54 protein-coding genes (1 of these 54 running past the window's edge) are annotated in these 57,671 nt (G+C 63.6%); 12 read left to right on the top strand and 42 right to left on the bottom strand.

All coding sequences use genetic code 11. From position 1 onward, the window contains the following. Together trpE and hisI are read right to left on the bottom strand one after the other, a co-directional pair. Positions 1 to 173, bottom strand: partial view of an anthranilate synthase component I gene (trpE, locus tag KAZ48_01455; GenBank protein ID MBP7971434.1) — the beginning only. Its footprint begins 1,420 nt before the window's first position; 173 of the gene's 1,593 nt are visible here — the first part of the coding sequence; the start codon lies at positions 171 to 173; the stop codon falls past the left edge of the window. A gap of 80 nt (positions 174 to 253) precedes the next feature. Continuing rightward, a complete protein-coding gene (hisI, locus tag KAZ48_01450) occupies positions 254 to 634 on the bottom strand; it encodes a phosphoribosyl-AMP cyclohydrolase (protein ID MBP7971433.1) in 381 nt (126 codons plus the stop codon). A gap of 65 nt (positions 635 to 699) precedes the next feature. Between hisI and KAZ48_01445 the strand changes: the two genes are divergently transcribed. Next, positions 700 to 1,344 carry a TIGR03085 family protein gene (locus KAZ48_01445; protein MBP7971432.1) on the top strand — a complete coding sequence of 215 codons (645 nt, stop codon included), beginning with the start codon at positions 700 to 702 and terminating at the stop codon, positions 1,342 to 1,344. Between the two features lie 6 nt (positions 1,345 to 1,350). Here the strand turns inward: KAZ48_01445 and hisF are convergent, their stop codons facing one another. From hisF to hisD, 7 genes are read right to left on the bottom strand one after another with little or no spacing between them, the layout of a single operon-like run. Beyond that, positions 1,351 to 2,121: an imidazole glycerol phosphate synthase subunit HisF gene (gene hisF / locus KAZ48_01440; GenBank protein MBP7971431.1), complete on the bottom strand. Its 771-nt coding sequence runs from the start codon at positions 2,119 to 2,121 to the stop codon at positions 1,351 to 1,353. Between the two features lie 42 nt (positions 2,122 to 2,163). Further along, the gene (gene priA, locus KAZ48_01435) at positions 2,164 to 2,919 is read right to left on the bottom strand and encodes a bifunctional 1-(5-phosphoribosyl)-5-((5-phosphoribosylamino)methylideneamino)imidazole-4-carboxamide isomerase/phosphoribosylanthranilate isomerase PriA (protein ID MBP7971430.1); all 756 of its coding nucleotides are present in this window, start codon (positions 2,917 to 2,919) and stop codon (positions 2,164 to 2,166) included. A 34-nt stretch (positions 2,920 to 2,953) separates the two neighbouring features. Then, the gene (hisH, locus tag KAZ48_01430; GenBank protein MBP7971429.1) at positions 2,954 to 3,592 is read right to left on the bottom strand and encodes an imidazole glycerol phosphate synthase subunit HisH; all 639 of its coding nucleotides are present in this window, start codon (positions 3,590 to 3,592) and stop codon (positions 2,954 to 2,956) included. Beyond that, positions 3,589 to 3,744, bottom strand: a complete 156-nt coding sequence (locus KAZ48_01425) for a hypothetical protein (protein ID MBP7971428.1) — start codon at positions 3,742 to 3,744, stop codon at positions 3,589 to 3,591. The genes hisH and KAZ48_01425 overlap by 4 nt, the downstream gene beginning before the upstream one ends. Before the next feature lie 39 nt (positions 3,745 to 3,783). Continuing rightward, entirely contained in the window at positions 3,784 to 4,371 is a 588-nt protein-coding gene (gene hisB / locus KAZ48_01420; protein ID MBP7971427.1) for an imidazoleglycerol-phosphate dehydratase HisB, read from the bottom strand. Next, positions 4,368 to 5,555, bottom strand: coding sequence for a histidinol-phosphate transaminase (locus KAZ48_01415; protein MBP7971426.1), 1,188 nt, complete (start codon positions 5,553 to 5,555; stop codon positions 4,368 to 4,370). Before KAZ48_01415 ends, hisB begins: the two co-directional genes overlap by 4 nt. Then, complete coding sequence (gene hisD, locus KAZ48_01410; GenBank protein ID MBP7971425.1) at positions 5,543 to 6,877, bottom strand: histidinol dehydrogenase; 1,335 nt, start codon at positions 6,875 to 6,877, stop codon at positions 5,543 to 5,545. The genes KAZ48_01415 and hisD overlap by 13 nt, the downstream gene beginning before the upstream one ends. A gap of 64 nt (positions 6,878 to 6,941) precedes the next feature. Here hisD and KAZ48_01405 point away from each other — a divergent pair, with 64 nt between their 5' ends. Next, entirely contained in the window at positions 6,942 to 7,448 is a 507-nt protein-coding gene (locus KAZ48_01405; protein ID MBP7971424.1) for a Cys-tRNA(Pro) deacylase, read from the top strand. Positions 7,449 to 7,473: 25 nt separating this feature from the next. Here KAZ48_01405 and KAZ48_01400 read toward each other — a convergent pair whose 3' ends face one another. After that, positions 7,474 to 8,073: a hypothetical protein gene (locus KAZ48_01400; protein MBP7971423.1), complete on the bottom strand. Its 600-nt coding sequence runs from the start codon at positions 8,071 to 8,073 to the stop codon at positions 7,474 to 7,476. Beyond that, on the bottom strand, positions 8,073 to 11,597 hold the full coding sequence (gene dnaE / locus KAZ48_01395; protein MBP7971422.1) for a DNA polymerase III subunit alpha: 3,525 nt from the start codon (positions 11,595 to 11,597) through the stop codon (positions 8,073 to 8,075). Before dnaE ends, KAZ48_01400 begins: the two co-directional genes overlap by 1 nt. A 206-nt stretch (positions 11,598 to 11,803) precedes the next feature. On the opposite strand from dnaE, the gene KAZ48_01390 reads away from it, so the two are divergent. Further along, the gene (locus tag KAZ48_01390; GenBank protein ID MBP7971421.1) at positions 11,804 to 12,949 is read left to right on the top strand and encodes an acyl-CoA dehydrogenase family protein; all 1,146 of its coding nucleotides are present in this window, start codon (positions 11,804 to 11,806) and stop codon (positions 12,947 to 12,949) included. 7 nt (positions 12,950 to 12,956) lie between these two features. Here the strand turns inward: KAZ48_01390 and KAZ48_01385 are convergent, their stop codons facing one another. The 5 genes from KAZ48_01385 to KAZ48_01365 all read right to left on the bottom strand — a co-directional run bounded on the left by KAZ48_01385 (position 12,957) and on the right by KAZ48_01365 (position 16,391). Further along, on the bottom strand, positions 12,957 to 13,670 hold the full coding sequence (locus KAZ48_01385) for an SDR family NAD(P)-dependent oxidoreductase (protein MBP7971420.1): 714 nt from the start codon (positions 13,668 to 13,670) through the stop codon (positions 12,957 to 12,959). Between the two features lie 16 nt (positions 13,671 to 13,686). Continuing rightward, positions 13,687 to 14,376 carry a TetR/AcrR family transcriptional regulator gene (locus KAZ48_01380; protein ID MBP7971419.1) on the bottom strand — a complete coding sequence of 230 codons (690 nt, stop codon included), beginning with the start codon at positions 14,374 to 14,376 and terminating at the stop codon, positions 13,687 to 13,689. A 24-nt stretch (positions 14,377 to 14,400) separates the two neighbouring features. Beyond that, positions 14,401 to 15,330: an RluA family pseudouridine synthase gene (locus KAZ48_01375; GenBank protein ID MBP7971418.1), complete on the bottom strand. Its 930-nt coding sequence runs from the start codon at positions 15,328 to 15,330 to the stop codon at positions 14,401 to 14,403. Continuing rightward, positions 15,323 to 15,889: a signal peptidase II gene (lspA, locus tag KAZ48_01370; GenBank protein MBP7971417.1), complete on the bottom strand. Its 567-nt coding sequence runs from the start codon at positions 15,887 to 15,889 to the stop codon at positions 15,323 to 15,325. The genes KAZ48_01375 and lspA overlap by 8 nt, the downstream gene beginning before the upstream one ends. A gap of 103 nt (positions 15,890 to 15,992) precedes the next feature. Next, on the bottom strand, positions 15,993 to 16,391 hold the full coding sequence (locus tag KAZ48_01365; GenBank protein ID MBP7971416.1) for a TraR/DksA family transcriptional regulator: 399 nt from the start codon (positions 16,389 to 16,391) through the stop codon (positions 15,993 to 15,995). Between the two features lie 201 nt (positions 16,392 to 16,592). Here KAZ48_01365 and KAZ48_01360 point away from each other — a divergent pair, with 201 nt between their 5' ends. Beyond that, the gene (locus KAZ48_01360; protein MBP7971415.1) at positions 16,593 to 19,685 is read left to right on the top strand and encodes an isoleucine--tRNA ligase; all 3,093 of its coding nucleotides are present in this window, start codon (positions 16,593 to 16,595) and stop codon (positions 19,683 to 19,685) included. 62 nt (positions 19,686 to 19,747) lie between these two features. Here KAZ48_01360 and KAZ48_01355 read toward each other — a convergent pair whose 3' ends face one another. From KAZ48_01355 to dinB, 21 genes are all read right to left on the bottom strand, one after another. Beyond that, the gene (locus tag KAZ48_01355; protein ID MBP7971414.1) at positions 19,748 to 20,032 is read right to left on the bottom strand and encodes a YggT family protein; all 285 of its coding nucleotides are present in this window, start codon (positions 20,030 to 20,032) and stop codon (positions 19,748 to 19,750) included. A gap of 95 nt (positions 20,033 to 20,127) precedes the next feature. Next, positions 20,128 to 20,742, bottom strand: coding sequence for a cell division protein SepF (gene sepF / locus KAZ48_01350; protein ID MBP7971413.1), 615 nt, complete (start codon positions 20,740 to 20,742; stop codon positions 20,128 to 20,130). Between the two features lie 62 nt (positions 20,743 to 20,804). Next, positions 20,805 to 21,545, bottom strand: coding sequence for a YggS family pyridoxal phosphate-dependent enzyme (locus tag KAZ48_01345; GenBank protein ID MBP7971412.1), 741 nt, complete (start codon positions 21,543 to 21,545; stop codon positions 20,805 to 20,807). Then, entirely contained in the window at positions 21,542 to 22,300 is a 759-nt protein-coding gene (locus KAZ48_01340) for a laccase domain-containing protein (GenBank protein ID MBP7971411.1), read from the bottom strand. Before KAZ48_01340 ends, KAZ48_01345 begins: the two co-directional genes overlap by 4 nt. Positions 22,301 to 22,314: 14 nt before the next feature. Then, complete coding sequence (gene ftsZ / locus KAZ48_01335; protein MBP7971410.1) at positions 22,315 to 23,496, bottom strand: cell division protein FtsZ; 1,182 nt, start codon at positions 23,494 to 23,496, stop codon at positions 22,315 to 22,317. 338 nt (positions 23,497 to 23,834) lie between these two features. Further along, positions 23,835 to 24,788, bottom strand: a complete 954-nt coding sequence (locus tag KAZ48_01330) for an FtsQ-type POTRA domain-containing protein (protein ID MBP7971409.1) — start codon at positions 24,786 to 24,788, stop codon at positions 23,835 to 23,837. A 5-nt stretch (positions 24,789 to 24,793) separates the two neighbouring features. After that, a complete protein-coding gene (locus KAZ48_01325) occupies positions 24,794 to 26,218 on the bottom strand; it encodes a UDP-N-acetylmuramate--L-alanine ligase (GenBank protein ID MBP7971408.1) in 1,425 nt (474 codons plus the stop codon). A 32-nt stretch (positions 26,219 to 26,250) separates the two neighbouring features. After that, the gene (gene murG, locus KAZ48_01320; protein ID MBP7971407.1) at positions 26,251 to 27,327 is read right to left on the bottom strand and encodes an undecaprenyldiphospho-muramoylpentapeptide beta-N-acetylglucosaminyltransferase; all 1,077 of its coding nucleotides are present in this window, start codon (positions 27,325 to 27,327) and stop codon (positions 26,251 to 26,253) included. Beyond that, complete coding sequence (ftsW, locus tag KAZ48_01315; GenBank protein MBP7971406.1) at positions 27,324 to 28,940, bottom strand: putative lipid II flippase FtsW; 1,617 nt, start codon at positions 28,938 to 28,940, stop codon at positions 27,324 to 27,326. Before ftsW ends, murG begins: the two co-directional genes overlap by 4 nt. Positions 28,941 to 28,961: 21 nt before the next feature. Continuing rightward, positions 28,962 to 30,413: a UDP-N-acetylmuramoyl-L-alanine--D-glutamate ligase gene (locus KAZ48_01310; protein ID MBP7971405.1), complete on the bottom strand. Its 1,452-nt coding sequence runs from the start codon at positions 30,411 to 30,413 to the stop codon at positions 28,962 to 28,964. After that, entirely contained in the window at positions 30,398 to 31,465 is a 1,068-nt protein-coding gene (locus KAZ48_01305) for a phospho-N-acetylmuramoyl-pentapeptide-transferase (GenBank protein MBP7971404.1), read from the bottom strand. The genes KAZ48_01310 and KAZ48_01305 overlap by 16 nt, the downstream gene beginning before the upstream one ends. Then, positions 31,462 to 32,862 carry a UDP-N-acetylmuramoyl-tripeptide--D-alanyl-D-alanine ligase gene (murF, locus tag KAZ48_01300; GenBank protein ID MBP7971403.1) on the bottom strand — a complete coding sequence of 467 codons (1,401 nt, stop codon included), beginning with the start codon at positions 32,860 to 32,862 and terminating at the stop codon, positions 31,462 to 31,464. Before murF ends, KAZ48_01305 begins: the two co-directional genes overlap by 4 nt. Then, positions 32,859 to 34,415, bottom strand: a complete 1,557-nt coding sequence (locus tag KAZ48_01295; protein ID MBP7971402.1) for a UDP-N-acetylmuramoyl-L-alanyl-D-glutamate--2,6-diaminopimelate ligase — start codon at positions 34,413 to 34,415, stop codon at positions 32,859 to 32,861. The genes murF and KAZ48_01295 overlap by 4 nt, the downstream gene beginning before the upstream one ends. Then, on the bottom strand, positions 34,397 to 36,307 hold the full coding sequence (locus KAZ48_01290; GenBank protein MBP7971401.1) for a penicillin-binding protein 2: 1,911 nt from the start codon (positions 36,305 to 36,307) through the stop codon (positions 34,397 to 34,399). Before KAZ48_01290 ends, KAZ48_01295 begins: the two co-directional genes overlap by 19 nt. Next, positions 36,304 to 36,960 carry a hypothetical protein gene (locus tag KAZ48_01285; GenBank protein ID MBP7971400.1) on the bottom strand — a complete coding sequence of 219 codons (657 nt, stop codon included), beginning with the start codon at positions 36,958 to 36,960 and terminating at the stop codon, positions 36,304 to 36,306. Before KAZ48_01285 ends, KAZ48_01290 begins: the two co-directional genes overlap by 4 nt. A 146-nt stretch (positions 36,961 to 37,106) precedes the next feature. Beyond that, on the bottom strand, positions 37,107 to 38,048 hold the full coding sequence (gene rsmH, locus KAZ48_01280) for a 16S rRNA (cytosine(1402)-N(4))-methyltransferase RsmH (GenBank protein ID MBP7971399.1): 942 nt from the start codon (positions 38,046 to 38,048) through the stop codon (positions 37,107 to 37,109). Between the two features lie 243 nt (positions 38,049 to 38,291). After that, on the bottom strand, positions 38,292 to 38,723 hold the full coding sequence (mraZ, locus tag KAZ48_01275; protein ID MBP7971398.1) for a division/cell wall cluster transcriptional repressor MraZ: 432 nt from the start codon (positions 38,721 to 38,723) through the stop codon (positions 38,292 to 38,294). A gap of 194 nt (positions 38,724 to 38,917) precedes the next feature. After that, positions 38,918 to 39,454, bottom strand: a complete 537-nt coding sequence (locus KAZ48_01270; protein ID MBP7971397.1) for a MaoC family dehydratase — start codon at positions 39,452 to 39,454, stop codon at positions 38,918 to 38,920. A gap of 109 nt (positions 39,455 to 39,563) precedes the next feature. After that, the gene (locus KAZ48_01265; GenBank protein ID MBP7971396.1) at positions 39,564 to 40,472 is read right to left on the bottom strand and encodes a patatin-like phospholipase family protein; all 909 of its coding nucleotides are present in this window, start codon (positions 40,470 to 40,472) and stop codon (positions 39,564 to 39,566) included. After that, positions 40,459 to 40,866: a DUF3040 domain-containing protein gene (locus KAZ48_01260; GenBank protein MBP7971395.1), complete on the bottom strand. Its 408-nt coding sequence runs from the start codon at positions 40,864 to 40,866 to the stop codon at positions 40,459 to 40,461. The genes KAZ48_01265 and KAZ48_01260 overlap by 14 nt, the downstream gene beginning before the upstream one ends. Before the next feature lie 112 nt (positions 40,867 to 40,978). Beyond that, positions 40,979 to 42,214 carry a DNA polymerase IV gene (dinB, locus tag KAZ48_01255; protein ID MBP7971394.1) on the bottom strand — a complete coding sequence of 412 codons (1,236 nt, stop codon included), beginning with the start codon at positions 42,212 to 42,214 and terminating at the stop codon, positions 40,979 to 40,981. 185 nt (positions 42,215 to 42,399) lie between these two features. Between dinB and KAZ48_01250 the strand changes: the two genes are divergently transcribed. Then, positions 42,400 to 44,007, top strand: a complete 1,608-nt coding sequence (locus KAZ48_01250; protein ID MBP7971393.1) for a DUF222 domain-containing protein — start codon at positions 42,400 to 42,402, stop codon at positions 44,005 to 44,007. Positions 44,008 to 44,053: 46 nt separating this feature from the next. On the opposite strand, the gene KAZ48_01245 is transcribed toward KAZ48_01250, so the two are convergent. Then, the gene (locus KAZ48_01245; GenBank protein ID MBP7971392.1) at positions 44,054 to 45,211 is read right to left on the bottom strand and encodes a YihY/virulence factor BrkB family protein; all 1,158 of its coding nucleotides are present in this window, start codon (positions 45,209 to 45,211) and stop codon (positions 44,054 to 44,056) included. 18 nt (positions 45,212 to 45,229) lie between these two features. Here KAZ48_01245 and KAZ48_01240 point away from each other — a divergent pair, with 18 nt between their 5' ends. Further along, a complete protein-coding gene (locus KAZ48_01240) occupies positions 45,230 to 46,954 on the top strand; it encodes an acyl-CoA dehydrogenase family protein (protein ID MBP7971391.1) in 1,725 nt (574 codons plus the stop codon). A gap of 29 nt (positions 46,955 to 46,983) precedes the next feature. Here the strand turns inward: KAZ48_01240 and zapE are convergent, their stop codons facing one another. From zapE to KAZ48_01225, 3 genes are read right to left on the bottom strand one after another with little or no spacing between them, the layout of a single operon-like run. After that, entirely contained in the window at positions 46,984 to 48,015 is a 1,032-nt protein-coding gene (gene zapE, locus KAZ48_01235; GenBank protein MBP7971390.1) for a cell division protein ZapE, read from the bottom strand. Continuing rightward, positions 48,012 to 49,097, bottom strand: a complete 1,086-nt coding sequence (gene hemE, locus KAZ48_01230; GenBank protein ID MBP7971389.1) for a uroporphyrinogen decarboxylase — start codon at positions 49,095 to 49,097, stop codon at positions 48,012 to 48,014. Before hemE ends, zapE begins: the two co-directional genes overlap by 4 nt. Positions 49,098 to 49,114: 17 nt before the next feature. Further along, the gene (locus KAZ48_01225) at positions 49,115 to 50,026 is read right to left on the bottom strand and encodes a DMT family transporter (protein MBP7971388.1); all 912 of its coding nucleotides are present in this window, start codon (positions 50,024 to 50,026) and stop codon (positions 49,115 to 49,117) included. Between the two features lie 29 nt (positions 50,027 to 50,055). Between KAZ48_01225 and KAZ48_01220 the strand changes: the two genes are divergently transcribed. The 6 genes from KAZ48_01220 (at position 50,056) to KAZ48_01195 (ending at position 56,679) form a co-directional block, all read left to right on the top strand. Next, complete coding sequence (locus KAZ48_01220; protein ID MBP7971387.1) at positions 50,056 to 50,628, top strand: DUF3000 domain-containing protein; 573 nt, start codon at positions 50,056 to 50,058, stop codon at positions 50,626 to 50,628. A 431-nt stretch (positions 50,629 to 51,059) separates the two neighbouring features. Next, positions 51,060 to 51,479, top strand: coding sequence for a response regulator transcription factor (locus tag KAZ48_01215; GenBank protein ID MBP7971386.1), 420 nt, complete (start codon positions 51,060 to 51,062; stop codon positions 51,477 to 51,479). Positions 51,480 to 51,509: 30 nt separating this feature from the next. Beyond that, a complete protein-coding gene (locus KAZ48_01210; GenBank protein ID MBP7971385.1) occupies positions 51,510 to 52,790 on the top strand; it encodes an HRDC domain-containing protein in 1,281 nt (426 codons plus the stop codon). Next, complete coding sequence (locus KAZ48_01205) at positions 52,787 to 53,203, top strand: hypothetical protein (protein ID MBP7971384.1); 417 nt, start codon at positions 52,787 to 52,789, stop codon at positions 53,201 to 53,203. The genes KAZ48_01210 and KAZ48_01205 overlap by 4 nt, the downstream gene beginning before the upstream one ends. 166 nt (positions 53,204 to 53,369) lie before the next feature. Continuing rightward, positions 53,370 to 54,575, top strand: a complete 1,206-nt coding sequence (locus KAZ48_01200; GenBank protein MBP7971383.1) for an acetyl-CoA C-acyltransferase — start codon at positions 53,370 to 53,372, stop codon at positions 54,573 to 54,575. A 10-nt stretch (positions 54,576 to 54,585) separates the two neighbouring features. Beyond that, on the top strand, positions 54,586 to 56,679 hold the full coding sequence (locus KAZ48_01195; GenBank protein ID MBP7971382.1) for an enoyl-CoA hydratase/isomerase family protein: 2,094 nt from the start codon (positions 54,586 to 54,588) through the stop codon (positions 56,677 to 56,679). A gap of 50 nt (positions 56,680 to 56,729) precedes the next feature. Here KAZ48_01195 and KAZ48_01190 read toward each other — a convergent pair. Next, a partial coding sequence (locus KAZ48_01190) for an EAL domain-containing protein (protein ID MBP7971381.1) occupies positions 56,730 to 57,671 on the bottom strand: 942 nt, incomplete at its 5' end.

Below are 57,671 nucleotides of genomic sequence, written 5' to 3'. Positions count from 1 at the left end.
CGCGACCACACTCCACCGTGTTCGGCAGACTCGAGCAAGTAGGTGCCAGGCCGATCAGCGGCCAGTTTGCGGTACAAACCGACGGGAGTCTCCCCGTCGGCCAACAACCGACGGACGATGGGGACTACTCGCCGATCCTTGGCCAACCGACCGACCGCCGCCCGGTTCGGCACAGTCGTGCCGTCGGGGACTTGTGCCAACCGGGCGTAGACTTGGTCATCGCCGGTTGCTTCGGGCTGACCCTCTGCCGGTGTCACAGCTGGTCCCCCGCGGACTCCTCAGCCCTACTCGCGAGATCAATGTGCGCCGTCTCAAAGCAACTGCGCAGGCCCGTGTGACAGGCCGGACCGACCTGGTCGACGCTGAGCAAGAGCGCGTCGCCGTCGCAGTCGAGTTGCACTCGACGAACGTGCTGGACATGGCCGGAGGTGTCACCCTTGCGCCAGTACTCACTGCGGCTGCGAGACCAAAAGGTGGCGCGACCGGTCGCCAGCGTGCGGCGAAGTGCCTCGGAATCCATCCACGCCAGCATCAAGACCTCTCCCGTGTCCCACTGCTGCGCGATTGCCGGGACCAATCCATCGTCGTTGGGCGCTAGTTGGCGCAGCAGTTCTGCGGCGGGATCCCTGGTCATGGTTGCCATTGTGCCGGGTGTGCGCCGTGGTCGGCGCGGGAGTTACCCGCGTAGGGTGGTGATTTGTGACTACCACTTCCTGGGCCCAGTCCGAACGTCAACAGCTGAGCGATCTGTTCGAGGAGGTCGGTCCCGACGCCCCGACGTTGTGTGGGGACTGGACTACCTCCGACCTTGCCGCCCACTTGGTTCTTCGAGAGTCGCGACCGGATGCAGCGTTGGGCATCGTTATCAAGCCGCTGGCCGGCTGGACAGACCGCACGCAGAACTCGATCGCGTCGCGCCCGTGGCCAGAACTGATCGAATCGGTCCGAAACGGTCCACCCCGCTTCTCGCCGTTCTCCCTTCCCAAGGCCGATGCGCTGGCGAACACCGGCGAGTTCTTCGTTCACCTCGAAGATGTCCGTCGGGCCGGAGACGACTGGCAGCCCCGCGACCTACCACCGAAGTTCGCCGACTCACTGTGGGGAATCTGCAAAGCGCGCGGCAAAGGCTTGCTCCGGCGGGTGCCGATCGGGGTCGTCCTGCACCGCACCGACGGTGACGGGGGCGAAGTCAACGCCCGCAGCGGCAGTCCCCGCGTCGTGATCAGTGGGCCGGCCGCCGAACTGCTGCTGTACTGCTACGGCCGCAAAGAGCAGTCCCAGGTTCACATCGAGGGAAGCCCAGAAGCGGTCGCGGCGCTGCGCGACGCAGACCTGTCGATCTGAACTCGCTCAACGGACGGCGTAACCGCCGGCGGCAAGCTCGTGCTTCACGTCGGCAATGCGTAGCGTCCCAAAATGGAACACGCTGGCCGCCAAAACAGCGTCGGCACCCGCAGCCACCGCGGGTGGGAAGTCGGCGCACTTGCCCGCCCCACCGCTGGCGATGACGGGCACCACCACCACAGCACGCACCCGCTCGATGAGATCGATGTCGAAGCCGTCTCGGGTGCCATCGGCATCCATCGAGTTCAACAGAATCTCACCAGCTCCCCGCCGGGCACCTTCGGCCGCCCATTCGACTGCGTCGATTCCAGTCCCCTTCCGCCCGCCATGGGTTGTCACCTCGAAACCCGACTCAGTCACCGTCCCCGGCGGACAGCGGCGGGCATCGACGGACAACACGACGCATTGAGAACCGAATTGCGTCGCAGCCTCCGTGAGGAATTCGGGTCGGTCAATAGCTGCGGTGTTGACCCCGACCTTGTCGGCTCCGGCCCGCAGTAGCCGGTCGATGTCCGCCACCGTCCGGACGCCCCCGCCCACCGTCAACGGGATAAAGACCTCCTCGGCCGTGCGCCGGACAACGTCGTAGGTGGTCGAACGATCTGAACTGCTTGCGGTGATGTCAAGGAATACCAGCTCGTCGGCACCTGCCTCGTTGTAAGCCCGAGCAAGTTCCACCGGATCGCCGGCGTCCCGCAGGTCAGTGAAATTCACACCCTTGACCACCCTGCCGGCGTCGACGTCCAAGCATGGAATGACTCTCACGGCGACCGGCATGCCCACAGGCTAGTCGGTCCGCACGGTTGGGTGAGGTGCTGGCTATTGCGCCAAATTCGGATCAATGAAGTCGAGCCGGGGCGCAACCGAGGCGAGCGCCTCAGGCAAACTGAACGCCCCCGAGTACAGGGCCTTGCCGATGATGATTCCTTCGACGCCGAGGTGCTCAAGGCCAGCTAGCTCGTGGATGTCCTCCAGTGACGACACACCACCGCTGGCGACCACCGGCTTATCAGTGCGCTTGCAGACCTCGCGCAACAGGTGCAGGTTCGGACCCTTGAGCGTGCCGTCCTTCTCGACGTCGGTCACGACGTACCGCGCACAGCCGTCCTGCTCCAGCCTGGCTAGCGTCTCGTACAACTCGCCGCCTTCCTGAACCCAGCCGCGCGCCGCAAGAGTCGTGCCTCGCACATCAAGGCCGATGGCGATCTGATCGCCATGGTGGGCAATCGCTCGGCCACACCAGTCCGGGTTCTCCAACGCGGCGGTGCCGATATTGATCCGCATGCAGCCCGTCGCCAGGGCTGCCGCCAGGGACTCGTCGTCGCGAATGCCACCGGACAGTTCTACGTCGATGTCCAACGCGCCGACAATCCGGGCCAGCAGTTCGCTGTTCGAGCCACGGCCGAAGGCCGCGTCAAGGTCAACGAGATGAACCCACTCGGCGCCTTGCTCTTGCCAGGCCAAGGCTGCCGCGAGCGGATCGCCGTAGTCGGTGGCCGAGCCGGCCTCACCTTGAAACAGTCGGACGGCTTTGCCGTCGGCCACGTCAACGGCTGGGAGTAGTTGAATTGTCACGACCGCGACCTTACGCCAACTGACGGTGCCACCGTCACATCAGGTTTTTCACCCAGTTGCCCAGCAGCGCCAGACCCGCGTCTCCGGACTTCTCCGGGTGGAACTGCGTCGCGGACAGTGGACCGTTTTCGACTGCGGCGATGAATGGTTCGCCATGGTTGGCCCAGGTGATCAGCGGCGGCCTGGTTGGTGATCCCTCGGTATCGAGTTCCCACTTTCTCGCTGCATATGAGTGAACGAAGTAGAAGCGCTGCGATTCGATTCCGGCAAACAACGTCGAACCCGCAGGAACGTCGACTGTGTTCCACCCGATGTGCGGGAGTACGGGAGCGTCCAATCGGTCCACCACACCCGGCCACTGGCCGCACCCAACGGTGTTGACACCGTGCTCAACCCCGTGTTCGAACAGAACCTGCATGCCGACGCAGATACCAAGCACCGGTCGGCCACCGGAGAGTCGTCGATCGATGATTCGTGGGCCGTCTACCTTCTGCAACCCGAGCATGCATGCCTCAAACGCGCCCACACCGGGAACGACGAGACCGTCGGCATTGACTGCCGCGTCCGGGTCTGCCGAGACTTCTACCTGTGCTCCAACGTGTTCAAGGGCACGTTGCGCTGACCGAAGGTTCCCAGATCCGTAGTCCAGAACCACCAATCGCGGCTGTTTCATTGCCACCACGAGTAAGCGGCGAACCCGCACAGGATCGCGGCTATTCCGGTAACCACAGATCCGACGACTGACTTGGATCGCACAAACGAGATCAGCCCGCCAACGAAGAATCCGGCCAAAACCAGCATCGCGATCGGGACCCAGCTAGCCACAGGTCACCTGCCACGGTGCTGACGCACGGCTACGCATGGTCACAGGGTGCCCTTTGTCGAGGGAATTCCGGTGACGCTGGCGTCCAACGCAATTGCATCGCGCAGCGACCGGGCCACCGACTTGAACTGCGCCTCGACGATGTGGTGGGCATTGCGGCCGGTGATGACCCGCACGTGCAGGCAGATCTGTGCCGATGCCGCCAGCGACTCCCAGATGTGGCGGGTCAGTGTCGTGTCATAGGTGCCGATGAGCTCGATGAGTTCCGGCTCTTCGTGTACGACGTAGGGCCGACCCGACAGGTCGACCGCCGACTGAACGAGTGCCTCATCGAGTGGCACCAGCGAATCGCCGAATCTGCGGATCCCCGCCTTGTCACCGAGGGCTTCTCGAAGTGCCGCACCGAGGGCTAAGGCCGTGTCCTCAACAGTGTGATGCGCATCCACCTCCAGATCGCCTTTGGTCAAGACTTTGAGGTCGATCCCGCTGTGCTTTCCCAACTGACTGAGCATGTGGTCGTAGAACGGCACACCGGTGCTGATTTCCACCAGACCGGTGCCATCGAGGTTCAGCTCAACAAGGACGTTGCTCTCCTTGGTCTCCCTGGCAATCACAGCTGTGCGGCTCATGCCGTCTCCTCTTTGTTGGGTGTGCGCGATGCTGGCGCTGTCTCGGTCGTGGCGAATTTCTGGGAAAGTAGCTCCGGTTCGACTTCCAGGATTGCAGATAGTGCATCAAGGAACGCGGTGGTTTCCTCCTGCGTACCCGCAGTGACCCGCAGCCACCCCGGCAGGCCGACGTCGCGCACCAAGACCTGCGCATCGACGAGGTGGCGCCAGACCTGACCTTGATCGGCAAACCCCCCGATAAGCACGAAGTTCGCGTCGCTGTCGGCAACTCGGCAACCAAACTGTCCACATTGGGCCACTATTCGGTCGCGCTGAACCTTCAGGTCGTTGACAGCCGCTTGCAGGGTTGCGGCGTGTTCGAGTGCGGCCGTGGCCGCCGCTTGGGTCAGGGCGGACAGATGATACGGCAACCGAACACGGCCAATCGCCTCGACGACGGCAGCATCGGCGGTGAGGTAACCAACGCGGGCACCCGCGAACGCGAAGGCCTTACTCATCGTGCGGGTCACGATCAACCGTGGTCGACCCGCCAGCAAAGTGATAGCGCTCGATCGATCGCTGAACTCGGCGTACGCCTCATCGACCACCAGGACGCCACTTGCGGTTTCCGCGAGGACGTCGTACAGCGTCTCCACCACGGCAAGATCGGCGGCGGTGCCGGTGGGGTTGTTGGGCGAGCACACAACCACAACGTCTGGTCGCAACTCCCGCACCGCAGCGATGGCGGTATCGACGTCGACGCTGAAGTCAGGCGCCCGGGCAACTCCGGTGTACGCGCTGCCGGTGCCGCGGGCAATCAAGGGATGCATGGAGTAGCCGGGCTCGAATCCCAACACCCGCCGACCTGGACCGGCAAATAGCTGCATAAGTTGCTGGAGGATCTCGTTGCTTCCGTTGGCCGCCCACAGTTGCGCCGGAGTTCGCAGAACCCCGGTCTGCTCAGTCAGGTAGTCGGCGAGCGCAGTTCGCAGTGCGACCGCGTCCCGGTCCGGGTAGCGCTGCAGTGTGCCCGCGACACCGGCAATCGCATCGGTGATTGCCGTGACGACCTCCGGACCAGGTGGGTGGGGGTTCTCGTTGGTATTGAGCCTGACCGTGACGTCGAGCTGCGGCGCACCGTATGCCTGGACGTCACGCAGTTCATCGCGGATTGGCAAGTCCTCGACTGACGTCACGAATCGGATCCCCCAATGATGCCCAAGCGGGCGGCCACCGCAGCAGCGTGTGCTGGCAGGTCCTCCGCGTGGGCCAACGTCGTCACATCTGCGGCAACCTCTTGGAGTGCGGACTGGTCGTACTGGACGACGTGGACCGACCGCAGGAAGCTGTGCACCGAAAGCCCCGACGAGTAGCCCGCGCAACCACCCGTTGGCAGGACGTGATTGGAACCCGCGCAGTAGTCCCCCAGTGACACCGGTGACCAGGGGCCGACAAAGACGGCGCCTGCGTTGCGGATGCGGCCAGCAACGGTGGCGGCTTCGCGCGTGTGTATCTCAAGGTGTTCAGCGCCGTAGGCGTTTGCGACGGCCACGGCTTGGTCGAGGTCGCGTACGAGCACAACCGCACTCTGGTGGCCGCGCAGGGCCTCGGAGATTCGTTCGCTGTGCTTGGTCGCATTGACCTGGTCGTCAAGTTGGTTGACAACCGCGCCAGCCAAGCTCTCGCTGTCTGTGACCAGGACGGATGCAGCAATGACATCGTGTTCGGCCTGGCTGATGAGGTCCGAGGCGACGAACACCGGATCAGCGGAGTCGTCGGCCAGCACCAGAATCTCGGTCGGTCCCGCCTCGGAGTCGATACCGATCACGCCTCGCAGGAGGCGCTTGGCGGCAGTCACCCATAGGTTTCCGGGTCCGGTCACCATCATCACCGGTTCGCAGTAGCCGGGCTGGCCAGCTGAGATGTCGCTCGCTGATCCGAATGCCAACCAAGCGACCGCTTGCGCGCCACCAACGGCGTAGACCTCGTCGATTCCAAGCAGTGCCGCAGCGGCCAGGATTGTCGGGTGGGGCCAGCCGTCGTTGTCCGGCTGGGGTGGCGAGGCGATCGCAATCGAACCGACGCCGGCGAGTTGGGCCGGAACCACGTTCATAACCACGCTGCTGGGGTAGACGGCCCGGCCACCCGGAACGTAGAGGCCGACCCGGTCGACCGGGATCCAGCGCTGGGTGACAGTTCCGCCGGGTGCAACCTCCGTAGTTCGGTCGGAGGGAATCTCATCGCTGTGCACCAACCGCACTCGCCGAATCGCTTCTTCCAACGAGGCACGTACCTGGGGGTCGAGTTCCACGAGGGCGCCGGACAGCACTTCGGCCGGGACTCGGAGTTGGGCCGGGCGCACGCCATCGAACTGCTCGCAGTAGTCCAGCACGGCTGGCTCATGTTCGGCGCGAACGCGATCGATGACGCCAGCTACCGCTTTCTCCGCCGCCGCGACATCGACCTCAGCGCGCGGCACGACGGATCGAGGGTCACCGGTCATCGCCCTCAAATCCAGGAATCGCATCACGGGTACATCGTACGGTTCAGGCGCAGTGCCGTTCGGCGGCTGGGATGGGTACCGTGCAGACATGCCGAAAAAGGGGGCCATCGAGACCACCGCGACCCAGCAACTGATCGATAACGAGGTTCCCTACGCGGTGCACCAGTACGGCAGCGACGACGAACCAGCTCAGATCCCAACGGTCACCAGTTCCCGACGACGCGCGATCGAGATGGGAATCGACCCGACCCGCGTGCTGCACACCGAATTGGCCATAGCTGACGGAGAACCCGTCATCACCGCCGTGCCCGCGTCGGCGGTGCTGGATTCAGCATCGCTGGCGGCCGCCGTGGGTTCGGTCGACAGCAGTCCAGCCGACTCGGCAGACATCAAGAAAGTAACCGGCTACAAGGAAGAGGACCTGAGCATTCTCGGCTTGCGCAAGCACGTGCCGACCGTTATCGATGCCGCGGCCTTAGATTTTCCGACGGTCGTCGTTTCCGCTGGCCGTTACGGCTACGTGGTCGAATTGTCACCCGAGGATCTGGTTCGGCTGACAAACGCTCGGACGGCCCCGATTGGCCGCGTCCTCTAGCTGTCAGGTCCGGGAACCGTCCGTCTCAGTCAGCGCGCGGCTGACCCGTCACCGGGGTTGGCGACCCGTAGTAGCGCCGTAGCAACGATCGTCGGAGCCTCGATCCGGCAACTGAATAGAAGACGGTGAGCGCGAACGCGCCGACCAGTGGCCACATCAGCATGGCGCCCTTTGAGCGCAGCTCCACCGGGGCCTGGAACACAGTTCCGTCCGCGAGCCCTGCGGCATCGACGCCACCGACATCGGTGAGTCCGCCCGCCAGGTGGATGCCCAGCCGCAGTGCTAGCGCCGCGCCGACGATTCCGCCGATCACCACCCCAACCAACACACCCAGGGGGTGCGCCCGCCATCGCCAAATCGCCACAGCCGCTACCAGCAGGCCAGCGCCGGCCATCAACAACCCGTAGGTCATGTCGGCACCGATATACGCGGCAGCGAAGTTGTCCACGCCGAGCTTGCCATCGAAGGTCACGATCTCGGCTCGGGGCGCGACGACTGACCAGATCCAGCCCGCCGCGAGTCCGACGATCGCCGAGAGGAGGACGAGGTAGGCGCCGACACGGACGTCCGGGCGCAGGGTGCCCAGGCGATCCGGTCGCGCATTGTCCGTCGGAACCTGCTCCATCAGGGCGCACCATCGGCAGAGGACGTGCCAGTCAGACACGACGGGCCAAGCAGTGCCTTGAGATCGGCGAACAGTGACGGGCTCGGAGTTACCCGTTTGGCGTCGTCGATTCGCAGCACGGTAGTCCGTGGTCCGTTGCGAACCTCCAACCTCACCTCGCTGGTTCCCGGGTGGGTGTCAAGGATCTCCTTGAGCCGCGCGACCACCGGTGGCACGACCCGACTCGCCGTCACGTTGATCACCACTGGACCGGCCGAACCACTCGCGAGATCAGGAACACTGACCTCCATGGCGACGAACTTGATCGCGTCTTCCTCGCGCAGGTCAATCCGACCCTTGACCACCAAGACCGAGTCTTCGGCACAGTACGGACCCATCGACGCATACGTCTGCGGGAACACCATGACCTCGATAGAGGCATCGAGGTCCTCCAAGGTGACAATCGCCCAGGGATCGCCCCTCTTGGTGAGCTTGCGTTGGACGCCGGTCACCAGACCAGCCAAGGTGACCACTCGCCCGTCGACAGCATCGTCGCGAAGGATCGAGGCGATGGAGCAATCGCTTGCTGCTCGCAGTGCCCCTTCGACACCGTTGAGCGGATGATCCGAGACGTACAGACCCAACATGTCCCGCTCGTGCGCGAGCAGCGTCGACTTCTCCCACTCGTGTAGCGGGATAGACATCTCCAAACCCAGCGACGACCCCACCGCCTCACCCGAAGCGCTCTGCTCGCCGAACAGATCGAACTGACCGATCGCCTCCGCACGTTTGGTATCGATGACCGCGTCCACCGCCTCGGCGTGAACCTGCGACAGCCCGCGGCGAGTGTGACCCAACGAGTCGAAAGCTCCGGACTTGATCAGCGATTCCACGACACGCTTGTTGCAGGCGCTGGCATCGATCTTGCGGAGAAAGTCCGGAAAGTCGGCGAACCGACCCTTCGCCGTGCGTGCAGCGATGATCGCCTCGACAACGTTCGTTCCAACGTTGCGGATCGCCGAAAGTCCGAACCGGATGTCCGTTCCCGTGGCGGTGAAATTGGAGTCCGACTCGTTGACGTCGGGGGGCAGCACCTTGATGTGCATGCGTCGACACTCGTTGAGATAGATCGCGCTCTTGTCTTTGTCGTCCTTGACGCTGGTGAGCAGTGCGGCCATGTACTCGGCCGGGTAATTCGCCTTGAGGAACGAGGTCCAATACGAGACGAGTCCGTATCCAGCCGTGTGGGCCTTGTTGAACGCGTAGTCGGAGAACGGCACCAAGATGTCCCAAAGGGTCTTGATGGCTTCTTCGGAGTAGTCGTTGGCCAGCATTCCGTCCCGGAAAGGCTGGTACTCCTTGTCGAGAATCTCCTTCTTCTTCTTACCCATCGCGCGGCGAAGCAGATCCGCGCTGCCCAACGAGTAACCCGCCAATAGCTGGGCGATCGCCATGACCTGTTCCTGGTAGACGATCAACCCGTAGGTGTCACCCAGAATCTCATCGAGTGGTTCGGCAAGCTCTGGGTGAATCGCGACGACTGGTTTGCGGCCGTTCTTCCGGTCGGCGTAGTCGTTGTGCGCGTTGGCACCCATCGGACCGGGCCGGTACAGCGCCAGCACGGCCGAGATGTCCTCGAAGTTGTCCGGCGCCATGGAACGAAGTAGCGCCCGCATGGGACCGCCGTCGAGTTGGAACACCCCGAGCGTGTCCCCACGCGACATCAACGCGTACGCCGCCTCGTCGTCGAGGGTCAAGTCCTCCGGGACGATTGTCTCGCCGCGGTTCGTCTTGATCGCGGCCAGGCAGTCGTCGATCACCGTTAGGTTGCGTAGGCCGAGGAAGTCCATCTTCAACAGACCGAGTGTCTCGCAGACGCCCATGTCGAATTGGGTGATGACGGCGCCATCCTGTTGGCGCATCCACAGCGGAATGACGTCGAGTAGCGGCTCCTTACACAAGATCACCCCGGCCGCGTGGACGCCGGGTTGGCGCTTGAGGCCCTCCAGGCCCTTGGCAGTGTCGACCACGCGCCGGACGTCTGGATCAGCCTCGTAGAGGTCGCGGAACTCCCCGGCCTCGCGGTAGCGGGAGTTGTCTGGATCGAAGATGCCGGAAAGCGGGATGTCCTTGCCCATGACCGCCGGTGGCATCGCTTTGGTGATCCGGTCGCCGGTGGAGTAGGGCATGCCCAGCGCGCGAGCGGAATCTTTGATCGCGGCCTTCGCCTTGATCGAGCCATAGGTGACGATCTGAGCTACCCGCTCGGACCCGTACTTCTGGGTGGCATAACGGATCATGTCGCCGCGGCGGCGCTCGTCGAAGTCCATATCGATATCTGGCATCGAGATGCGCTCGGGATTGAGGAACCGCTCGAACAGCAATCCGTGCCTGATCGGATCGAGTTCGGTGATGCCGAGTGCCCAGGCCACGATCGACCCGGCTGCGGAGCCACGCCCGGGACCGACTCGGATGCCTTGCTCCTTGGCGTAGCGCACCAGGTCGGCAGTGACGAGAAAATAGCCGGGAAAACCCATCTGGCAGATGACGCCGACCTCGTACGTCGCCTGCTTTCGATGGGCGTCGGGGACTGCACCATTGAAACGCTTGGTCAGGCCGATTTCTACTTCTTTGACCAGCCAGCTCTCCTCGGACTCCCCTTCCGGGATCGGAAAAACAGGCATGAGACTGGCGCCTTCGTTGAACTCAACATTGCATCGCTCCGCGATCAGCAGGGTGTTGTCGCACGCCTCGGGGAGTTCGTGCCACAGGTCGCGCATCTCAACAGAAGGCTTGAGGTAGAACTGGTCGCCGGTGAACCGGAACCGCTTGGGGTCATCCATGGTGGTTCGCGTGCCGATACACAACAGGACATCGTGGGCAGCGGCGTCACTTTGCCGGACGTAGTGCAGGTCGTTGGTTGCCAGCAGCGGCATGTCGAGAGTCCGGGCGATTTTCAGCAGGTTCTCGCGATACGAGCGCTCAATCGGAATCCCGTGATCCATCAGTTCGCAGAAGTAGTTCTCCTTGCCGAGGATTTCCTGGAAGTCAGCGGCAGCGGCCAGGGCGCGGTCGTAGTTGCCGGCCTGGAGCCAGCGGTTGACCTCGCCCGAGGGGCAACCCGTCGTCGCGATGATTCCCTTGCCGTACTGCTGGAGCAGGTCGCGGTCGAATCGAGGGTGCCGGTAGTAGCCCTCCAGACTCGCCAGGCTCGAGAGTCGGAACAGGTTGTGCATGCCCTCGGTCGTCTCGGCCAACACCGTCATGTGGGTGTAGGCCTGCCGACCGCGGGCACTGGATTCACCACTCTCGTTGGTGCCTTCGTCGAAGCCGCCGCCAAAGTCGAACGGCGATAACTCGAACCGGCCTTGGGGGGCGTAGTACCCCTCCATCCCGATGATTGCCTTGACACCGGATTCCTTGCCGCGCTTCCAGAACTCGTACGCGCCGAAGAGGTTTCCATGGTCGGTGATGGCGACGGCGGGCATCTCCAGGCGGGCCGCCTCAGCAAAGAGGTCACCGACGCGCGCCGCACCATCGAGCATCGAGTACTCGGTATGTACGTGCAGGTGAACGAATTGGTCCTTACTTGCCACCGGCCGAGCCTAACCCGACGGACTGACGCTCGCGGGGTGCCTCGCGCAACTCCGCCATGATCACCGAAATGAAAGCCGCAACTCGCCGAGAGAGCCGCAACTTCGACCGGACGGGCGCGATTAACGCCCGTTCATTTGGCGCGTACGATAGCTGGATGAACCGCACAATCTTTGAAACCGAGCACGAGGAATTCCGTTCCGCCGTCACCACTTTCGTCCAGCGCTCGGTTCTGCCGAACCTCGAGAAGATGATCGAGGCACGCTTGATCGATCGTGACATCTGGCGCGAAGCCGGTCGACAGGGCTTCCTGGGCCTTGAGGTGCCAGCGGAGTACGGCGGCAGCCAAGCCGACGACTACCGGTTCAACACGATCCTGGCCGAGGAACTGTCCAAGGCAAGCCTTGGTCTCAACTCGTCATTCCAGATTCACGAGGACATCGTCGCTCCCTACCTGGTCGACCTGGGCACCGAGGAACTCAAGGCACGCCTGCTGCCGGGCTTCTGCTCCGGCGACCTGGTCGCTGGTATCGGAATGACCGAGGCAGGTGGCGGAACGGACCTGGCAGCACTCAAGACCACCGCAGTGCCCGACGGTGATGACTGGATCGTCAATGGGTCCAAGACCTTCATTACCAACGGCTACACCGCGGACATCCTGGTGGTGGCGGCACGGACGAGCCCCGAGAAGGGCGCCAGAGGGATCTCATTGTTCGTCCTCGAGGAGGGCATGCCGGGCTTCGAGCGCGGGCGCAAACTGGACAAGACCGGCCAGCATGAGGCCGACACCGCCGAACTGTTCTTCAACAACGTTCGCGTTCCCGGGCAGAACCTGCTCGGGGAGGTGGACTCCGGGTTCATCTACATGATGGAGCGGCTACCCCAGGAGCGAATCGGCTGCGCGATCAGCAACCTGGCGCATGCCAAACAGGCATTCCTGGAGACCGTGGATTACGCCAAGGAGCGGCAGGCATTTGGCAAGCCAATCGGCAGCTTCCAGCACTTGAAGTTCGTCCTCGCCGAGCAGGCGACCAAGCTCGACGTGACGCAGGCGTTCATGGATCAGTGCGTGACCGACAAGATGAACGGCACCTTCACGGCGACCGATGCGGCGAAGGCCAAGTGGTGGACCTCGCAGATTCAGAACGAAGTCATTGACGCGTGCGTGCAGATCTTTGGTGGCTACGGCTACATGAATGAATACCGCATTGCTCGGGCCTGGCAGGATGCTCGCGTGACCAAGATCTGGGCTGGATCGAACGAGATCATGAAGGAACTCATCGGTCGCGACCTCGGCCTATGAACTGCTGCTAGCCGCGGAACTCGGTAACCGCGGTCCACGCAGACGACGCGATGGACTGGGCGGAGTCGTAGATCCCTGCGATCGCCGTGCCAATTCGGTTGGCGTCGAAGTCCGTGTCTGGAGCGACCGTGCCGTAGATCGTCATAGTTGACACCCGAACCTGGTCGGGATCTAGCTCCTGGTGCAGTGCGAGCGCCAAGTTGCGCAGCGCCGCCTTCTGCAGACCGAGTCCAGTGGACGCGGGCGACGGGTGGTCAGCCGTGCCGCCGCCGGTCAACATCAGCAGACCGCGACCGGGAGCCTCGATCAGCAGCGGGACCAACGATTGCGCCATAGCCATGGCAGCGACCACTCCGGCGGACATCCCGGCGGCAACCTCGATCAATGAGCTCTCATAGCCCCCGGGAACCCACAGCACGACGTTGAAGTGTGCGACGTCGACTCGGCCGAGGTCGGCATCGTCGAGCGCCAGTTTCAGTGCCACCGGCTCCTCGGCGTCCGCCACCACCAGTTGCGGCGGTGGCGCGTTGGGGAACTCATCGGTGATTGCACCCGCCAGGTTCGCCAGATTTGCCAGCGTCCTGCCCACGAGCACTGTCCGCCACCCCCTGCCGGCGAATGCCTTGGCTGTCTGCAGCCCGATCCCGGGACCGGCGCCGACCACGACGTAGGTGGGCGCAACGGCGTCTGTGGTACTGGCAGTTGTGCTCTCTTCGGTCATCTTGCCTACTCCTCGATCAGGTCGAAACCATTCGCCGGGCAATGGATCCACACTGCTCGGCGACGGCCTCTGCGGTCAAGGTCCCCTCCGGTCGAAACCAAGCGCTGACCGTGTCGCACAGGGCGACGAGTGCCGACACCAGCACCGGCAGGTCTACACCCGGATCGTCGCCGGCCGTCGGTTCGGCGAGGATGACAAGGTCACGGATGATGTTCCGGTAGCCAGTCAGCGCTCCGGCAATCCGTTGGTAGTCCGCTGGCGGCAGGACCCGCCGCATGAAGTCGGCATCAAGGAGTTTGTCGTGTGCGCGGGCGAAGGCAACATCGGTGGTCTTGTACATCACGTGACGTCGCAGTAGCTCGTAGAGCCGCTGGTCGGCCGGCACCTCTTCCAAGCCGGGCAGGACAGTTCGGAGGAAGTCGGCTACCGAATAGTCAATAGCCGTGACCAGGACGTCGAGCTTGGAATCGAAGTGGTTGTAGATCGCTGGCGCTTTGACACCGACCTCGCCGGCCAGTTCCCGCATTGATGAGGCTTCGTACCCGTGATCGGCGAACAGCCGCACGGCGGCATCCAACAATCTGGTCTTGGTGGCGAATTCGTCGGCTGGCTCAGCAATGGGGTGGAGACCATCGAGTTCGAAGCCGGTCAGATAGCCCGGCGCTGCTGACCGAACCGCAATCTGGTGCGGCGGCGAGTCAGGCATGGGAATGAGTTTACTGGCGATCCCTCAGTCCGCGAGCACGGCGAGTGCGTGCGCCAGGTCATCAGGGTAGGCAGACTGGAAGACTATGGGCTCCCCCGTGAGGGGATGGTCGAACGACAGCCGCACCGCATGCAGCCACTGCCGCTTGAGTCCCAGCTTTTTTGCCAGGTTGGGGTCCGCGCCATAGGTGATGTCACCGCAGCAGGGATGGTTCAGCGCAGCCATGTGGACTCGAATCTGATGAGTCCGGCCTGTCTCCAGGCCAATTTTCAACAGCGATGCGTAGCTGAACGCCTCAAGGGTCTCGTAATGGGTGATCGAGTCCTTCCCGCCAGTCACAACTGCGAACTTGTAATCGTGGTGGGGATGCCGCGCGATGGGGGCGTCGATCGTTCCCCGAGAAGGGTCTGGGTGTCCTTGCACGAGCGCGTGGTAAGTCTTGTCGACCTCGCGGTCGCGGAAGGCCTGTTTGAGTCGGGCATAGGCCCGCTCTGATTTGGCCACAACCATCAGTCCACTTGTCCCGACGTCGAGCCGATGAACGATTCCCTCACGTTCGGCGGGTCCTACGTCGGCAAGGGCAACGCCCATCGCTCGCAAGCCCGCGGTAACGGTCGGTCCGGTCCATCCCGGACTTGCGTGCGCTGCCACGCCGACGGGCTTGTCGACAACTACGAGGTCGGCGTCTTCAAACACGATCGCCAGCCCGACGACCGGTCCGACAAAGGTTTCCGATCCCTGTTCGGCAACCTGCTCGCGAGCGGCAACCTCAAGCACACTGCCCGCCGCGAGGCGATCGGATCTCGTTGGTCGTTTGCCGTCGACCATCACAAGGCCATCGAGGATCATGCCAGCGAGTTGGGTGCGAGATAAGCCGGTGAGTCGGGCGAGTGCAACATCGACCCGTTCGCCCGCGAGGGAGTCCGGTACCTCGTGGCGTTGCTCGTCAGGCATCGGGCGCCAGACTCGCTGCACCGGCTGGGCGACCGCGCAACGGGATTCCCTTGATGGTCAAGATCACCATGAGGGCCGCGGAACAGGTGATCGCCATGTCCGCCACGTTGAAGACGGGCCAGTGGGTAATTTCGATGAAGTCCACTACGTGCCCACGCAGAACCGAGGGTTCACGGAAGATTCGATCAATCACGTTCCCCAGGGCGCCGCCTAGCAGACCTCCGAGAGCAACCGCCCAGGTCGCCGATCCGAGGGTGCGAGCAGTCCGAACGATTACCACAGCCACGCCGATCGCGATGAGGCTGAAGATGATCGTGAAGCCACTGCCGAGTGAGAACGCTGCGCCCGGGTTGCGGATGAAATTCAATTGCAGAAGCGAGCCGATGATGGGCACGGGTGGCTGCCCTTCCAGCGCGGCCACAGCCCACAACTTGGTTAGTTGATCAACTACGAGTACCGCGACCGCAATGGTCAGAGTCAGCCAAAGGAATGTGCGTGACGGCGGCGCGCCGTGTTCTATCGCTTCCGCCGACCCGTCGTCGGTGGTTTCAGTGGCCACCGCCTCAGGGTACTTGCCAGCGCACGGGCGGCCTTGGCGCCGCACTAGCTCGCCCCTGCGGTCCGGGCTGCCACGCTGGTGTCAACAGCGCATCGGCGGGCAGTTACGCGCGTTCCTCGGCCTGTTTGCAACTCATGCACAGAGTCGCCCGTGGGAAGGCCTGCAGGCGAGCCTTACCGATCGGTCCACCGCAAGACTCACAGATGCCGTAAGTACCAGAATCCAGGCGCTCAAGTGCCCGCTCGGTCTGCGAGAGCAGATCCCGGGCGTTGTCCGCCAGTGACATCTCCTGCTCGCGCTCAAAGGTCTTGGAACCGGCATCGGCAATGTCGTCGCCGGCGCCGTCACCGGAGTCGCGAACCAAGTCTGCGATTCCCTCCTCAGTGACCTGCAACTCCTCTTTGAGTCGCGCCTGGTCGGCCTCGAGCTCATCACGTACCCCAGCAAGCTCTGCCTTGGTCCATGGCGACTCATCAGCTCTGACACCACGTTTGCTCGGCATGAAATCCCCTTCGTTGGCGTTGCTGAACAGTCTAGAGAGCCGCACCCCCGTCCGGCGGACGATATTGGTTCGACAGGCTGTGAGCAACCCGACAGTCCAGCGGGAGCCTCATTGCCAGCGGACTGTCGGGGGGCGGTGCCTTCTTGCCGTAACCTTGCGGTCGTGTATCGCGCCGTGCCACCGAGGATCGACCTGCCCGCCATGGAGCGCGAGGTCTTGCGTTTCTGGAATGACAAAGACGTCTTCCATCGCAGCCTCGCTCAAACTGCGGAAGGCCCGTCTTGGGTGTTCTACGAGGGCCCCCCGACAGCCAACGGCACCCCTGGAACCCACCACGTGGAGGCGCGCGTCTTCAAGGACGTCTTCCCACGCTTCAAGACCATGCAGGGCTTCAACGTTCCCCGGAAAGCCGGCTGGGATTGTCACGGTCTGCCGGTTGAGCTTGCGGTTGAGAAGGAGCTTGGTTTCGGCGGCAAAGGCGACATTGAGGCATACGGGATCGCCGAATTCAATCAGAAGTGCCGGGAATCGGTTGTCCGGCACGTCGATCAGTTCGAACAGCTCACCGAGCGTATGGGCTACTGGGTCGACACGGATGCTGCCTACTGGACCATGGATACCTCCTACATCCAGAGTGTCTGGTGGTCACTGAAGCGAATCTTCGACGCTGGGTTGCTCAGCGAAGACCATCGCGTCGCGCCGTATTGCCCTCGGTGCGGAACGGGCCTGTCCGATCATGAGCTGGCGCAGGGTTACGAGGACATCGTTGACCCGTCGGTGTACGTCCGCTTCCCGCTGACCGGCGGCAACGTGGCCGATCGGTATGGCGACGTGAACTTGCTGGTCTGGACGACCACCCCGTGGACGCTGGTGTCGAACACGGCGGTCGCGGTCAAGCCGACCGCCGAGTACCTCCTCGCGGCGCTGGCCGACGGGGAGAAAGTCGTCGTCGCCTCCGAGTTGGCGCAAGCCGTTCTGGGTGAGGGATACGAGGTGCTGGAGCGATTCCTCGGCACTGCGCTTGAGCGGGCTAGCTACGCCAGACCGTTCGAACTGATCGACGTCCCAGACGCGCACTTCGTTGTCCGCGGCGACTATGTCACCACCCAGGACGGCACCGGTCTGGTGCACCTGGCACCCGCGTTCGGCGCCGACGACCTGGCGATCTGCCGCGACTACGGATTGCCCGTAATCAACCCGATCCGAGCCGATGGAACGTTCGAAGAATCAGTACCCCTGGTCGGTGGTGAGTTCTTCAAATCGGCCGACCCTGCCCTCGTCGCCGACCTGGAAGCCCGTGGGCTCATGTTTGCTCGGCGCGACTATGAGCACGCCTATCCGCACTGCTGGCGCTGCCATACTCCGCTGCTCTACTACGCACAACCGTCCTGGTACATCCGCACCACCGCGATCAAACAGAAGCTACTCGACGCCAATGCGGGAACCAACTGGTTCCCGGAGAACATCAAGCTGGGACGCTTCGGCGACTGGCTTGAGAACAACGTCGACTGGGCGTTGTCTCGCAACCGCTATTGGGGTACTCCCCTGCCGATCTGGCGTTGTGCCAACGGCCACACCGTGTGCGTCGAGTCACTCGCCGAACTGGGTGCACTGGCGGGCCGGGACCTCGACGGGTTCGATCCGCACCGGCCATTCGTCGACGACATCACGATCGCCTGCCAAGACTGCGAACTGACGTCGTATCGGGTGCCAGAAGTCATCGACGGGTGGTACGACTCAGGCGCGATGCCGTTTGCCCAGTGGGGATACCCGCACACCAACCAGGACATCTTCGATCAGCGCTATCCAGCCGACTTCATCTGCGAGGCGATCGATCAGACGCGTGGCTGGTTCTACACGTTAATGGCGGTTGGGGTGCTGACGTTCAATGAGTCGGCCTACAAGGACGTCCTGTGCCTGGGCCACATCCTGGACGCCGATGGTCGCAAGATGAGCAAGCACTTGGGCAACGTTGTCGAGCCGATCGGGTTGATGGATCGCCACGGCGCCGATGGACTGCGCTGGTTCATGTTGGCCTCCGGATCACCGTGGCAAGGCAGACGCGTCAGCGATGAGTCGATCACCGAGACGGTTCGCAAAGTCCTACTCACGTTCTGGAGCACCGCGAGCTTCCTGTCCCTCTACGGCCGGATTGCCGAGTTCGACCCTGGCGCCTCCGACATCCCGCCAGCAGCTACCCGCTGCTCGATGGATCGTTGGGCGGTATCGGAGGCCAACCGGTTGGTTGTCGGAGTCGAGGATGCGCTCAACCGTTACGACACCCAGGTCGCTGGACGGCTGATCTCAACGTTCATCGACGACTTGTCGAACTGGTACGTGCGGCGGTCGCGTCGCCGATTCTGGGATGGCGACATCGCCGCATTGGCGACCTTGCACGAGTGTCTGCGCACCGTCACACTGCTGATGGCGCCATTCACCCCGTTCATTGCCGAACGCGTGTGGGGTGACCTTTTCGTTTCCACCGAGTCCAACAATCCCGAGTCCGTGCACTTGGCGGGCTGGCCAGAGAGTTCGCATTCCCTCGTTGACAGTGAGCTGGCCGACCAGATGGCGCTGTTGCGTCGCCTGGTCGAGTTGGGCCGGGCTGCCCGGGCGAACTCAAAGATGAAAACGCGCCAGCCGCTGTCCCGGGCACTGGTGTCGGCAACCGGTTGGGCACAGCTGCCAGCCGATCTGGTGACGGAACTCATCAGCGAGATCAACGTCATGGCAATCGAGGACCTCGCCGCCACCAACCAGGATCTGGTTGAGATATCCGCAAAAGCGAACTTCCGGGAACTGGGCAAGCGGTACGGGAAGCAAACACCCGCGATCGCGACGCTCATCGGGGCGAATGATCCGCGCGCCTTGGTCGACCAACTCGAGGCCACGGGGGCTGCGGAACTGGCCCTGGACGGTCAGACGGTGACGGTGACGTCCGCCGACGTGGTGGTGACACAGCGGCCCCGACAGGGCTGGGCCGTCGCAACGGACAGTGGCGAGACAGTTGCCCTTGATCTGACATTGACCGCCGAACTGCGCAGCCTCGGCCTAGCCCGCGACGTTGTTCGGGAGGTGCAGGAGGCGCGAAAGAACCAAGGCTTCGAGGTAACCGATCGCATCGCGTTGCGGTGGGAAGCATCCGACGATGCCACGGCCAGTGCCTTGCGGGAGTACAGCGAAACCATCGCGGGCGAGGTTTTGGCGACCGAGTTCGTCGAAGGATCGCTCACCGGTCTTGAAGCCACGCAGGTCGCGGACCTCGAACTGACCTTCTCAATCACCCGCGCCTGAAGAATTCAGCGACCTCGGGCACGAACTGTCAACGGCCAGACGGTGGTCCCAGCGCGAACTGACTAGATCGACAGCGCCAGTTGGATCGCAATTTGCAACGCGATGATCAACACGATGAAGGATAGGTCCAGCGTGATGCTGCCGATCTTCAAGGGTGGGATCAATCGCCGCAAGAGCTTCAAGGGCGGGTCGGTCAGGGTGAAGACGAACTCAGCCACCACGAGCATGAATCCGCTCGGCTGCCACGTCCGCGAGAGCATCTGGATCAGGTCAATGACGAACCGAGCAAGGAGAACGACGAAGTACAGCCACAGGACTGTCGCAATGATCTCGCCGACGCTGGACACGACGTCTCCCTGCCCATCCCTCGATTGTCAGTAACCCGAAATCCGAACGGTTGCTTGCCAGTACGCAACGGTGAACCGTTCACCGTTCGAACTGGCTACCGGCGGACTGTCAGGCCGTCCTGCTCAAGGTGTGCGCGAGCTTGATCGGCACCTACCTGCACGTTCGCCGGGGACAACATGAAGACCTTATTCGTGACCCGCTCGATGGAGCCACGCAACCCGAATACCAGCCCGGCGGCGAAGTCCACAATGCGCTTCGCGTCGGTGTCGTCGAGTTCGGTGAGGTTCATGATGACCGGCGTACCAGCGCGGAACTCCTCGCCGATACGACGCGCATCGTTGTAGCTGCGCGGATGCAGTGTGGTGATCTTGAGACCCTCGGCACCCAACTTCGCTGGAACTGGGCGCGTCGGCTTGGCGCGGGTGCCTGCGGGATGGGATCCAACGGGCTCCTGGGCAACCGTCTCGGTCCGCCAGTCACGCGTGGGGCGGTCGGCCGCGACCCGTCGGCGACTGAGGTCATCCTCATCGCGTTCGGTGACCCGGACGGTGTCGTTCGTCCGGACCTGATCACGATCGGCACGCGGCGCGCCCCGCTCGTCATCACGGTCACGACTGTTCCCCGCACCGCTGTCGTACGTGTACTCGTCGTCGTACTCGTCCTCGACCAAACCGAGGTATACCGCCATTTTGCGCATTGCGCCGGCCATGCTCTCACTCCCTGCTTTTGCATCGGACCGACCGCGTGGGGAACCGCTGCCGATTGCCGACGTTACCTGACAGTTGGACGGTGCCCGAGCACCGCCGCACCCATCCTGACGTGTGTCGCACCTGCTTTTATCGCAGCTACAAAATCTCCACTCATGCCAGCGGAGATGATCGTGGCGGATGGGTGTCCATCCGCGATTCTGTCGGACACTTCCCGCAGGCGTTCGAACGCCGGTCGGGGGTCCTCACCCAGTGGGGCCACTGCCATCAAGCCACCGAGCCGCAACCCGTCGGCCTGGGCAATCGCATCCCCGATCCCGCGCACCTCGGCGGGCTGGACACCGCCGCGATGGCCGGGTGATCCAACCGCCGCTGCCATCGGATCCAGGTTCACCTGAACGAGGCATTCCAGGTCGGGAACCGAGCCGGCCCCGTCAGCCTCGCGTCGCGCGATCACGGCCCTCGACAGCGCGTTGACCAGCTTGACGCGGTCAACCGAATGGATTCGATCAGCGTAGGAAACAACCGATGGGCACTTGTTGGTCTGCAACTGGCCGATGAAGTTCCATCTCAGCGCTAGGTCCGCGCACTCGCCATGCTTTTCGCGCGCCTCCTGGTCTCGGTTTTCGCCCACCTCAGTGACCCCGAGATCGGCCAACAGATGCAGGTCGCTGGCTGGCTTGGTCTTGGTGACGACGATGAGAGTGACGTCCGCACGATCGCGACCTGAGTCGACAACCGCCTGCGCAATCTCTTGGCGGACTGCCAGCAGGCGTGCCTCGATTTCCGCACGACGATTGGTCATGGTCGCTCTCGCAACACGACTGCGGCAGCCTGGCGACCGGTGACGCCATCACGCCGGAACGAGAACAGGTCGTCGGACTCGGCAGTGCAGCCACCAATGGTTGAGAAGGCGATGGTGGCGGCCTCGAGTTGGGCACACACCCCTGCCCGCACGTCGAGCGCAGGCTCGCCTGAGGCGGTGATCGCGCGAGCTGCTGGTACCACCGAGATCACCTCCTGCCGCCGTTGTTCCGGTACCTGGTAACAGGCTCCGCAAATCGTTGGCCCCACCAGCGCCCACGTCGCGGCCGGATCCGCGCCTTGGGAGCGCATCCGACTGACTGCGGCGTCGACGACGCCAGCGACCAGGCCCTGCCAGCCGCAATGAACCACGGCGACCACACCATTGGCAGTGTCGGCCAAAACGATTGGGGCACAGTCAGCTGCCAGTGCCACCATGGCAACGTCCGCCCGACTGGTCACCAACGCATCGCAACCGACTGACGCGGTCCAGGGCACGTTCGTTATTACCTCAACGTTCGCGCCGTGCTCGGCGGCTAGGAAGGCCGTTGATACTGCTGGCTCTCCCAGCGAATCGGCGAGCAGAGTGCGATTCCGCTCGACCGCCAGGCGATCATCGCCAACGTGGTCAGCGAGGTTCAGGCTGTCGAACGGAGGCCGGCTGGCCCCGCCGACCCGGCTGGTGAACGACCATTGCGCCCACCGGCCGGCCGACGTCCGACTGTCGATGTCGTGCGGAAGTATCCCGGTCCACATCGCCCGGGTTCGCCCTACTTCAGGAAGTCGGGCACGTCGAGGTCAGCTGCGGCCTCTGCCGGGTCATCGAACGCGATGGTGCGCGATGTCGGTGAAAGCGGGCGACCGACCTCAGCCTTGCGTTCAACCGCCGCCAGATCGACCGTCTCCGGCGTCTGAGCAGGCTGCGTGGGCCGCGGCTTGTCGGTGGTGGACATTGGATTGCCAACCAACGCGCGGCCACCGGCAGTTGCCTTGCGCGGTAGTGGCTGACCACCGTCGAACCCGGCAGCGATAACCGTCACCCGAACCTCGTCTCCGAGGGTGTCGTCAATGACGGCACCGAAGATGATATTCGCCTCGGGGTGCGCTGCCTCGGCGACCATCCGCGCGGCCTCATTGATCTCGAACAGACCAAGATCGGAACCGCCGGCGACCGACAGCAGGACGCCGTGGGCCCCTTCGATGCTTGCCTCCAACAATGGGCTGGAGATTGCCATCTCAGCAGCACCGAGCGCACGTTCTTCGCCACGGGCCGAGCCGATTCCCATCAACGCCGAACCGGCTCCCGCCATGACGCTCTTGACGTCGGCGAAGTCGAGGTTGATCAGACCCGGAGTCGTAATGAGGTCCGTGATTCCGGAAACGCCCTGCAGGAGCACCTGATCGGCTTGCCGGAAGGCATCGATCACGCTGATGGAACGATCCGCCAGCGAGAGCAGTCGATCATTGGGGATCACGATGAGGGTGTCGACCTCGCTGCGAAGACCGTCGATTCCGCTCTCGGCCTGAGTCGCGCGGCGGCGACCTTCAAACCCAAACGGGCGGGTAACGACACCGATAGTCAATGCACCGAGGGTGCGAGCGATCTTGGCGACCACCGGAGCGCCACCGGTGCCGGTTCCGCCTCCTTCACCGGCAGTGACGAAGACCATGTCGGCTCCGCGAAGAACTTCCTCGATCTCGTCCTGGTGATCCTCTGCGGCCTTGCGACCGACCTCTGGATCAGCTCCAGCACCAAGTCCGCGGGTGAGGTCACGGCCAATGTCGAGCTTGACGTCGGCGTCGCTCATCAGCAGTGCTTGCGCATCGGTGTTGATCGCAATGAACTCAACACCCTTGAGGCCAACATCGATCATGCGGTTGACGGCGTTCACGCCGCCGCCGCCGATGCCGACGACCTTGATAACGGCTAGGTAGTTTTGCGGGGCTGCCACGGCGTGGTCCTCTCGTTACTTGCGCGGTTTTGGCTCGCAGACGTTGCGGTGCCTACGGGTCAATCTGGACATGCGGAACTCGACCCGGGTGGGCCGAAACTCTAGGGAAGTTGGCCGCTGATCCGCTCAACCCTCAACGTTTAGTTGATGGTCATCAGTCGCGTCTCTGCGGTTGCTCGAACATTAGGCTGACGCGATAGGCCCTGCAAGGAACTCCGCAGATAAACGCCGCGATTCGTCGGCGATTCCCAGCGATTGCCAGCGTTGACAGCGGTAAATGCGGACAACTCTGAGGCTCTGGTTCAGCTTGACCCACAATCCGGCCGCTGAACAGTGAGCTACCTGGCCGCCGACGTCGGTGATGGGGTACGGCCGGAAGTCCCGGTCGGCGTTGCTTGCTGGGCACGAGGCGCGGGAATCAGCACGCCCGCTGAACCCTGCGGAATGGGCGTTGCCCCAGGTGTTTGGGCCGCATCGGGGGTGCCCGGGCCGGCTTCTGCGGTTGGTGAGGCGGAGTCCGTTGGGGTCGGACTGGGTGGCGGTGCGGGCACTGGCGAGGCCGCGGCGGACGTCGGTGACTGCGGCGAACGCACGTCGAACCACTTGTACTTCTTCTTCGCGATCAGCGCTCGCAAGACTTGCGCCTTGAGCTCGGCGTCCGCGGGACTGCCCCAGAACACGGTCGCTCCTGACCGCATTTCCAAAACGACGCTCTGCACGGAGTCAGCATGAATGGTGGCAACTGCACTGAGGATGTCCGGCGGCAGGCTGGCAGCCACGGCAACCACGGCTGCCCGGATGGGTCCCTCTGGCGCGTCAAGGATCGGCAGGCCGCGCGGGCGCTTCTTGGCCTGTTCAAATGCGTAACCGTTGGCGTCGAGCACGGCATAGCCCGCGTCGAGTTTGATGACTCCGACGCGGGCTCGCTCGACCACGTCGATGACGACTGTGTTCGGCCAACGGCGGCTGACGTTGACCGAATCAACGGCAGCGATTCCCCGCACCCGCGATTCGATTGCACCTGTGTCGATGCCAGCCAGTGGCTCACCTGATCGCAACTCGGCGCGCTGACCGATCTCGCTGGGTTGAATGACCCGCAGGCCCTCGACCACGATGTTCCTGACTCCGAAGACCGAAGAAAAGAACATCAGCCAGACCGCGACACCCACCAGCAGGGCGAGAATCACCCCACCGATGGTGTAGGTCCGACGGGAGAAACGGCGAAAGAACGAAATGCGGCTTCGGCGCGGTGGTGGTCCTTCCAGGCCATCGAGGCGCGGAGGCTCAAGCATGGTACTCATGATGGGAGTCCCGCCTGGGCAGCCTGCACCGAATCCCGTTCCCGGCGCTCCAATAGCGAGAGAACCTCCGGTCCCATCATCGAGATATCACCGGCCCCGAGCGTCATCACGATGTCGCCGGAATGCGCTCGAGCGGCGAGCTCCATCGGGACCTTGGACCACGACGGTTCGAAGACGACACTCTCGGCGGGCAAGGCCACGTTTTCTGCCATCATCTGGCCACTCGCTCCTGGGATCGGCTCCTCGCCAGGTGCGAATACCTCCAACACCACAACCTCGTCTGCCAGCCCGAGCGCTTCGCCAAACTCTCGGCTGAACAGCGCTGTCCGGTAGTAGTGGTGCGCTTGGAACGCCACCACAAGCCGGCCGTCTCCGACGACGTCCCGCGCGGCTTTCAAAGTGGCCGCGATCTCGGTTGGGTGGTGAGCGTAGTCGTCGTAAACGCGGACTCCGTCGGCCTGACCGCGGAATTCGAACCTGCGCCGGGTCCCGCTGAAGGCTTCCAGCCCCTCCCGTAGTGAAGCCGCGGGGAAGCCGAGTCCGAGGCCGCAGATCAGCGCCGCAGTGGCGTTGAGAACGTTGTGGCGACCGGGCACAGACAGGGTAATTGGCCCAGTCCGCACTCCCCTGACCACAACGTCGAACTTCCATCCCGCGCCCTGGTTTTCCAGAATCTCAACCCGATACTCGGCATCGGATCGTTCGCCGTAGGTGCGGACATGGGCTCCGGCCGCGATCGTGCGGTCGGCGAGGCTGGAGCCACCGGGATCGTCGATGCAGATGGCCGTGAAGCCACCGCGGTTGGAGATGTCAACGACGAACTGGTCAAACGCTTGCTCGACGGCCCCGAACGTTCCCCAGTAGTCAAGGTGATCGGGCTCGACGTTGGTGACGGTTCCGGCCAGCGCGCCCAATTGGAGGAACGACCCATCGCTCTCGTCAGCCTCAGCGATGAACAGTTCACCGGTGCCTGAGTGAGCGTTCGATCCAGACTCGTTGAGCTCGGAACCGATGACGAAAGACGGGTCGGCACCACAGTGCTGCAGCGCCACCGTCAACATCGAGGTGGTCGTTGTCTTCCCGTGGGTGCCGGCGACAGCAACCCCGCGACACTGCGCCATGATCATCGCCAGCGCCTGTGCGCGCGTCAGTACGAGCAAACCGCGTCGATGGGCCTCAATAAGCTCCGGGTTGCGCTCCTTGATCGCCGTTGAGATCACGACAGTCTCGGCATCCCCGAGGTTCGCCGCGTCGTGGCCGATGTGCACGTCCGCCCCGAGCGCGCGCAGGGCAGCGACTCGGCGAGAATCCTTGACGTCGCTGCCAGACACGGCAACGCTGCGGGCGAGCAGGATCCGGGCAATTCCCGACATCCCCGCGCCGCCTATGCCCACGACGTGGACTTTGCCCAGCGAATTCATCTCTGGTATCGAATCGACCACGGAATCTCCACTCATCGGATGGCCAACTCCACCATGTCGGCCAATCGCGCGCCAGCATCCCGAACGCCATGTGCGGCCGCCGCTGCGGACATCCTCTCGCGAACCTTCGGGTCGGCTAACAAGGCCGTGGCTTGAGCGGCGATCCGGTCGGCGGTCAAGTCCGCATCGGCGAGGAACTCTCCACCGCCGGCTGCCACCGTGGGCGCGGCATTTAGCCGCTGCTCACCGTTGCCAATGGGTAGCGGAACATAGATCGCTGGGAGTCCAACCGCAGCGAGTTCGGCACAAGTCATCGCACCGGCTCGGCACAGGGCAAGATCGGCGGCGGCATAGGCGAGGTCCATCCGGTCGATGTAGGTCACGGCTCGGTAATGGGGCAGACACTGCGCTGGGACATCGGCGACCTGGTCGGAGTTGTTGGTACCGATGGCGTGCAGCACCTGAACGCCCTCGGCAACGAGCTGTGGAAGGGCAGCGACGACCGCTTCGTTGATTCGACGCGCGCCCAGCGAACCACCGAAAACGAATAAACATGGCCGATCCGGATCGAGGTCGAAGGCGATCCGGCCCTCCTGTCGTTGCGCGCCGCGATCGAGGGCAACGATGGCTGGGCGCAACGGAATGCCGAGCGTGATCGCATGAGGAAGCGCGCCCGGGGTGGCCTCTGCCAGGAATGGGGTAAAACGCGCTCCGACCCGGTTGGCCAAGCCAGCTTTGGCATTTGCCTCATGGATGACGATCGGACGCCGCCGGCGCGCCGCGAGGTAGGCAGGCATCGCGACATAACCACCGAAGCCAACCACCACCTCTGACTGGCGTCTAGCCATGATTGCCCGCACCTCCCGAACGGAGGTGCGGAGCCGGTTGGGGAGTCTGATGAGGTCGCCATTGGCGCGCCGCGGCATCGGTACCGCAGTGATGAGCTCAAGGTCGTAGCCTCGCTCGGGCACCAGCCGCATCTCAAGTCCGCGCTCGGTTCCCAGCATCACGACCTCGGTGGCGGGATCCCGTGCGGTCAAGACGTCGGCAAGGTTGAGTGCCGGCTCTACGTGTCCGGCTGTTCCTCCCCCTGCGAGCAGTACCCTCACCGCTGCCGATCCTCGGACTGGCGGCGGGGTTTGCCAGAACTCCGCGACGACGTTGCCCGACTTGAGCTGGCCCGTGATTTCGCGGCCTTCTTCTCAGACCGTCGCCCACGCGACTGCGTGTCCGGCTCATCAGTTGAGTGCCGATCGGCGCTGGTCTTGGCCTTGCTTTTCCGACCCATGCTGGTCCGACCGGAGGTGGTCCGAGCTGTCCGGCTCCGAGACTCCCGGGTCGACCCGGCATCGGTGCCTTCAGCCACCGACGGCGTCTTCCGACGGCGTCTGCGTTTCGACGGGTCGCCGGTTCGCCTGCGTCGACCTTTCTTGGCACCGCCACGCTGCGCGAGGAATGCCTGCGCTTTCGGTTGAGCGCGCGCAAACGCAAGTAACATCCCCACGGCCATCAGTGTGAATGTCAGCGAGGAGCCTCCGTACGAGACCAGCGGCAGCGGCAATCCGGTGATCGGCAATGCGCCCAGCACCGCACCAATGTTGATCAGTGCCTGCATGACGACCCAGATGCCCACGCCCGTGGTCGCCAACCGCACGAATTCGTCACCAGTTCGCATCGCAATCTGGGCGATGACGATCGCCACCACGGCAAAGAGTGTGAGCACACTGATCGTGCCAACGAGTCCGAGTTCCTCGCCGATCACCGCGAGGATGAAGTCGGTTTGCGCCTCCGGGAGGAAACCCCACTTTTCCCGGCTGGCACCGAGGCCGACGCCCCACCACCCCCCGGTAGCCAGGGCGTATTGCCCGTGGATGACCTGCCAACCCGCGCCCGTTGGATCGCTTGCTGGGTCGAGCCAGGTGGCGAACCGTTGCAACCGGTACGGCGTGGTGACCGACATCAACCCGATGAGCGCGAGTACCGCGCCCCCCATCCACCCGAAGAGCTTCATCGGTGCGCCAGCGATGAGCAGGATCGCAGCGACGATCGGCATGATGACCAGAGTCGTACCTAGGTCACCTTCCATCAGAATGAGGAAGACCACGGCGCCGGCGACGGGGGCCAGCGGCATGAGCAGTGACTTCCAGCCCTCAACCTTGTCCCGTCTTCGGCACAAAAGGTCGGCAACCCAGAGGATCAGCGCGAACTTGGCGAACTCACTCGGCTGGAGTCGGAAGGGTCCGCCAAGAGAGATCCAGTTCCGCTGGCCGTTGACGCTGACGCCAATGCCCGGGACCAACACCAGCAGGAGGGTGATCACGGACGCGATCAGAGCCGGCGTCGCCATTCGCCGGAAGAAGTTGATCGGCATTCGCGAGAGCACGAACATCGCGATGATCCCCAGTACGGCGAACATCGCCTGGCGAATGAACAGCGTGTAGCTCGAGCCAGTGCTGCGAAACGAGAAAACGGTCGAGGCCGACAGCACCATGATCAGGCCGACAACGATGAGGAGCATGACCGCGCCGAGCAGGAAGCCGTAGTCGGCCAGCGGATGCTTCATCGCCTTGCCAAGCGAGAAGAGCTTTCGACGCTCCGCCGGGGCCCGATCAGCGCGGCTGCCGGACGATTGGTCGGAATCAGTGACCGATATCTGGCGTGGCTCGGAGACAGCCGCTTCAGTGGCTCGGTTGCGCCGTCGGTAGGGATCGCTGAAACTCACCGGCGGCTCCCTCCCACGCGACTAACCCTCAGACGTACCCGACGCCCGCTCAATCAGTACTTTGACCTCGTCAGTGAAGGCATCGCCACGAGCTGTGTAGTCGCGGTACATGTCCCACGACGCGCAGCCAGGAGCGAGCAACACCGTGTCGCCTGGTTGCGCCATCTGCTGCGCTAGCCAAACGACCTCGGCCATCGCCCTAGTCTCCGTCGACGCCACCTCTTCCACGGGCACCTGCGGCGCGTGTCGGGCTAGTGCTTCGCGGATTACTCCCCGGTCCTGCCCGAGTAAGACGACCCCACGCATACGTCCGGCAGTCTCTTGGACCAATTCGTCGAAGCGCTGACCCTTTGCCAGGCCCCCAGCGATCCACACCACCGACTCATAGGCGCTCAGACTGGTCTGGGCCGCGTGGCAGTTCGTCGCCTTCGAATCGTCCACATATCGGACATCATTGACCATTCCGACCTCGGCTATGCGATGTTCGGCCGGAGTGAAGTTCCGCAGCCCCTCCCGAACCGCACCGGCCGGTACGCCGTACGCACGAGCCAGCCCGGCGGCGGCCAACGCGTTGGCGACGTTGTGAGGTGCGGCGGGTCGCACATCCGCGACACTGGCCAGTTCCTGGGCGTGTGTTTGGCGGTTGTCCACGAACGCGCGATCAACGAGGAAGTCGTCCACCACGCCGAGCATCGAGACGCTCGGGATGCCCAGGGTGAATCCAACGGCTCGGCAGCCCTCGACCACCTCTGCGTCGCGAACCATCTGCTCGGTCATGGCATCCTCGGCGTTGTAGATGCAGGCGCGTTGGGTTCGCCAATAGACCTGGGACTTGGCGGCGACGTATGCCTCGAAGGAACCAAAGTGATCCACGTGATCCTCCGCCACGTTCAGGCACGCCGATGCCAACGGGCTGACGGAGTGAACGAACGGTAATTGCGGCGCACCCACCTCGATCGCCAACACGTCGAAGTCGATCCCGGAGGTGACAGTCTCCACCAGACTTACGCCGATGTTGCCAACCGCAGCCGTGATCTTTCCGGCCGCCTTGAGCATGGATTCCAGCATCAGCGTGGCCGTGGTCTTGCCGTTGGTCCCGGAGATGAACAACCAGGCTGCTGGGTTGTCGCCTCGAAGCTGCCAGGCGAGTTCGAGTTCGCCCCAGACGGGCGTTCCATGCGCTTGAGCTTCTCGGATCACACCAGCACCCGGGCGGACTCCTGGTGAGACGACCAGCAGGTCGCAATCGCGGTCGACCCTGGGTTCCTGTCCGAGCCGTGTCACTGCGCCCAAAATTCCCAGCACGGACGCTCTTTCCTGCTGGGCGGCGCCGTCGGCGGCATCCACGATCGTGACCGTCGCCCCGCGTTGCATCAGCGCGTCAGCGCAGGCAAAACCGGCGATCCCCAAGCCGACGACAGTCACCCTGCGATCGACCCACGAGGCCATCCCCGACATCAGGCCCGTACCCATTCACCGTAGAAGAGGCCTAACCCCACCCCAATGAGCAAGCCTTGGATGATCCAGAACCGCACCACGATGGTGACCTCTCCCCAGCCCTTCATCTCGAAGTGGTGGTGTAGCGGAGCCATCCGGAACATCCGCTTGCCCGTGAGTTTGAAGGAGCCAACTTGGCCGATAACTGAAAGTGCCACCAACACGAATATCCCGCCCAGGAAAGGCAACAGCATCTCGGTTTGGGTGAGCACCGCGAGAGCCGCGATCGCTCCACCGAGAGCCAGCGAGCCGGTGTCTCCCATGAAGATCTGAGCTGGCGACGTGTTCCACCAGAGGAAGCCAAAACACGCTCCCGCGAGGGCAGACGCGAGGATGGCCAAATCCAACGGGTCACGAACCTCGTAGCAGCGGCTGAACACCTCAAGAGAACAACTCTGGCCGTACTGCCACACCGCCAACAGGGTGTACGCGACAAAAGTCATCACCGAGGCCCCTGTCGCCAGCCCGTCCAATCCGTCGGTCAGGTTGACCGCATTCGTGGTCGCGGTGACCAGGAACCAGATCCACAGCATGAACACCGCCGTTGGCAGCACCAACGGAGTGTCACGCACGATCGAGATTGCCCGGGATGCTGGCGTGATGCCGTCGGAATCGGGGAACTGAATGGCGAACCACGCGAAGCTGACCGCAATGACTGCCTGGCCGATCAACTTGGTTCGCGCCCGGATGCCGGTACTGCGATGTCGGAAGATCTTCATGTAATCGTCGATCAGCCCTACAGTGCCGAGGCCGACCATCAGGTACAGCGCCAACAAACCAGAAGCCGTCGGCGCGCGTTGGGCCACGATGTGTGAGGCCGCGTATCCCAGCAAGACGGCGACGATGATCGCGGCACCACCCATGGATGGTGTACCCAGCTTCCCCGAATGCTCGGGGTACGGCTCCTCCACCGTGGAGACCCGGATGGCTTGTTCCAGACCGCGTCGCCGCAGGAGTTTGATGAGGAATGGGGTGAAGAACAACGTCGTCAGCAGCGCGATGCCCGCCGAGACCAGCACGAAGATCACGCTGTGCTGCCTCCGTGGTCCTCGATGATTGAGCCCACCAATCGCTCCAAGCCAACAGCTCGAGACGCCTTCAGCAACACGATGTCACCTGGTTCAACGCCTTCCTTCAGTAGAGCTGCGGCTGCCTTGAGGTCAGGGACAGCTTCGGCCTCACCGTTGAAGTAGCCCTCACTGGCTGCCCCGAGCACGATACGTCGCGCACCCGGCCCGACTCCAATGACCCGATCAATACCGAGCCGCAAAGCAAGTCGACCCGTCGCGTCGTGGGCGGTCAACGAGTCATCGCCAAGCTCAAGCATCTCGCCCAGGACCGCCCACGTCTTTCGGTTAGTACCCATCGAAGCCAGCGCCTGCAATGCGACTGCCATCGACTCTGGGTTGGCGTTGTACGCATCGTTGACAACCGTGACGCCATCGGCGGTCTGCGTCACTTCCATCCGCCACCTGCTTGCTGCGCGGGCCTTCGCCAACGAGTCGACGATCTCCCGCGCCGGGATACCCACCGATGCTGCAGCGGCCGCAGCGGCGGCGGCATTGAGGGCCTGGTGGGCGCCGTGGGTTTGCAGCGGGACTGTGAAGAGTTCGTCCAGGATTCGCAGCACCACGGTCGGTCGTGCGAGTTCGTCGAGTTCAACCGACACGATCTGCACGTGGCAGTCGGCCCCTGAGCCGAACCACCAGACGCGTCCCCGAGTCAGTTGCACCATGGTCGACACTCGTGGGTCATCGGCGTTGAGCACGGCGGTGCCACTGGGCTTCAGCGCCGCGACCAATTCCGACTTCGCCTCGGCGATCTTGTCCGCTCCACCGAATTCGCCGACGTGGGCCGACCCAACGTTGAGCACCATGCCGACATCGGGGGCAGCAATCTCGCACAGAGTCTGAATGTGACCGATCGATCGCGCACCCATCTCCAACACCAGCCACTGCGTATCGGCGTCGACACTGAGCACGGTCATGGGCAGACCCAACTCATTGTTGAACGATCCGGCAGGTGCGACGGTGGGACCAGCCGCGCCAAACACTGCGGCGAGCATGTCCTTCGTGCTGGTCTTCCCACTTGAGCCGGTCAAGGCAACGACCCGCGTGTTCGGCAATCGGGCCAGCACCGCGTGGGCCAACAGTCCCAACGCCGAGACCGAGTCGGCGACCTCAATGGTTCGGCCCTCGGTTGGTCTACTGACAATCGCCGCCACCGCGCCGGCGGCCAACGCGTCGGCGACAAAGTCGTGTCCGTCGTAGGAGTCGCCAGCGATGGCGACAAACAGGTCACCATTGCTCACCTTGCGGGAGTCGTGCAAGACGTCACCGGTGACCATCGTGTTAGCAGCTTCGGGTAGCCATGGCGCCGTCCCTGCTACCGCAGCGACTACCTCAGCGAGCGAGATCGGGATCATCGCTGATCCGGGGTCAGAGCTGCGCGCAACACAGCGCGGTCATCGAGGGGGTGCACCACTCCGGCGATCTCTTGGCCAACTTCGTGACCTTTACCCAATGCCATCACGACGTCGCCCGGTTTGGCGAGCGCCACTATCTCCTGCAACGCTTCCTCCCGACCGGCTCGTTCCACCACCGTGCCAACCGGACCGTCCGTGACCGACCAGGCTCCGGCAAGAATCTCCCGACGAATATCGGCCGGGTCCTCTGATCGAGGATTGTCGTCCGTAATGATGACCACGTCAGCGAGGCGCACCGCTGTGGCACCCATTTTGGGTCGTTTGGCACGGTCTCGATCCCCGCCGCAGCCGAGCACGACGAGCAGTCTGCCATCCGTTCGGGATGCAGTTTCCCTTCCAACCAGCAGTGCTCGCTCGACGGCATCCGGGGTGTGCGCGTAGTCGACCAGTACGGCGAACGGCCGGTCTGAACTCACCGACTCCATTCGCCCAGGCGCCCCCGGGTACTCCCTCACTGATCGAACGACCGCAGCCAGCGGACAACCGACCAGGACTGCCGCGGCGGTCGCAGCCACCGCATTGCGCACGTTGAAGACACCTGGCACCGACGTGCCAGCCACCACGTGGCCCGTCCCGTGCGACAACTCATAGGACCAGCCGACACCTCTGCCGGTCAGTTTGGCTGCCTGCCAATCGGCGCCAGCTGCGCTTGCGGCCAGTGTCGGCTCCCACACGGAGTAGGTGTCGGTGGCAATGGCGGCCCTGGCCGCGAGTTCACGACCCCACTCGTCATCGACACAGATCAACGCTCGCCGAGCGTAGCTGGGGGTGAACAGCGCCGCCTTGGCTTCAAAATAGTGCTGCTGGTCGCCATGGAAATCGAGGTGGTCGTGGCCCAAGTTCGTGAAGATCGCCAGGTCGAAGTCGATGGCGTTCACTCGGCCCAGTGCAAGGGCGTGACTCGACACCTCCATCGCCACATGGGTGACGCCGCGCTCGTGCATCACGGCAAGCAGGGCTTGCAGATCGGGTGCCTCCGGGGTGGTTCGCACGGATGGCAGTTCCTCACCGTTCAAGCTGGTAACGATCGTTCCGATGAGCCCGGTGGGGTGCCCGCAGCCCCTCAGCGCAGCCTCGAGGAACATCGTGGTGGTGGTCTTGCCGTCAGTTCCCGTCACGCCGATCAGGGTCATGCGCTGGCTCGGATTGCCGTAGACCCACGCGGAGACTGCGCCAAGCAACGCTCGCGGATCCTCGGCAACCAGCACTGGAACGGCGAGCTCGCTGGCAACGCGCTCTCCTTGCCGATCGGTCAGGATTGCGACTGCGCCAGCCGCAACGGCATCGGAGGAAAATTCCGCGCCGTGGTGGTGCTCACCGGCCAGCGCCGCGTATATGTCGCCGGGGACGATCTGACGGGAATCCAACGAAATCCCCGTCACGGTCACCTCGGCGAACTCCTTGGCAACGGGCAGGATGTCCTGCAGTTGCCCAAGAGGTCGAGCAACCGGAGTGGGGCGAACCATGGTCCGGCCTAGTTGTCCCAGTTCCACGGGCCACCCTTGGTGGAACCCGGGGCATGCAGCGGTAGCTCAGGTGCCTTGGTGCCCGATGGTGGGACCTTCATCATCTGCAGTGCAGCGCTCATGACCTCTTTGAAGACGGGGCCACCGGTGACGCCGCCGAAGTGCTCGGCCTTCGGGTTCTGCGAAATCACCGCGACCACCAGCTTCGGATCGTCGGCAGGTGCGAGGCCGATGAACGACGCGACGTAGCCGTCGTAGCGGCCCTTCTTATCGTCGTAGCGGAACGCGGTTCCGGTCTTGCCAGCCACTCGGTAGCCGTCGATAGCGGCCATCGGGGCGGTGCCGTGCTTGCCGACCACTTCCTCCATCATCGTGATGAGCGTCTTGGCCGTCTCATCGGAGACGACTCGTACGGAGTTGGGAGCGGGCGCCTGCTCCGTCGTGCCGTCGGGCAGCGTCTTGGAGTCGATGACCTGGGGCGTCACGCGCACGCCGCCGTTTGCCACGGTCGCGAAGACGCTTGCTGCCTGGATGGCGTTGACCGACAAACCCTGACCAAACGCAATCGTTGGGAACGACGTTGGTGACCACTTCTCTGGCGGTGGCACGTAGCCGGTGGTCTCCCCCGGCAGACCCAATCCACTCGGTTGCCCGACACCGAAGCGCTGCAAATACTCGTACAGCTTCGGTCCGCCGATCTTCTCGGCGGCTTGGATAGTGCCGATGTTGCTGGACTGTGCCAAAACGCCGGCGAGAGTCATCTTGTACACCGGGTGGCTGACGTCATCGTGGAAGTAAGTGCCGCCGCGGAGTAGCTGATTCGGAACCCGGATGACGGTTGACGGATCCGCTTTGCCCTCGTTGAGGACGGCGGCCATGGTCATGACCTTGCTGGTGGAGCCGGGCTCGAATGCTTGGTCGATCGCATGGTTGCGAAGGTCGGATTCTTTGATGTTCGCGTCGTTCGGGTTGCCAGTCGGGGCCTGCGCCAGGGCGACGATGCGGCCGGTCGCTGGTTCCATCGCGACGACGACTGCGCTGTCGGCCTTGATTTCCTTGACCCGCTTGGTGATTGCCTGTTGCGCGATCCATTGCAAGTCCCGATTGATACTCAGGTGCAGGCTGGTGCCAGGCGTTTCCTGCGTCTCGCTACCGCTGCCGGTCGGGATCTCCCCTCCGGTAGCGGACCGTTCGAACGTCTTCTTGCCATCCACGCCCGCGAGCTGCTGGTTGTAGGCACTCTCAAGTCCGGCGGCACCGACACCTTCGAAGTTCGTGTAACCCAGCAGGTTGCCCGCCAGTGATTGAGACGGATAGACCCGTTTTGAGGCTGGTTCACTGAAGATGCCGGGGAGCTCCATCGCGTTGATCTGGTTCCAGCCGTCAAGCGTGACCCTGCGAGCGATGTAGGCGAAATGAACCTCTCGGCCGGCGGCATTCGTCCGGGGCGTGAGGGCCTGGAGGATCTTCGCCTCCGATACGGCCACGATCGGGGACAACTTGGCCGCGTAGTCGGTCGGGTTCTTCACCTCGTAGGGGTCGACCGTGACGTCGCGAGCCGGGATGGACTGGGCAAGCGCAACGCCATTGGAGTCGTAAATGGTTCCCCGTTCGGCCGGTACCGTCACGGTGACAGTCCGGGAACCCCGCGCTTCTGCGGCCATCGCATCTGCGTGGATCGCCTGGAGATCGATCAGCCGGGCCCCGAACAACGTGAAGACAAACAACGCGGCGAGCAACAGCGCGCGCAACCGCCCCTTGCCATCACTGAGCCGGAACGGCGCCTTGGCCGAGGCGTACAGGCGCCCAATCAATCCAGTGGCACCGCTGTCCGGCCGCTTGCCTGCCGATCGCCGCCCACGATCTCGCGATGACTCGCCGGACTGCCGCGGTGGCCGCGGTGGAGACGAAATGCTCACCGTGCTCCGCTCGGAATCAGCCCCACGGACTGCTCACCGCCGGGCGCGGTGGTTGGCGCGGGCAACATCGGCCGACCGGTGGTGGGGTCAATGATTTCGCCACTGTCAGTCCACTGAGTTGAGACCCCCACCGGCGTCTCTCCGCCGATGCCACCGGAGAAGCCGGTCTGACCGTCAACTGGAGTCTCGCCGCCAGCGGCCGTGGCTCCGCCTGCTGCCGAGTCGGCTGGTTTGGGCTTGGCCTTCTTGGCCTTCGGCGCCGGGGGCGCCAACGCGGGGTTGGACTGACCAAGGATCTTGCCATCGGACAGGCGCAGGAACAGCGGGCTGCCGGCAGGGACCATCCCCAGATCGCGGGCGCGTTGCTCAAGCCCCACGGGCGATTCCGCGGCGGCCAACTGCTCACTGAGGGTCTGTTCCCGAATCGTGAGGTCCTTCGAGGCTTGCCGAACGTTCAGCAATCGGAAACTGTCCTCGGCAAGCGAGGTATTGAGGAAGAGCAGCACAATCAGCGTCATTGTCAGCGATCCCAGGACAAATAGCACGAACGCGCCACTGCCCATTCGCAGACGTCGACCGGCGAGAACGAGCCGGATTTTGTTGCCCGCGAGGACATCGCCGGACCACGAGGGCGCCGCAACCCCTGCCGACACGGACGCCGACGCCGCGGAAGCACTCAGAACCGGGCCACCAACGTTCGGCGCACCCGACCGTGACGTTGCTCCGCCGGGCCTCACTACGCGCGCCCCCGGCCGAGGGCGACGGGGCGCACGGCGAAGACCCTCGTGGGGCACCGCGGTCATGCTGCCTCCCTCACACGCTCAGCGGCTCGTAGCCTGGCGGACGCTGCGCGGGGATTCTCCGCGACTTCTGCCTCAGACGGTACCTCCGCACCCCGGGTTAGCAGGCGCAACGAAGGCCGCGCGTCGGCCGGAATCACAGGCAGTCTGTCGGGGGCCGTCACCTTCGCCTGGCGCGCAAACCGTTGCTTGACGATCCTGTCCTCCAACGAGTGATACGCCAATGCGGCGATCCGGCCACCCACGATGAGCGCGGCAATCGCAGCGTCAAGGGCTGCTGGCAAACCCTGCAACTCCCGGTTGATTTCGATACGCAGGGCCTGGAATGTCCGCTTTGCCGGATTGCCGCCGGTCCGCTTGAGTGCCGCAGGTATGGCACCGCGAACTACGTCTGCGAGCTCGGTTGTGGTTGTCAGCGGAGACTGAGCTCGCCGGGCGCAGATGGCCGCAGCGATTCGCTTTGCGCTCTTCTCCTCGCCGTAGTGGCGAAGCACGCGCACCAGCTCGGCCTCGGGGTACTCGTTGACGATGATCGCCGCCGTCAGCTCGTCGGCCGGATTCATGCGCATGTCAAGCGGCGCCTGGCGGGCGTAGGAGAATCCACGTTCCGGCCGATCGAGTTGCATGCTGGAAACGCCAAGGTCGAACAGGATCCCGTTGATGCCCCCCGGGCAGTTGTCGTCCAGGACGGTCGCAAGCTCCTCGTGAACACCCTGAACGAGGGTCACGCGGGTTCCAAACCGGGCCAGGCGCTCCGCTGACGCAGCGAGTGCGCTGGGGTCGCGATCGACGCCCAGCAGACGAATATTGGGGTACCGGTCGAGGTACGCCTCGGCATGGCCGCCGAGCCCCAGCGTCGCGTCGACCATCTGGGCACCCTCAGCTGCCAGGGCAGGCGCCATCAGTTCGATGCACCGGTCGAGCATTACGGGTACGTGCATGGCGGCCTCCCTTCGGCGAAGTGACTGGCCGGTTCAGGTTTGGGTGAAGTGCGCGAGCTTGAGTTCGCGGATGTGGTCTGGGCTATTGGAATCCGAGCACCATCGACCGAATCATTCAGCCAGGTCCCCGCCCGCACTGCGGTCCCGGCGTCGGGGAAGATCGCCGGGCAACTCGCTTCGGGGCCGGGGAAGGTGACCCGAAACGATAACGTCATTGGGCGGGCAGGGGCCTGGGTGAACGGGTCAGAAGAGTCCGGGGACCACCTCCTCGGACAAGTCGGCAAACTCAGGTTCTTGCGCAGCGAGGTAGCTATCCCATGCCTGGGGATTCCAGATTTCGATCGTTGCGTGATTTCCGACGACAATGCATTCGCGATCCAGGCCGGCATAGTCGCGCAGTTGCGATGGGATGCTGATCCGCCCTTGCTTGTCTGGAACTTCGTCGGACGCCGCCGAGAACAACACTCGCGAATAGGCCCGCGCACGCGCATCGGTGCGCGATGCCTCGCGAATCCTGGCGGCGTACTCGCCGAATTCCTCGGCGGGCCACACGACCACAGACCGATCCTGGCCCTTGGAAAGGACTACCCCGTCGGCCAATCCGTCACGGAACTTGGCAGGCAGAACAAGGCGGCCCTTGTCATCCAGGCGCGGGGAATGGGTACCAAGGAACATCGTCCCCACCTCCCCTTGGGTCGCTGTTCGAGCAGTTCGCCCCCCACCGTACTCCCTTTTCCTCCACCATCAACCCCTAGGGGCCACTTCCGGCCACGATCACCCAGAGTCATGCTCAATCAGGTCCAACGCAGCAGCCCGGAGGATCGAACGAATCGACTCTCCGGGCTGCGACGTGCGAAACGGACTGTGGGTCAGCCCTCGTCAGGAAGTTCCAGCGGACCGTTCTTGGCGGCGGGGAAATAATCCTGCCCAATGCCAGATTCGCGTTTGGGCACCATCACTGAGCGCTTGTAGGACACGACCTCATCGCCGTGCTGATTGAGTGCGCGGGTCTTCATAGTGATGATGCCCATGGTGGGTCGCTTGGCCGACTCGCGTTTGTCCAGGCAAATCGACTCTGCGTAGAGAGTGTCGCCGACATACACAGGGTGGGTCAGCTTGATGTCGGTCCACCCAAGATTGGCAACCGCGTTCTGGCTCATGTCAATCACCGACAGCCCGAGCACCAAGGCCACCGTGAATCCAGAGTTGACGATGATCCGTCCACCCGTGATCGGGTTGGATTCGGCAAGGTGCGCGTTGAAGTGATTCTGGTTGGTGTTGCACGTCAACAACGTGAACCATGTCGAGTCGGCCTCGGAAATGGTGCGCCCGAACGGGTGCTGGTACACGTCGCCAACTTCGAAGTCGTCGAGGAAGCGGCCGAGTTGGGCAGGATGAACAGTCACGTGCAGGCACCTTTCGAGTGGATTCTTGACGAACATCAAACAGAAGCAAGCAAATCCTCGCCCACCAGGCGCCCCGCGAGTTCCTCGGGGTCTTTGCAGGTGGGAACGATCACTCGGAGCGAACAGGACTGGTCAACCAGTCGGCGGGGGCGCTGCCGTACCGGCCAGGTCCGGCGATCTCCAGTGACTGAAGCCAGCCCAACGAGAGCTCATAGGCAGCGGCAGCGAGTTCCTGGCTCCGTTTAAAGTTGTCCGGACGGGTCGCGATGGGCCACGGTCCGGGCAAATAGAGCACGGTCTTGCTGGCAACCTTCTCCAGATCCCGCTTAACCTGCTGGGCAGCCATGATCGCGGCCATTCGCATGATGTTGCTGAAGAAAGTGTCGTCACGCTGGGCGGCGACCAGTGTGAATCCACAGTCGAGGACGACAAAGGTCTCGGCACCCTGCTCCGCGGCAACACTGATGGGGACGTTGGCAACGACTCCCCCATCAACCAGGATCCGCCCGTCACGTTCCACATGGGGAAAGACGGCGGGGATCGCCGCACTTGCCATGACGGCCGACAGGAGGTCACCTTGCCTTAGCGGCACGACCTCACCGGTATCGAAGTCAGTGGTGACAGCAGTGTGTGGAATCTTCAGATCGGCGAAGTCCCTCGACACCATCGCCGATTCGATGAACAGCCGCAACGACTCGCTGTCAACAGCCGCCGGTTCACCTTGAACCATTCGGAACGCTGTCGACGAGATCTTCCCGAACACCATCTCCCGCGTGACACTCGACCACAACGCTGCGAGTCGGTCGGCGGCTAAGTCCGGATCTTCGGCGACCACAGCGCCATTGAGCGCGCCGACGGAAGTTCCCACGACAAAATCTGGACGGATGTCGGTTCGCGCTAACGCGCGCAACTGGCCGACCTGAACGGCTCCATAGGATGCGCCACCAGCTAGGACGTATGCAATGGGACCGGGGAGTTGATCAGCGAGCTGAATCGCGGGCAGCTTAGAGCCCTTCACCTTCGCGTCGCTTGCGCCAGCGTTCCTCGACCTTTGACATGAACCCCGAGGATCCGGCTGCAGATTTTGACTTACCGCGAGATGGCTTGGATCCCGCCGAACCCGACGCTTCCTGAGTTTGCTTCTTGGGCTCGCGCAGAGCCGATCCAATTACCAGCACACCACCGAGCATGACGAGGAACCCGACAACACCCAAGACCGCCAACGAGGTGATGACTCCGCCGAGGAGTCCGCTCAAACCGACGATCAGGGTGAGCGAGCCGAGGGCAATGCGTCGGCCGTTGACCGAGCGTCCTGAGCCAGTACGTAGTGCCGAGGCCAAGCGGGGGTCTTCAGCATGCAGCGCACGCTCCATCTGCTCGAGCAGCCGTTGTTCATGCTCTGACAGAGGCACTGGAACCCCCTTCGGTGTGAATACCCGACATGGGTGGCGTCGGCGACACACAACTGTGTCTAGACACAGGATATGCATGTTCGCGCAATGTGCAACCGGAAGGTCAGCCGATTTACCGATCTGGGTCATGACTTTTCAACATTCGGGCCGAGCGCACGACATCCTTGCCGAACTTGGCACTCACCATCTCAGCTAGCTGCTCGGTCTTCGCCTGCTCCTCCTGCCGGTCATCGAGGGTCAGTTGGCGGCCCGCTTGGTCGCCGTCTTGGAGTCGCTCCACTCTGACTCCCACCAACCGCACCGGTCGGCCGTCTTCGCGCAGCGAGGCCCACATGGGTCGAACCGCATCGAAAATTTCCGCAGCGACATCCGTCGTGGCGGCAAGGGTGTGGGATCTGCTAACCGTGCTGAAATCGTCGTATCGCACCTTCACCGCGACAACGCCGGCAACCACATCCGCGGCACGCAGTCGACGGGCGAGTTCATGGGATTGGTTCCGCAGGGCCCGCTCTATGACGGTGTCATCTGCGACGTCGCTGTCGAAGGTGTGTTCGGAGCTAATCGACTTGTCAACTCGGGTCTGGTTGACCGGCCGAACCTCGTGCCCGTTGGCCAACTGCAGCAACCGTGCGCTCGCGGCCTTCCCGATGCTGTGACCCAGGCGCGTCTGCGGAATCGCGGCGAGGTCACCGACCGTGACAACCCCAAGGGAACGCAGCTGCTTCTCCGTCTTCTCCCCTACCCCCCAGAGTTGACCAATGTGGAGGCTGTGCAGGAATCGGACCGTAGCCTCGACGGGAATGACCAGCAGGCCATTGGGCTTCGAAATTGTCGACGCTGCCTTCGCTGCCATCGTCACTGAACTGATCCCCACCGAACAGGTCAGCCCAAGTTCCTGCTCCATCCGGCGCCGGATCTCGACGCCGATCTCGGTGGGACTACCGATCGCACCACGCACGCTGCGTACGTCTAGGAATGCCTCGTCGACGGAGATGGCCTCGACCATCGGCGTCATCTGGCGGAGCACGGTCATGACCGCCTCGCTGGCCGCGGTGTACTTCCCACGAGTCGGCTCGACGAAGATCGCCTCCGGACATGCGCGGCGTGCCATCCCGACCGGCATAGCCGAATGAACACCCTGGGCCCGCGCCTCGTACGTCGCCGACAACACCACTGCCCGACCCTCGCCACGACCAACCACCACCGGCAGTCCACGCAATTCCGGGCGGTCTCGAACCTCCACCGATGCGAAGAACGCATCCATGTCGACATGCAGGATGTTGCAGCCGGAGTCGTCGGTTCCCCAGTTCTGCGGTGCAGAACCACGATCGAGTTGTCGACTCGTCATGGGTTCATCATGCCCTTGGGCAGCCTTCGTGGCCGCGGTTGCGTTGACCGCGAGGTGCTGCCCGAGCGACGGGTCGCCGTGTCACTCCGGCCCAGATCCGGGGAGCCGGGGTGGAGTCCAATTGCGCGCAAACTCGTCCTGTGGATTGCGGTTTGGGGACGCCGTAGGCGGCTAGGATCGAACACATGTTCGAATATACGCCTGTTGCGGCTGAGCCGCCTACGACGACACCGGTCGATCCACGGCGTCTTACACCAGCGGGCCGAGTCGCGCTCGCGGTGCGGTACGCAAAGGAACTAGCGACGCTGGAGGCCCGCAACCTCGAACTGCACGCCGCAATCGCAGACAAGGACAACACCCCAATTCGTCTCGCCGGCCGCACCGTCGAGAACCCGGCCTCCGACGAGCTGGCGGCCGAACTCCACATCAGCCCTCGCGCCGCGACCAACAACTTGCAACGAGCGGACACCATCAGTCGATTCCTCCCCCGGACCCTGACGAACCATCTGCGCGGCGAACTCTCCTCTGCCAAAGTCCGCATCCTCGCTGAGGAATTGCCCCCGGATTGGCAGACCGACACTGATGTCTCCTGCGGGTCGCAATCGGCCCGAACGATGCCGCGTTCGGCGTCGCGAACAGATGCAGCCTCCGGGAATGTGAATCTCACACCGACATCACCACCACGATCGGCACGGGAGTCGCGGCGGCTGCTCGAGGAATTGGTGCTGCCGAAGGCTCCGAAACAGACTCCACACGAGTTACGGCGCAGTGTCCGTCGGGCTATCGCGAGGATTGACACCCGACTCTCGAACGAAGCGGCGCGCGTTTCCCGTCGGGAGCGAGGTGTGAACCTCTTCGAATTGCCGCACGGAATCGCCCTCCTGGAAGCCACACTCACCGTCGAGGAAGGCCGCAATGCCTACGATTTGCTCACCAGGAACGCCCGCATCGAGGCGGATTTTCTTCGCACGAACTTCGCTGGGCCGGACGCCACCCCTTCCACTCCGGGGGCCTCGACCGGGTTCGACGGTCCGGGGGCCTCCACCGGGTTCGACGGCTCATCGGCCAACGCTGAGCCCATGCTCGACATCACGCTGGATTCACTTCGCGCGGACATGCTGATGGCGGCTCTCACCAACTCGGGCCCCGCGGACGGTCACGGACACGTCGCCGGAAACAGGCGAGCGAACGACTCCGTCGGACGCAACCGCATTGCCGCAGTCGTCGATCTGCCGACGCTGCTCGGCCTCGCCGACAACCCAGCAGAGATACCTGGATACGGACCGATCCCAGCGCACGTCGCCAGGCAAATCGCCCGGGATGCCCAATGGGAGCGGTGGGTCACCGACCCCACCACCGGCCACCTGCTGGACCTGGGCCGGTCGAGGTACACGCCACCGGCCGGGCTGCGTGAGTACTTGGCAGCGCGCGATGGGGTCTGCCGATTCCCTGGCTGCAGTAGAGACGCTTGGAGCACTGACCAGGATCACGCCATTGCTTGGGAACAGGGTGGCGCAACGTCGGCCCAGAATTTGGGATCGCTGTGCAGGCGACATCATCGACTCAAGACAGTTGGCAACTGGAAGATCCTGCAGTCGCGCGCCGATGGCTCGTGCACCTGGCAGTCGCCCAATGGCTCGATCCACGTCCTGCCGCCCAACCGAGTCCTCACGCCAGCAATCGCTCCGGCGGACGCAGCGGAACGTCCGACGCGGGAGCGAACGGACCGGCGAACGGAGATACGAGCGGCAGACGCAGCCGGTGCCGACCCACCGGACCTTCCGCCCTTCTAACGCGAAGAACATCGTGCGCGTAATGACTCGTTGCTTGCCGTCACGGCTAGGGAGTGGATTCGGGCGTTCCGCGGACAAATATCGGGCGCCCGATTCGGACCGCGTCGAACGCTGCACCCATGAGGGCGATCAGGCTGAAGGCGTAGGCGAAAACCATGACCGCGATGGGAGTGGCTAGCACACCGTAGACAGACGATTCAGCAAAGAGGCCACGCACATAGATCGTCAGCCCGACGCCAGCCAGGACACTGACGACCACCGCCAGAACAGCCCCGGGAAGGCTGGCCCACCATGCTTTCCTGATCACCGCCGAGATGTAGAACAGCGTCGTCAACAGCAGCGTCGCCAGAACGACGATGAGGAGGATTGACAACCACGTCACGACGACGGGGGGCAAGTCCAGCCATCTGCCGACGGTGGTTGGCCCGATGATCAATACGGGGGACATCACCACGCCAATGACGACGGCCACCACGTAGATCACTGCGGACAGGACTCGACGCCGCGCATAGCCGCGCACCCCGAACTCTCCGTTGATGATCGTGACAGCCTCGACGTAGGTCATCACCGCCCGCGAACCTGTCCACACAGCCAGCACCAGTCCGATGATCCCCAGCGAAGTGCCGCCTTGCTCGAACATGTCCCGGATGATCGGGGTCGCGTACTGATCGGCGGCTTCGGGCGTCAGCACACGTTCGACGGTCTCGAGAATGCGCTGCTCAACCACGCTGACCGTGTCGTCGCCGGAGTAGCGGGTATATGCCGTCAATCCGGAGATGAACGCCAGCGCCAGCCAGGGTAGGGAGAACAGCACCCAGAAAGCCGCTTCGGCCGCAAGGCCGGTGACGCGGCGTCCCGAAATCACCGCCCACCACATCAGTGCGAACCTCAGCGCCCGCCGAGGAGCCTTGGCCATAACAGCAGCTGCCTGGCGTTGCATCCAGGTCCTGGTCGGCAGGTCGATCGCAGGTCGCTCCGGGTCCTGACCCGCCGCTGGGGGGTCAGCAGCTGCCTGCACCGTGAGGTGAGCGAGGCTCGGGGTGACCAGCGGAGTGTGAGCGGCAGTGGCGGGGCCATGTGCCTGCAGGACGGGCGTCGTGTCGCTGGTGGGCGTGTCACTGGTGGGCGTGTCACTGGTGGGCGTGTCACTGGCGGGATCGTCACTGGCTGGCTCGTCGGGTTGCGACTCGTCAGCGGCGACCACGAGGCATACCGTAGTGCCATGGAAGCTGAAGACCTATCTGTTGGTCAGACAACCCGACCGAAGTTCCGGGCCGCGTCGGTAGACACCCACTCCGTGCTTAATCAGCCCCCACCGCTTGAGGACTACGACGTCTTCAGCGCGGATACGGCTTTGGTGGAGGCGTTGACTGAGTTCGCGGGCGACCAGAACACCGACGGCCTGTCCAAACTCGGACGCCTTTCCGGATCGGCACAGGTCAAGCAGTGGGCAACCGAGGCAGACACCTTCACGCCCCAACTCAAAGCCTTCGACCGGTACGGCCAACGCATCGACGAGGTCGAGTTCCACCCGGCTTGGCACTCACTCATGACCGAAGCGGTCGGGCACGGCCTGCACGCGGCCGCGTGGACCAGCGATGACCCATACGCACACTCGCAGCGCGCTGCTGGGTTCATGTCCTGGTACCAGGCCGAAGCCGGACACGGCTGCCCCATCTCCATGACGTACGCCGCAGTTCCGGCGCTGAAAACTGATCCCGCGGTGGCGGCCCAATGGGTGCCCGGTCTCAGCTCAGCGACCTACGACTTCGGCCTGCGGTCGCCGCAACAGAAGGCCGGTCTTATCGCCGGGATGTCGATGACCGAGAAGCAGGGCGGCTCGGATGTGCGAGCGAACACCACCATCGCGACGCCGCTGCCAGGAGAGGACGGCGCGTACGCACTCGATGGTCACAAGTGGTTCTGCTCCGCGCCCATGAGCGACATCTTCCTCGTGCTTGCGCAAGCCGAAGGTGGACTGACGTGCTTTGTGGTTCCACGGGTACTAGCGGACGGGACCCGCAACGTTTTCCGTATCCAACGCCTCAAGGAGAAGCTGGGGAACCGTTCGAACGCCTCTGCCGAGATTGAATTCTCCAATACCTGGGCCCAACGCCTCGGGGACGAGGGACGAGGTGTTCGCACCATCGTCGAGATGGTTTCCGCCACCCGCCTTGACTGTGTCCTGGGCTCTACCGCGCTCATGCGCAAGGCGCTGTCCGAGGCGGCGTGGCACGCGGCTCACCGATCGGCATTCGGTGCGACGTTGATCGATCAGCCACTCATGCGCCAGGTGCTTGCTGACCTCGCGATCGAAGTCGAAGCCGCAACCTGGTTGTCGATGCGGCTTGCGGCGGCCACAGATGCCTCGGTCGGTGCCCGGCCCGGCCAGAACGCAGACTCCGAGGCAGCCTTGCGCCGACTGGCATTGCCAATGAGCAAGTACTTCGTCTGCAAGCGGGCGCCATACGTCGTTTTCGAGTCGATGGAATGTCTCGGCGGGGCTGGTTACGTCGAGGAGACAGGTCTACCGCGGCTCTACCGGGAAGCGCCGGTGAACTCGATCTGGGAGGGATCCGGGAACGTGAACGCACTGGATCTGCTGCGCGCACTCTCCCGGTCGCCGGAGTCGCTGGACGCTTGGTTAGCTGAGGTTGGCGCAGCAAGCGGCACCGATCGGAACTTCGACACCGCCGTGACCGACCTGCTGGACACCCTGTCGCGCGGCGCCGCAACGGACGAGGCGAGTGCTCGTCAACTGGCCGAGCGAATGGCTTTGCTGCTGCAGGGCTCGGTGCTCCTGCGGCACGCACCCAATCCCGTTGCCGATGCGTTCTGTGCCACCCGGCTGTCTCCGCAGGGGACGGCCCGCACCTTCGGGGTTCTGCCGGCCGGCGTTGATACCGACCTGCTCATCGATCGGGCCTTCCCGGCTGAGGTTGGCTAACTCAAGTCGGTTGGACGCGTTGGCCCGATCTAGCTGCGCGCCAACGCGTCCAACCGGGAGATCGCCCGCCAGTACTTCTTCCGGTAGCCACCGGCCAACATGTCCGGGGCAAACACCTGGTCGACCGGCAGCCCGCTGGCGATGAGCGCGACATCTTGGTCATACAACCGATCGACGAGCACAACCAGGCGCAAGGCCTGGGCTTGGTCGGTCAGTTGCCGCACGTCGAGCAGCCCGACCGTTGAAACCCCGTCGATGAGGGCGCGGTAGCGGGACGGGTGAACCGATGCCAGGTGATCGATGAGTCCGCTGAAGTCATCGAGTGAACCTCCCGACGCCGACGTCGCCGCAACCACCGCCGCATCGGGTTTCGGCGTCGGCGCCTGCGGCAGGCCGCGGTGCCGATAGTCGTCTCCGTCTATCCGAATCGATTCGAACGTGTCGGCCAGGCCCTGAATCTCGCGCATGAAGTCGTCCGTCGCGAATCGGCCCTCGCCGAGTCGGTCGGGCAGCGTGTTGGACGTGGCGGCCAGCTTCACCCCCCGCTGAGAGAGTCGGGCCAACAGGGAGGACATCAAAACCGTGTCGCCTGGGTCGTCAAGCTCGAACTCATCGATGCAGACCAGCGTGTTCCTCGCAAGTGCTTCGACCGTTTGCTCAAACCCGAGTGCGCCGACCAGATTCGTGAACTCCACAAAGGTGCCGAACGAACGGTTGCCGGGGGTGGCGTGCCACAGCGATGCCAACAGGTGGGTCTTGCCCACGCCGAAGCCGCCGTCGAGATAGACACCGGCCGGTGACGCCTGATTCTTGACCCGACTCGACCGGCGTCGGCGCCGCCTTGGTCGGGCCGGAACCTTCACAGTCTCGGCGAACTCCGCAAGCACGTCCAAGGCCCGCTGCTGGGACGGTGCACCAGGATCTGGCCGGTAGGTGTCGAATCTGACCTGGGCAAATTGGGGTGGGGGAACGAAACCAGCGAGCAACCCATCCGTGGTGACCACGGGGTTGCGCTGCGTCAGTCGGATCGGACTGTCTGCGCTGCGGCCCGACGAGTTCACCTCGCGGTGCTCTGGTGGACCAACTCGACCACCCGCGTGAGGACATCCGGGTCGGTCTCCGGTGGCACGCCGTGGCCGAGGTTGAAGATGTGCCCGGGCAGACCCTCCGCCGCAGCCAGCACATCGGCGACGGCAGCCTCCACAACCGGCCATGGGGCAAACAAGGCGGCTGGGTCGAGGTTCCCCTGCAACGGCATCGACCGCGAGATTCGCTGCGCGGCCTGCGCGAGCGTGATGCGGAAATCGACGCCCATGACGTCAGCCCCGGCCTGGGCCATCAGATCCAGCAATTCGCCGGTACTCACTCCGAAGTGGATTCTGGGAACTTCAGTGTGGGCAACTGAAGCCAGCACCTTGGCCGAATGCGGCATGACCAATTCTTGATACATCGGTGCGCTAAGCGCGCCGGCCCACGAATCAAACAACTGGATCGCAGATGCGCCAGCGTCAATCTGCAGCCGAAGAAAGTCCCCGCAGATGTCGGCAAGGCGATCGAGTAGGGCGTTCCATGTGTCGGGGTCTCGCAACATCATGGCTTTGGTGTGCAGGTGATCGCGACTTGGTCGACCTTCAACCAGATACGAGGCCACCGTGAACGGCGCACCCGCGAAACCGATTAGCGGGGTCTGGCCAAGTTCAGCGGTCAATCCATGAATCGCATCCGTGATTGCGGCGATATCGGCTGGTTCCAGATCCCGCAGGCGGTCGACATCGGCAGCGGTGCGGAACGGTTCGGCGATGACTGGTCCAACGCCTGGTTGGATCTCGACGTCAATTCCCACGGCCTTGACCGGCACGACAATGTCGGAGAACAGGATCGCCGCGTCAACGTTGTGCCGACGAACCGGTTGCATGGTGATCTCGACCACCAACTCAGACGTGAAGCAGGTGTCGAGCATGGTGTGACCGGCGCGCAGTTGCCGATACTCGGGCAGCGAACGTCCTGCCTGGCGCATGAACCACACCGGCGTGTGACTCACGGACTCTCCGCGCGCGGCCCTGATTAATGCCGAATCGCTGGTTCGTCCCGTCAGCAGTGGATGGTCAACGGGCAGGTTCCGGGCCAAGGACGAATGGGACACCGGGCAATCTTCCCAGATCAACCAACACTCATCAGCACCACGCCTACGAGGGCAAGGGCTACTCCGGCGTATTGCACAACCCGCAGCCGTTCGCCGTGGACCCGCCACGCGAGCATGACTGTGAACACCGGGTACAGCGAGCCCAACACGGCGGCGACAACCAGTTCGCCTCCTGCGGCCGACAAGCCGTACGCCATATTTGCGCCGACGTCGAAGGCACCGATCACAAACACGGCCGGCAGATCCGCGCTGGTCATTCCACCCAGACTGCGAGCGAACACAGCCACTAACACCATGATCGCGACAGACCAAACGCGCATCGCCGCCATGGTCATCGTGGGACTGGTGAGCGATCCCTGCGCAATCGCGGCCAAAGAGGTTCCGAACATCAACGCGGAGACAGCAGCAAGAATGATGGGCCGCCAGCGGGCACTGCGCAACTCGTCGGCCTCGCCGGTGGCGCCCCCGCGAGTTTCGGGATCACCGAACAAGGCTCGGTCGCTGTCGGCCAGCACGTGCGGGTCGCTTTCCGGCGCAACGACGAACCCAAGGCCCGCGATGGCAACCACAACACCTGCGGCTTGGACCAGTGAGGGCAAATCCCCCACCAGCAGACCGGCGCCAAGCGGGACGATGATTCCGGTCGCCGCGATCGGCGACACGATTCCCATGGTCCCGGTGGCCAGTGCCGAGTAGAACGTCCACAGACCAAACAAGCCCGAGCTCGCTGCCAGGACGGCCCAGGGCAGGTAGTCCAACGGGGCACCCCAGGCACCGGTGAGGAGCACAACGAACACCATGACCAGCAGACCGGCCGTTTGACTGAAGCCAACGACGGCTAGGGGCGGTCGCCGGCGCGACATGGTTCCACCCAGGAAGTCAGACGTGCCCCACAACACGCTTGAGAGCAACGCGAGCAGTGCAGCCACAACGCTCCCTCTCGATCTAGTCTGTTGGGGTGCCACCCCCGGAATCGATGCCAGCGCCGTTCGCCCGCAGCCTCGAGGACATTCGACACTTGCAATACCGGTCCGAGTTCATCGTTCGCGAGGCTCCAGCACCCGCACGACTCGCCCCTTTTGGTTACGCCCAGACCCTCGACGTGGAACTGCAAGACGTTTCGGTGGGATCCGGACGCCTCGTCATTCTTCACGATCCGATTGGTCAGGCGTCATGGCAGGGCACGACGCGCGTCGTTGCGTATATCGATGCCGACGTAGATCTTGAGGTCGCGGCCGACCCCATGCTCTCGGAAGTGGGATGGGCATGGCTGGCGGAGTCACTTGAGGAGTCCGAAGCATCGGCAGAAGCGCTCGGCGGAACGGTCACGGCAGTGGCGTCAAGGTCATTCGGGGTCATGGACGACCGGCTTCCGGAGGGTCACCTGCAGATCCGCGCGTCGTGGACACCGACGAACGAGGACCTGGCAGCGCACGCCCGGGCATGGGCGCTGCTCGCATCGTCCGCATGCGGACTCGCGCCGACAGCTACCGGCGTCAGTTCACTCATTCGGAGTCGCAACTCGCAGTAGTCGGCACCACTAACGCCACCCTCACTGGTCTGCGAGGGTGAAAAATGGCACGGATCGGCAGAATTGGCCGTTCGTACCATGCCCGGCTAGCCATCCGTCGCTAAAGCCCCGACCCGATCCGGCCGATACCGGTACCCAAGTACTCGAATGGCTCGCGTTGACCGACCGACAACTCCGTCGGACAGCTCTGGCCTGGTCGCTTCGCGCGGGAGGCAGACGTGGTGACATTGGTGGAACGGACTTCTGGTCCAGCGCCGCTGGCTTCAAGCAAGACCCGATTTACCGCACTGGTCGTCTCGTCGGATCCAGGTCGCCGAGGAGCCCTTTGTCACCGGCTCCGCCAATACGGAGCCCGCAGCATCCTGGAAGCAGGTTCCCACGCTGACGCGTTGGTCCAAGGGCGCACGGACGGCCAGCACGATCTCTGCATCGTGGACGGAACTTCGGCCGAAGCTCCGATTCTGCCGCTAGTCGGCGAGTTGCGCAGCATGCGCTGGCGTCGGGTGCTCATCCTTACGCCGCGCAACGATACGTACGCCGTCAAAGCAGCCTTGGCCGCCAGCGTGCGCGGCTATGTGGTCTCAAGCCGCAGCAGTTTGTCCCAGACACCGCGCAACGTCATTCCCATCCAACGAGGTCGCGCTCGCACGGCGCCCGATGAATTGTCCCCGCGTGAGATCGAAGTACTGCAGTCGGTCGCCGAGGGTCATTCCAATAAGGGCATCGGCGACGAGCTCGGCCTGTCGGCCCTCACAGTCAAGAGCCACCTTGCTCGGATCGCCCGCAAGTTGGGAACCGGCGACCGCGCCGAGATGGTCGCGTTGGCGATGCGCTCGGGCCTGGTTCGCTGACAATCGGGCAGTGATCGCTACCGTGTCTGCGTGAGCGACGACGATTCTGCTGAGGTGGATTCTGCTGAGGTGGAAGCGCCGCACACCCGGGCACTGACCGAGCCGACCGAGGGAACTCCCCCGGTCGTGGACACTCCGGACTCACTGCGACGCAGTATCGACGCATTGGCCGCCGGCACCGGGCCAGTCGCCATCGACGCTGAACGGGCTGGCGGCTACCGCTACGGGCACGGTGCCTATTTGGTCCAGCTTCGCCGGGAAGGCTCGGGCACACACCTGATCGACCCGCTGCCATTCGCTGACCTCAGTGACCTGAACAGGGCCTTGGGCGATGCCGAGTGGATTCTGCACGCGGCATCGCAGGACATCCCGTGCCTGGTCGAGATCGGGTTGCGCGCCCCAGCGTTGTTCGACACCGAGGTCGCCGCCCGCCTGCTCGGTCGGCCAAAGGTTGGCCTCGCCGGGCTGGCGGCCAGCGAGTTTGGGCTTAGCTTGGCCAAGGAGCACTCGGCGGCGGACTGGTCGACCAGACCACTGCCGCAGTCCTGGCTGCAATACGCAGCCTTGGACGTGGAGTTGCTCATCGAATTACGGCTCATCCTCAAAGTGGACCTCATTGAGGCTGGCAGGTGGCAATGGGCGCAAGAGGAGTTCGACTACCTGCGAACAGCGCCAGCCAAGGCGCCGCGGACGGACCCATGGCGCCGCGTTGCTGGCATTCACAAAGCCAGATCTGGTCGCCAGTTGGCCATCGTTCGCGAGTTGTGGCAACAACGGGACCAGCTCGCGCAGGACCGCGACATCGCGCCTGGCCGCGTACTGCCGGACAAGGCCATCGCGGCAGCCGCCCTGGCCTGGCCTAAGACTCGTCGTGAGCTGGAAGCGGTCGCTGCGTTCCAGGGCAGAGGAACCAAGCGACGCATCGCCTACTGGTGGCAGGCGGTTGAGCGCGCACTGCAGTTGCCGGAGGATCGATTGCCCGCCACTGTCGGGCGTTCCCCAGACGAGCCCCCTCCCCCGCGTTCGTGGGCTGACCGCACACCCGCCGCAGCGGCCCGGCTGGCTGAGGCCCGCGCGACACTGACCGAGATCGCCGACGACTTGCAGATCGCCAGCGAGAGTCTGTTGACCCCCGATTCGGTGCGGCGGCTGTGTTGGGCCCCACCGCAGGATCTGTCCGCGACCAGCATCGAGCAGTCGCTGGCCCGATTCGGTGCCCGACCCTGGCAGTTATCGTTGACCGTCGAGCCGCTCTACCGGGCGCTCAAAGACGCACCACCGCAGCCGAGGGACGTGAAGGCCACATCATGAGTAGGAGTATGTGCGGGCGCTTTGGCGTCGCGGTGATGACCGCCATCAGCGGGTCGCTACTGCTCGGCTCGTGTTCCGCATCGGCCGACCAGCCGACCAAGAGCCCCACACCGACTGGCAAGGCCGCACGCCAAGTCGTCACGGTCGTGACCGATCCAGACAAGTGCGACAGTGAGCCGGCCATCGTCAACGCGGGCGAGGTTGTGATCAGGGCAACTGCTGTCGGCGAGGAAGCGATTCAGGTGACTCTGTATGGTCCAAAGGATGGCCAGTTCAGCCTGGTCTATGGATCCATCCCTCGACTGCTCCCCGGCACCACCAAATCGATGCGAGTCAAGCTTGAGCAGGGCGCGTACGAGATCGCCTGCGCCGACGACCGCGACGATGAGCGGTCGCGACTGACGGCGATCTGACCACTGTCGATCAAGCTAGCGCGAGCGGCAACCAAGCCCGACGCATGACAGTGTGTTACCGGCCGGTAACATAGCCGCAGAGGGTCTCCGCCCCCACGTTGCCATTCGCGGCAACGCAGCCGTGGCGGGCTCGTCAGAGCCTTGCTACTCGTAGCCTGGAGGCAATATGGCGCACGCCGGCAGAAACGTCGTCTTCGTTGACGGAGTACGGACTCCATTCGGAAAGGCCGGGGCCAAGGGCATCTATGCCGAAACCCGAGCCGATGACCTGATCGTCAAGGCCATTCGGGAACTGGTCCGCCGCAATCCGAACCTGCCACCTGAGCGCATCGAAGAGGTCGCGATCGCAGCAACCACCCAGATCGGCGACCAGGGTCTGACCCTCGGTCGTACCGCCGGCATCCTCGCAGGCCTGCCCGTGACTGTTCCGGGTTTCTCGATCGACCGCATGTGCGCCGGAGCGATGACGGCATCCACCGTGGTCGCCTCGGGCATCGGCGTCGGCGCCTACGACGTCGCAATCGCCGGGGGTGTCGAGCACATGGGCCGTCACCCGATGGGCGAGGGTGTTGACCCCAATCCTCGCTTCGTTTCGGAGAAACTCGTCAATCCCGAAGCGCTGCAGATGGGAATGACAGCCGAGAACCTCCACGACCGTTTCCCCCAACTCACCAAGGAACGCGCCGATGCCTTCGCAATGGCATCACAGGTAAAGACGGCCAAGGCATACGCGGATGGGAAGATCCAGCCGGATCTGGTTCCGGTCGCCATTCGTACCGCCGACGCTGGTTGGGGCTTGGCGACACAGGACGAGGCACCTCGACCCGCTACCACGATGGAATCCCTCGCTGGCCTCAAGACTCCGTTCCGTTCACATGGTCGGGTCACCGCCGGAAACGCCTCGGGACTCAACGACGGTGCGACCGCAGCAATCTTCGCCTCGGAAGAGGCCGCTGACGAGTTGGGCCTGACCAAGAAGCTGCGCATGCTCAGCTACGCATTCGTCGGCGTCGACCCGGCCATCATGGGCATCGGCCCAGTGCCTGCGACCGAGAAGGCGTTGGCGAAAGCCGGCCTGTCGATCGACGACATTGGACTGTTCGAACTCAACGAGGCATTCGCCGTGCAGGTCCTTGCGCTACTGGATCACTACGGGATCGCCGACGATGACGAGCGAGTCAACCCTATGGGTGGAGCAATCGCCGTTGGCCATCCGTTGGCGTCGTCCGGCGTTCGTCTCATGACGTACCTGGCACGTGACTTTGAAGATCACCCCGAGGTCCGCTACGGACTGACGAGCATGTGTGTTGGCCTCGGCCAGGGCGCAACGGTCGTCTGGGAGAACCCGAACTACGACGGATCAAAGGGCTGAGGGACAACACATGTCAGACAACGAGAACACATCCACCGAGGTCGTTACCCAGGCCAAGGTTCGCTACCTGGATCTGCCACTGGGCGCTGGCACGGCTGCGCTCATCACGCTGGACAACGGTTTCGATCACACCAAGCCGAACACCTTCGGCCCCGGTGGCTTGTCGTCTATCGACACAGCCTTGGACGAGGTCAGTGCACGCACTGACCTCGTCGCAGTCTGCCTGACCGGAAAGCCATTCATCTTCGCCGTCGGCGCTGACCTGAGCGCAGTCCCACAGGCCACGAGCCGCGAATTGGCGCTGGAGATCGGCCAACTCGGCCACCGCGTGTTCAACCGGTTCTCCGAGTTGGCGGTGCCGACATTCGCGTTCGTCAACGGTGCCGCCATGGGTGGCGGTCTTGAGATTGCGCTGCATTGCAACTACCGCACTGTGTCCGCAGGTGCCGCTGCGCTCGCTCTACCCGAGTGCTTCCTCGGGCTGGTACCGGGCTGGGGTGGTACCTATTTGCTGCCCAATCTCGTCGGCGCTCCGAATGCGGTCAAGGTCATCATCGAGAACTCGCTCAGCCAGAACCGCATGCTCAAGCCCAAGCAGGCACTTGATCTTGGCATCGCTGACGCGATGTTCGAGCCAGCCGACTATCTGGAGCAGTCCCTGCTGTGGGCCGCCAAGGTTCTCAATGGCGACGTCGCCGTCGAACGACCCGAGGTCGACCGTGGCGAAGGATGGGATGCGGCGGTCAATGCCGGTCGGGAATTCGCCAAAGCCAAGATTGGGCAAGCGGCACCAGCGCCGCACCGCGCGCTGGATCTGATCGAACTGGCCAAGACCGCCCCCAAGGCTGAGTGCTTCGCTGCCGAGGACGATGCACTCGCCGACCTCATCATGAGCGAACAACTGCGTTCAGGGCTCTACGCGTTCGACTTGGTGCAGAAGCGCGCCAAGCGTCCAGTCGGTGTGCCAGACCGGTCGCTGGCCCAGAAGGTCACCAAGGTCGGCGTCGTCGGCGCTGGGCTGATGGCCAGCCAACTCGGCCTGCTGTTCGCGCAGAGACTGCTCGTTCCGGTGGTGCTCACCGACCTCGATCAGGAACGAATCGACAAGGGCGTTGCTTACGCACACAGCGAGATCGACAAGTTGGCCGCAAAGGGTCGCATGAATGGCGATAAGGCGAACCGACTTAAGGCCCTGATCACCGGTTCGGTGAGCAAGGAAGCGTTCGCCGACGCTGACTTCGTCATCGAAGCGGTATTTGAGGATCTGAAGGTCAAGCAGCAGGTGTTTGCCGAGGTTGAGGCGGTCGTTAGCGACACGTGCATCCTGGCAACGAACACCTCGTCGTTATCGGTGACCGAGATGGCGTCACAACTGGCACATCCCGAGCGGGTGGTGGGCTTCCACTTCTTCAATCCTGTCGCTGTCATGCCGCTGCTGGAGATCGTCCGAGCCGAGCAGACCAATGACGAGACGCTGGCAACCGCATTTGCCGTTGGCAAGTCGCTGAAGAAGTCCTGCGTGCTCGTATCCGACGCGCCTGCCTTTGTCGTCAACCGCCTCCTCACCCGCTTCATGGGTGAGGTCACCAAGTCTGTCGATGAGGGAACCTCCTTCGAGGTGGCTGACAACGCCCTTGAGCCACTGGGCCTGCCGATGACCCCCTTCGTGCTGATGGGTCTAGTCGGACCCGCCGTGGCGTACCACGTCTCCGAAACGATGAAGCAGGCCTTCCCGGACCGCTTCTACGTCTCAGAGAATCTGGGCCGGTTGGTGGAGGCAAAGAAGACGGCTATCTGGTCGTGGGACACAGGTACTCAACAGATCGATCCCGAGGTTGCCGAGCTGTTCGTCATGGGTGACTCACCCCTGACGGCAGCGGAGGTCCGCGATCGTGCGCTGGAAGCACTTGCACAGGAGATTCGCCTCATGCTCGACGAGGGCGTTGTCGCCGAACCGCAGGACATCGACCTCTGCATGATCATGGGCGCGGGATGGCCATTCCACCTCGGCGGCATCACGCCGTACCTGGATCGCACGGGAGTCTCCGAACGCGTCACGGGCAAGCGTTTCCTCGCCCCTGGTGTCGCCAGCGTTCCCGCCTAGCCCGAAAACACGGGCATGAGCCGGGTGGGCCGAGCGCTACTTGCGCCGGTTCACTCGGCTTCTGCCTGTGTGCGCACTTGCCGGCGCAGCAATTCGGTGATCTGATCGGCGGCTACCGGCCGACCATAGTGGAACCCCTGAACTTGGTCGCAACCCATCGACGTCAACACAGCAGCCTGCTGCGCTGTCTCGACCCCTTCTGCCACAACCACCCGACCCAAGTCGTGTGCGACGTTGATGACAGCGTTGACAATCGCGGAGTCGCTCGGGTCCTCGCCCACTCCCTCAACGAATGTACGATCGATCTTCAGCACGTCAGCAGCGACGTACTTCAGTGTGGTCAAGCTGGAGTAGCCGGTACCGAAATCGTCAATCCCCACTTGAACGCCATACGAACGCAGCCGGCGCAGCGTGATCAGCGTCGGTCCCTTCGCATCCACAACCGCACCCTCGGTGACCTCAAGGCACAACATCTTGGGAGCGATCCCCCGGGTCATCAGCCGTTCGAAGACAGCGGGTGCGAACGACGCCCGGGCAAGCTGGCGCGGTGACACATTCACGTTCATGTGAATGTCGTGGCCGGCGGCCGCCCACTGCGCCTGCTGGTCCAGCGCCATGTCCAGAATGTGCTCACCGAGCGGCCCGACCATTCCGGTGCTTTCGGCGACAGCGATGAAGTCAGCCGGACGAATCAACTCGCCTTGTTCGCCGATCAATCGCGCCAGCGCCTCCACTCCCACGATCAAGCCGGTAGCCAGGTCGACGATCGGCTGATATTGCGCTGTAACTCGGCCTTCGGCAAGGGCATGTCGCAGCATCTCGGTCGACTCGACCTTCGCCACCGCTCGCTGCTCGAGTTCCTCGACGTAGAACTCGACGCGGTTACGACCATTGTCCTTGGCGCGGTACATCGCCAGATCCGCTCGGCGCAGCAGATCCTCAGCGCGAGTCTCTGGATCGGTGGTTGCCGCGATGCCGACGCTGACCGTGAC

The organism is Candidatus Nanopelagicales bacterium (genome assembly GCA_018003655.1).
Taxonomy (GTDB): domain Bacteria; phylum Actinomycetota; class Actinomycetes; order S36-B12; family UBA10799; genus JAGNDY01.
This window is presented reverse-complemented; position numbering and strand designations above follow the sequence as displayed.

Coding starts and splice junctions, on each gene's coding strand:
- hisI (MBP7971433.1), bottom strand. CDS start 634: ATGACCAGGGATCCCGCCGCAGAACTGCTGCGCCAACTAGCGCCCAAC.
- hisF (MBP7971431.1), bottom strand. CDS start 2,121: ATGCCGGTCGCCGTGAGAGTCATTCCATGCTTGGACGTCGACGCCGGC.
- hisH (MBP7971429.1), bottom strand. CDS start 3,592: ATGAAACAGCCGCGATTGGTGGTTCTGGACTACGGATCTGGGAACCTT.
- hisB (MBP7971427.1), bottom strand. CDS start 4,371: ATGAGCCGCACAGCTGTGATTGCCAGGGAGACCAAGGAGAGCAACGTC.
- hisD (MBP7971425.1), bottom strand. CDS start 6,877: ATGCGATTCCTGGATTTGAGGGCGATGACCGGTGACCCTCGATCCGTC.
- KAZ48_01405 (MBP7971424.1), top strand. CDS start 6,942: ATGCCGAAAAAGGGGGCCATCGAGACCACCGCGACCCAGCAACTGATC.
- KAZ48_01400 (MBP7971423.1), bottom strand. CDS start 8,073: ATGGAGCAGGTTCCGACGGACAATGCGCGACCGGATCGCCTGGGCACC.
- dnaE (MBP7971422.1), bottom strand. CDS start 11,597: ATGCTCGATGGTGCGGCGCGCGTCGGTGACCTCTTTGCTGAGGCGGCC.
- KAZ48_01390 (MBP7971421.1), top strand. CDS start 11,804: ATGAACCGCACAATCTTTGAAACCGAGCACGAGGAATTCCGTTCCGCC.
- KAZ48_01385 (MBP7971420.1), bottom strand. CDS start 13,670: ATGACCGAAGAGAGCACAACTGCCAGTACCACAGACGCCGTTGCGCCC.
- KAZ48_01380 (MBP7971419.1), bottom strand. CDS start 14,376: ATGCCTGACTCGCCGCCGCACCAGATTGCGGTTCGGTCAGCAGCGCCG.
- KAZ48_01375 (MBP7971418.1), bottom strand. CDS start 15,330: ATGCCTGACGAGCAACGCCACGAGGTACCGGACTCCCTCGCGGGCGAA.
- KAZ48_01365 (MBP7971416.1), bottom strand. CDS start 16,391: ATGCCGAGCAAACGTGGTGTCAGAGCTGATGAGTCGCCATGGACCAAG.
- KAZ48_01360 (MBP7971415.1), top strand. CDS start 16,593: ATGGAGCGCGAGGTCTTGCGTTTCTGGAATGACAAAGACGTCTTCCAT.
- sepF (MBP7971413.1), bottom strand. CDS start 20,742: ATGGCCGGCGCAATGCGCAAAATGGCGGTATACCTCGGTTTGGTCGAG.
- KAZ48_01345 (MBP7971412.1), bottom strand. CDS start 21,545: ATGACCAATCGTCGTGCGGAAATCGAGGCACGCCTGCTGGCAGTCCGC.
- KAZ48_01340 (MBP7971411.1), bottom strand. CDS start 22,300: ATGTGGACCGGGATACTTCCGCACGACATCGACAGTCGGACGTCGGCC.
- KAZ48_01330 (MBP7971409.1), bottom strand. CDS start 24,788: ATGCTTGAGCCTCCGCGCCTCGATGGCCTGGAAGGACCACCACCGCGC.
- KAZ48_01325 (MBP7971408.1), bottom strand. CDS start 26,218: ATGAATTCGCTGGGCAAAGTCCACGTCGTGGGCATAGGCGGCGCGGGG.
- KAZ48_01310 (MBP7971405.1), bottom strand. CDS start 30,413: ATGGGTACGGGCCTGATGTCGGGGATGGCCTCGTGGGTCGATCGCAGG.
- murF (MBP7971403.1), bottom strand. CDS start 32,862: ATGATCCCGATCTCGCTCGCTGAGGTAGTCGCTGCGGTAGCAGGGACG.
- rsmH (MBP7971399.1), bottom strand. CDS start 38,048: ATGCACGTACCCGTAATGCTCGACCGGTGCATCGAACTGATGGCGCCT.
- mraZ (MBP7971398.1), bottom strand. CDS start 38,723: ATGTTCCTTGGTACCCATTCCCCGCGCCTGGATGACAAGGGCCGCCTT.
- dinB (MBP7971394.1), bottom strand. CDS start 42,214: ATGACGAGTCGACAACTCGATCGTGGTTCTGCACCGCAGAACTGGGGA.
- KAZ48_01250 (MBP7971393.1), top strand. CDS start 42,400: ATGTTCGAATATACGCCTGTTGCGGCTGAGCCGCCTACGACGACACCG.
- KAZ48_01240 (MBP7971391.1), top strand. CDS start 45,230: ATGGAAGCTGAAGACCTATCTGTTGGTCAGACAACCCGACCGAAGTTC.
- KAZ48_01205 (MBP7971384.1), top strand. CDS start 52,787: ATGAGTAGGAGTATGTGCGGGCGCTTTGGCGTCGCGGTGATGACCGCC.
- KAZ48_01200 (MBP7971383.1), top strand. CDS start 53,370: ATGGCGCACGCCGGCAGAAACGTCGTCTTCGTTGACGGAGTACGGACT.
- KAZ48_01195 (MBP7971382.1), top strand. CDS start 54,586: ATGTCAGACAACGAGAACACATCCACCGAGGTCGTTACCCAGGCCAAG.